The 57,671-nt window shown below is 60.1% G+C and carries 37 protein-coding genes and 1 pseudogene; 12 read left to right on the top strand and 26 right to left on the bottom strand.

The window, feature by feature from the left end; genetic code table 11:
- The first annotated feature begins 71 nt into the window (after positions 1-71).
- Positions 72-749 (top strand): DUF3313 domain-containing protein, encoded by a 678-nt coding sequence (locus ACIQVE_RS07790; RefSeq protein ID WP_402806364.1) that lies wholly within the window; start codon positions 72-74, stop codon positions 747-749.
- Positions 750-882: 133 nt separating this feature from the next.
- Here the strand turns inward: ACIQVE_RS07790 and ACIQVE_RS07785 are convergent, their stop codons facing one another.
- The 11 genes and pseudogenes from ACIQVE_RS07785 to ACIQVE_RS07735 all read right to left on the bottom strand — a co-directional run bounded on the left by ACIQVE_RS07785 (position 883) and on the right by ACIQVE_RS07735 (position 14,798).
- The gene (locus tag ACIQVE_RS07785; RefSeq protein WP_402806361.1) at positions 883-3,387 is read right to left on the bottom strand and encodes a fused MFS/spermidine synthase; all 2,505 of its coding nucleotides are present in this window, start codon (positions 3,385-3,387) and stop codon (positions 883-885) included.
- Positions 3,388-3,596: 209 nt separating this feature from the next.
- Positions 3,597-5,184, bottom strand: a pseudogene (locus ACIQVE_RS07780) (arylsulfatase).
- Positions 5,185-5,253: 69 nt separating this feature from the next.
- Positions 5,254-6,276, bottom strand: a complete 1,023-nt coding sequence (locus ACIQVE_RS07775; RefSeq protein WP_402806358.1) for an HAD family hydrolase — start codon at positions 6,274-6,276, stop codon at positions 5,254-5,256.
- Positions 6,273-7,706, bottom strand: coding sequence for a hypothetical protein (locus ACIQVE_RS07770; RefSeq protein ID WP_402806355.1), 1,434 nt, complete (start codon positions 7,704-7,706; stop codon positions 6,273-6,275). The genes ACIQVE_RS07775 and ACIQVE_RS07770 overlap by 4 nt, the downstream gene beginning before the upstream one ends.
- A complete protein-coding gene (locus ACIQVE_RS07765; protein WP_402806352.1) occupies positions 7,703-9,283 on the bottom strand; it encodes a VWA domain-containing protein in 1,581 nt (526 codons plus the stop codon). The genes ACIQVE_RS07770 and ACIQVE_RS07765 overlap by 4 nt, the downstream gene beginning before the upstream one ends.
- 1 nt (position 9,284) lies before the next feature.
- A complete protein-coding gene (locus tag ACIQVE_RS07760; RefSeq protein ID WP_402806350.1) occupies positions 9,285-10,277 on the bottom strand; it encodes a vWA domain-containing protein in 993 nt (330 codons plus the stop codon).
- On the bottom strand, positions 10,264-10,866 hold the full coding sequence (locus ACIQVE_RS07755) for a DUF4381 domain-containing protein (RefSeq protein WP_402806347.1): 603 nt from the start codon (positions 10,864-10,866) through the stop codon (positions 10,264-10,266). Before ACIQVE_RS07755 ends, ACIQVE_RS07760 begins: the two co-directional genes overlap by 14 nt.
- Entirely contained in the window at positions 10,863-11,798 is a 936-nt protein-coding gene (locus ACIQVE_RS07750; RefSeq protein WP_402806344.1) for a DUF58 domain-containing protein, read from the bottom strand. Before ACIQVE_RS07750 ends, ACIQVE_RS07755 begins: the two co-directional genes overlap by 4 nt.
- Complete coding sequence (locus tag ACIQVE_RS07745; protein WP_402806341.1) at positions 11,795-12,775, bottom strand: AAA family ATPase; 981 nt, start codon at positions 12,773-12,775, stop codon at positions 11,795-11,797. Before ACIQVE_RS07745 ends, ACIQVE_RS07750 begins: the two co-directional genes overlap by 4 nt.
- Positions 12,776-12,791: 16 nt before the next feature.
- On the bottom strand, positions 12,792-13,835 hold the full coding sequence (locus ACIQVE_RS07740) for a hypothetical protein (protein ID WP_402806338.1): 1,044 nt from the start codon (positions 13,833-13,835) through the stop codon (positions 12,792-12,794).
- Between the two features lie 12 nt (positions 13,836-13,847).
- Positions 13,848-14,798, bottom strand: coding sequence for a transporter (locus tag ACIQVE_RS07735; protein ID WP_402806335.1), 951 nt, complete (start codon positions 14,796-14,798; stop codon positions 13,848-13,850).
- Between the two features lie 735 nt (positions 14,799-15,533).
- On the opposite strand from ACIQVE_RS07735, the gene tpx reads away from it, so the two are divergent.
- The 7 genes from tpx to ACIQVE_RS07700 all read left to right on the top strand — a co-directional run bounded on the left by tpx (position 15,534) and on the right by ACIQVE_RS07700 (position 28,884).
- Positions 15,534-16,034: a thiol peroxidase gene (gene tpx / locus ACIQVE_RS07730; RefSeq protein ID WP_034155955.1), complete on the top strand. Its 501-nt coding sequence runs from the start codon at positions 15,534-15,536 to the stop codon at positions 16,032-16,034.
- A 186-nt stretch (positions 16,035-16,220) separates the two neighbouring features.
- Positions 16,221-17,528 carry an MdtA/MuxA family multidrug efflux RND transporter periplasmic adaptor subunit gene (locus ACIQVE_RS07725; protein ID WP_402806334.1) on the top strand — a complete coding sequence of 436 codons (1,308 nt, stop codon included), beginning with the start codon at positions 16,221-16,223 and terminating at the stop codon, positions 17,526-17,528.
- Positions 17,525-20,626 (top strand): MdtB/MuxB family multidrug efflux RND transporter permease subunit, encoded by a 3,102-nt coding sequence (locus tag ACIQVE_RS07720; protein WP_402806332.1) that lies wholly within the window; start codon positions 17,525-17,527, stop codon positions 20,624-20,626. Before ACIQVE_RS07725 ends, ACIQVE_RS07720 begins: the two co-directional genes overlap by 4 nt.
- Positions 20,627-20,762: 136 nt before the next feature.
- The gene (locus tag ACIQVE_RS07715) at positions 20,763-23,870 is read left to right on the top strand and encodes an efflux RND transporter permease subunit (RefSeq protein WP_402806329.1); all 3,108 of its coding nucleotides are present in this window, start codon (positions 20,763-20,765) and stop codon (positions 23,868-23,870) included.
- Entirely contained in the window at positions 23,867-25,339 is a 1,473-nt protein-coding gene (locus ACIQVE_RS07710; protein ID WP_402806326.1) for an efflux transporter outer membrane subunit, read from the top strand. The genes ACIQVE_RS07715 and ACIQVE_RS07710 overlap by 4 nt, the downstream gene beginning before the upstream one ends.
- A 477-nt stretch (positions 25,340-25,816) precedes the next feature.
- Entirely contained in the window at positions 25,817-27,898 is a 2,082-nt protein-coding gene (locus tag ACIQVE_RS07705; RefSeq protein WP_402806323.1) for a putative bifunctional diguanylate cyclase/phosphodiesterase, read from the top strand.
- Positions 27,899-28,137: 239 nt separating this feature from the next.
- Positions 28,138-28,884, top strand: coding sequence for an SDR family oxidoreductase (locus ACIQVE_RS07700; protein WP_402806320.1), 747 nt, complete (start codon positions 28,138-28,140; stop codon positions 28,882-28,884).
- A 150-nt stretch (positions 28,885-29,034) separates the two neighbouring features.
- On the opposite strand, the gene mapR is transcribed toward ACIQVE_RS07700, so the two are convergent.
- The 3 genes from mapR to ACIQVE_RS07685 form a co-directional block, all read right to left on the bottom strand.
- Positions 29,035-30,444, bottom strand: a complete 1,410-nt coding sequence (gene mapR, locus ACIQVE_RS07695) for a GntR family transcriptional regulator MpaR (protein WP_402806317.1) — start codon at positions 30,442-30,444, stop codon at positions 29,035-29,037.
- Positions 30,445-30,716: 272 nt separating this feature from the next.
- Positions 30,717-32,147, bottom strand: a complete 1,431-nt coding sequence (ccoG, locus tag ACIQVE_RS07690; protein ID WP_402806315.1) for a cytochrome c oxidase accessory protein CcoG — start codon at positions 32,145-32,147, stop codon at positions 30,717-30,719.
- Between the two features lie 195 nt (positions 32,148-32,342).
- Positions 32,343-32,591 carry a DUF3203 family protein gene (locus ACIQVE_RS07685; protein ID WP_402806313.1) on the bottom strand — a complete coding sequence of 83 codons (249 nt, stop codon included), beginning with the start codon at positions 32,589-32,591 and terminating at the stop codon, positions 32,343-32,345.
- A 122-nt stretch (positions 32,592-32,713) separates the two neighbouring features.
- Here ACIQVE_RS07685 and ACIQVE_RS07680 point away from each other — a divergent pair, with 122 nt between their 5' ends.
- Positions 32,714-33,247 carry an MgtC/SapB family protein gene (locus ACIQVE_RS07680; RefSeq protein ID WP_402806310.1) on the top strand — a complete coding sequence of 178 codons (534 nt, stop codon included), beginning with the start codon at positions 32,714-32,716 and terminating at the stop codon, positions 33,245-33,247.
- Between the two features lie 41 nt (positions 33,248-33,288).
- Here ACIQVE_RS07680 and ACIQVE_RS07675 read toward each other — a convergent pair whose 3' ends face one another.
- Positions 33,289-33,447, bottom strand: coding sequence for a hypothetical protein (locus ACIQVE_RS07675; RefSeq protein ID WP_402806308.1), 159 nt, complete (start codon positions 33,445-33,447; stop codon positions 33,289-33,291).
- A 218-nt stretch (positions 33,448-33,665) separates the two neighbouring features.
- Between ACIQVE_RS07675 and ACIQVE_RS07670 the strand changes: the two genes are divergently transcribed.
- The 3 genes from ACIQVE_RS07670 (at position 33,666) to glgB (ending at position 41,566) form a co-directional block, all read left to right on the top strand.
- Positions 33,666-35,663: an alpha-1,4-glucan--maltose-1-phosphate maltosyltransferase gene (locus ACIQVE_RS07670; protein ID WP_402806305.1), complete on the top strand. Its 1,998-nt coding sequence runs from the start codon at positions 33,666-33,668 to the stop codon at positions 35,661-35,663.
- Between the two features lie 327 nt (positions 35,664-35,990).
- Positions 35,991-39,332, top strand: coding sequence for a maltose alpha-D-glucosyltransferase (gene treS, locus ACIQVE_RS07665; protein ID WP_402806302.1), 3,342 nt, complete (start codon positions 35,991-35,993; stop codon positions 39,330-39,332).
- Between the two features lie 2 nt (positions 39,333-39,334).
- Positions 39,335-41,566, top strand: coding sequence for a 1,4-alpha-glucan branching protein GlgB (gene glgB, locus ACIQVE_RS07660; protein ID WP_402806300.1), 2,232 nt, complete (start codon positions 39,335-39,337; stop codon positions 41,564-41,566).
- A 152-nt stretch (positions 41,567-41,718) separates the two neighbouring features.
- Here the strand turns inward: glgB and ACIQVE_RS07655 are convergent, their stop codons facing one another.
- The 11 genes from ACIQVE_RS07655 to glgX all read right to left on the bottom strand — a co-directional run bounded on the left by ACIQVE_RS07655 (position 41,719) and on the right by glgX (position 57,521).
- Positions 41,719-42,789, bottom strand: coding sequence for an autotransporter domain-containing protein (locus ACIQVE_RS07655; RefSeq protein ID WP_402806296.1), 1,071 nt, complete (start codon positions 42,787-42,789; stop codon positions 41,719-41,721).
- A 321-nt stretch (positions 42,790-43,110) separates the two neighbouring features.
- Positions 43,111-45,681, bottom strand: coding sequence for an autotransporter outer membrane beta-barrel domain-containing protein (locus ACIQVE_RS07650; RefSeq protein WP_402806294.1), 2,571 nt, complete (start codon positions 45,679-45,681; stop codon positions 43,111-43,113).
- 197 nt (positions 45,682-45,878) lie between these two features.
- Positions 45,879-46,610, bottom strand: coding sequence for an endonuclease/exonuclease/phosphatase family protein (locus ACIQVE_RS07645; RefSeq protein ID WP_402806383.1), 732 nt, complete (start codon positions 46,608-46,610; stop codon positions 45,879-45,881).
- Positions 46,611-46,787: 177 nt separating this feature from the next.
- A complete protein-coding gene (locus ACIQVE_RS07640; protein ID WP_402806292.1) occupies positions 46,788-47,147 on the bottom strand; it encodes a DUF6124 family protein in 360 nt (119 codons plus the stop codon).
- Positions 47,148-47,671: 524 nt separating this feature from the next.
- Positions 47,672-51,244 (bottom strand): hypothetical protein, encoded by a 3,573-nt coding sequence (locus ACIQVE_RS07635; RefSeq protein WP_402806290.1) that lies wholly within the window; start codon positions 51,242-51,244, stop codon positions 47,672-47,674.
- Positions 51,245-51,400: 156 nt separating this feature from the next.
- Positions 51,401-52,159, bottom strand: coding sequence for a PIG-L deacetylase family protein (locus tag ACIQVE_RS07630; RefSeq protein ID WP_402806288.1), 759 nt, complete (start codon positions 52,157-52,159; stop codon positions 51,401-51,403).
- A 156-nt stretch (positions 52,160-52,315) separates the two neighbouring features.
- On the bottom strand, positions 52,316-53,002 hold the full coding sequence (locus tag ACIQVE_RS07625) for a glycosyltransferase (protein WP_402806285.1): 687 nt from the start codon (positions 53,000-53,002) through the stop codon (positions 52,316-52,318).
- Entirely contained in the window at positions 52,999-53,598 is a 600-nt protein-coding gene (locus ACIQVE_RS07620) for an SAM-dependent methyltransferase (RefSeq protein ID WP_402806282.1), read from the bottom strand. The genes ACIQVE_RS07625 and ACIQVE_RS07620 overlap by 4 nt, the downstream gene beginning before the upstream one ends.
- Positions 53,595-54,365, bottom strand: a complete 771-nt coding sequence (locus tag ACIQVE_RS07615) for a PIG-L deacetylase family protein (RefSeq protein ID WP_402806279.1) — start codon at positions 54,363-54,365, stop codon at positions 53,595-53,597. The genes ACIQVE_RS07620 and ACIQVE_RS07615 overlap by 4 nt, the downstream gene beginning before the upstream one ends.
- Positions 54,362-55,360, bottom strand: a complete 999-nt coding sequence (locus tag ACIQVE_RS07610; protein ID WP_402806278.1) for an acyl-CoA dehydrogenase — start codon at positions 55,358-55,360, stop codon at positions 54,362-54,364. Before ACIQVE_RS07610 ends, ACIQVE_RS07615 begins: the two co-directional genes overlap by 4 nt.
- Position 55,361: 1 nt before the next feature.
- Positions 55,362-57,521, bottom strand: coding sequence for a glycogen debranching protein GlgX (glgX, locus tag ACIQVE_RS07605; protein WP_402806275.1), 2,160 nt, complete (start codon positions 57,519-57,521; stop codon positions 55,362-55,364).
- Positions 57,522-57,671 lie beyond the last annotated feature (150 nt).

The following is a 57,671-nucleotide window of genomic DNA, read 5'->3' as shown; positions in this document are numbered from 1 at the left end:
TGCTGAGGGTTTAGCTATACCTTTAACTTCCTTTGCAAAATTTTTTTTGGCCGTCTGACAGGAGTTACAGCATGAAGCTAGCAGTAATGATGGGCACGCTGTGCATTGCTACCCTCGGCGTGGTGGGTTGCTCAAGCAAAACCGTGGCTCCAGATGAATACTCCGGTTTTCTCAAGGATTACAGCCAACTCAAGGAGGCCAAGTCACCGTCCGGTGCCGATGTGATGCGCTGGATGGACCCGAAACTCGACATCAACAAATACACCAGCGTTTACGTCGAGCCGAGCCAGCTCTATCCGAAACCGCAAGCGACCGCGAAGGTCCCGCAACAAACCCTCAATGGCATCACCAGCTATTACGATCAGGCGCTCAAGCGTGAACTCGGCAAATCGTTGCCACTCGCCACCGGTCCTGGTCCAGGGGTGATTGTGGTACGTCCGGCGATCACCGCCGTCAGCAGCAAGACCGAAGGCCTGCACGTTTATGAAGTGATCCCGATTGCACTGGTTGCAGCGGCGGTAAGTACTGCCACTGGTATCCGCGATCAGGAAACCACCCTGGCCACTGAAGCGGTGTTCATGGATGGCGGTAGCAACAAGGTCGTCGCTCAGGTCGTGCGTAAAGGTACCGGCAAACCGCTGGAAAACTCCTCGCAGGTGATGCAGGCCAATGACGTCAAAGCCGTGATCGATGGCTGGGCTTCGGATGTGCATCAGTCGTATCTGAAACTCAAAGCTGAAGCCAAGTAATATATAGGGGCTGGTGGCCCCATCGCGAGCAAGCTCGCTCCCACAGGAATCTTCAGCGAACACATATTGTGTGAACAACAGATCAACCTGTGGGAGCGAGCTTGCTCGCGAAGGCGATCTGTCGGGCGCTTCATCACTGCCCGACAAACCACCGAAAATACGGATTCGCCCGATCCCCCTGCATCACCTCCCGAATATCCCGTCCCCACGCATCCCGATCACCCTCATACGCATGCAGACTTGCGCGGTAGAACTGCATCAGTCGCTGACGATGGGCCTCCATCCGTTCATTGAAACCGGCATCGGCATTTACCAATGTTGGGGCTTGATACAAGTCCAGCAGCGCTGGCAGCACTCGCGTTATTTCCTTGCTGCGTACCCACGGTGCGTATTCGATACGCGGCTGATCGTCGGTCACGGCTGGGGCGTTGGCGGCGAAGCGTTCCAAGCCGGCGCGATCGGTCACCCAGGTCGCGAGCAGGGCCGCGGCCGAGCCGATGCCGACATCCTGCAAGGTGCTGCGCACGCTGTCCTGCTGGAAACGCGCGTTGATTTTCGCCGCGTCCAGCTCCATCGGCTCCATCGAACCCACCAGCAACATCTCGTGGAACTCACTGGTCCACAGCGAGGCATGTGGGAATACGTCAAGGAAGCTGCGCACCAGCGAGCGCGATTCATCGATGTTCTGGGTTGGCAACGGCAGCCATTGCGCGACGATGCCTTGTTTCTCCAGGCGACTGGCCGCCAATTGGTAGAAATCCTGCGAATACAGATTAACCACACCGGCAGCGGAGGGCGGTGGCGGCTCAAGGGTGATCAGGTCGTAGGTCTGCGCGCTACGCAGCAGCTCCTGACGCCCGTCACGCAAGCGGACATCGACGCCGGGATCGCTAGCGGCGTTGAAGTTGCCCTTGAACAGCGGCGCAGCCTTGACCACCGAGGGCAGCAACTCGGCGACGACTCGATGTTCCAGGCCCGGATAACGCAGCATCGCGCCGGCGGTAATGCCGGTGCCGAAACCGATGACCAACGTCGAGCGTGGTTCGCCGTTGTGGATCAGCAGCGGCAGCAACGCCTGAATGCGCATATAACGCAGCGACGGCATGGCATCGCCAGTGTTCGACACACCCTGAATATACAAACGGTGGAAGGTGTTTTCGCCGCGACCCTGAGTGACCACCGCCACCGTGCCGCCACGACCTTCTTCGTAGAACGCCAGCGTGCCGTTACGCGCACCGGGCAACAGACTGGCAAACTTGTCGACCGGCGTCAGCACCGCCAGCGCCAGCGAAACCAGACCGAGCGCAACCACCGCTTGACGCCGGCCCTTCTTCACCCTGTGACCCTTGCGCACCGCGAAGTAACCGATGCCTGCCGCGATGATTGCCAACAGACCCAGCGTGCGCACCAGTCCCAACAGCGGGATCAGCAGAAAGCCACACAACATCACGCCAACAATCCCGCCGAGGGTATTGAATGCCACGACCGCACCGACATCGCGACCGACGCGCTCATGCCCGACACTCAAGCGCAGGGCCAGCGGAAACGCCGCGCCCAGCAGCAGGGTCGGCACGAAAACGATGCTCAACGCCGCCACGGCAAAGCGTGCGCTCATGCCCATCAGTTCACTGGCGCCCAAGGCCAGCAGCCAGGTTTCCGCCTGACTTTGCGCAACCACCAGCCAGCGGCCGAGCAAGGCGATTTCCAGCAGCGCGATCAAACCGGCGCCGGCAATCAACAAACCGAATACGCCCCACGGGTCACGAATGCGCTCAACGCGGCGGGCGAGCAGGGCGCTACCGATAAACAGCCCGGTCAGGTAAGTCGCCAGCACCACCGCGAAGGCGTAGGTGCGGGTGCTCATGAACTGCACGATCGATTGCGACCAGACCACTTCATAGCCCAGCGCCACGCCGCCAGCGATGGAGTACAGCCACAACGCGGTGTTATCCGTGGCTTTTTCGGCGTGATGATGGACCGCGGTGGTCAGCGGTTCTGGATGTTGCCGGGCGAACCACAACGCACCCGCAGCGGCGAGAAGATTGAGCATCGCCGCCGCGAGCGCACTGCCTCGCACGCCAAGGGTGGCGATCAGCACAAATGCGGCGAGCAGGGTGCCGACAATCGCGCCCAAGGTGTTCGCCGCATACAACTGCCCGCCAGCCTTGCCGGGGTCAGCTGCCAGCGAACGCACCAGCACCGGCAAAGTGCCGCCCATCAAAATAGCCGGAATGCCGACCAGTGCGAACGGCAGCAGCCAAGCCAGCGGGCCAACGTGACCTTGCAGCCAGGCAAACGGACTGGCCGCCAGGCTCATGGCAAACGTCGCACCAACACCGAGTATCGCCACCAGCACTTCGAGTCCGGCATAGAGCAACACCGGTTGTTGCAGACGATCCGCCCAACGCCCGAACAGCCAGCCACCGATGGCCAGGCCTGCGAAAAACGCGCTGATACCGGTGGTGATCGCATACACCTCGACGCCGACCACCAACGACAGTTGCTTGATCCACAGGACCTGATAGACCAACGCTGCGGCACCGGAGATGCACAGCAGCAGGGCAGGAATGAGCAAGGCCTTGGTGGCGGTGTGCGGGACGGGTATGGCCGACGGCTTGCTGGCGATACGTGAGGACATTGCGGACGCCTTGTTCCAATTCAGAAATAACTGCGACTGTGCGGGCCAATCGCTGGCAAGCCAGCTCCCACAGGGAGCTTCGGTGAACACACAAATTGTGAACGACGCAAATACCTGTGGGAGCTGGCTTGCCAGCGATTGACTGCGACGCCGTCGTCAGTCGGAAACAGTGCCGCCCGCCGGTAAGGGCGGGCGGCGGTCGAGCGGTCTTACTGTGCTGGCTGGTTCTTCATTTTTTCCGCGATTTTCGCGTCAACCGCCGCACGCACCTGATCGATGCTGAAGCTCGCCGGTTTCTGGCTAGGCGGGTAGTCGATGAAGGTCTGGAGGAACTTCGCCGCTTTGATGGTGGCTATTTGGGTTAGATAAACGTTTTTTGCCATCCAGTCGTAGTACTGATCGGAAACCACGTCAGCCCGCTCGAAGGGGTCCATGCGCAGGTTGAAGATCTTCGGTACCCGTAGACATACAAACGGCTCGCTCCACACTTCGAAACCACCAGGCTTGCGTTGTTCGCAAAACACCGCTTTCCAGTTATCGAAGCGCATGGAGACGAGGACGCCGTCATCATTGAAGTAGTAGAACTCTTTGCGTTCACCCTTCGGCTGTTGACCGGTCAAGTAGGGCAGTTGGTTGTAGCCGTCCAGATGCACTTTGAAGTTGCTGCCGCCGGAAGTCGGCGCCCAACCTTTGAGCAACTTGTCCTTGACGCCAGTATCGCCAGCCGCTGCGAGCAACGTTGGGAACCAGTCGAGGCCGGAGAACATTTCGTTGGACACTTCACCCGGTTTGATCTTGCCCGGCCAGCGCACCATCGCCGGAACTCGGTATGCACCTTCCCAGTTGGAGTTTTTCTCGTTGCGGAACGGCGTGGTTGCGGCGTCCGGCCACGACCATTGGTTCGGGCCGTTATCGGTGGTGTAGACGACGATGGTGTTGTCGGTGATCTTGAGGTCGTCGAGGGTTTTCAGCAGTTTGCCGACGTCGCCGTCGTGCTCAAGCATGCCATCGGCGTAGTCATTTCCCGGCATGCCACTCTGGCCTGCCATCGATTCGCGCACGTGGGTGAAGGCGTGCATGCGTGTGGTGTTCATCCACACGAAGAACGGCTTGTCAGCTTTGGCTTGTTTCTCGATGAAAGCTTGTGCAGCCGCAGTGGTTTCGTCGTCGATGGTTTCCATGCGCTTTTTGTTTAACGCGCCGGTGTCTTCGATCTTGCCATCGGCAAAGCTGTGAATCACGCCGCGTGGCGAGTTTTCCTTGACATAGTCAGGGTCATCCTTGGGCCAGTAAGGGCGCTCCGGCTCTTCTTCGGCGTTGAGGTGATAGAGGTTGCCGAAGAACTCGTCAAAACCATGGTTGGTTGGCAGATATTCATCTTTGTCGCCAAGGTGATTCTTGCCAAATTGCCCGGTCGCGTAGCCTTGGGATTTCAAGGCCTGAGCAATTGTGATATCGCGCTTCTGCAGGCCCACTGGAGCGCCCGGGACGCCGACTTTCGAAAGGCCGGTACGCAACGCCGATTGTCCGGTGATGAACGTCGAGCGCCCGGCCGTGCAGCTGTTCTCTGCGTAATAGTCGGTGAAGATCATGCCTTCTTTGGCAATCCGGTCGATGTTCGGAGTCTTGTAACCCACGACACCCATCGAATAGGCACTGATGTTGGTCTGGCCGATATCGTCACCGAAAATCACCAGAATGTTAGGTTTTTCAGCCGCTGTGGCGGTTGCCGACAGCGCCATCACCGATGGTTGCCACCAGGGCGAATTTCGGAAGCCACTTGCGTATGCGAGTCATCTGACTTGCTCCTTATTGCGGGGGTCGTTTTTGCGACTAACGTTTATTGCAGTCCTGCATCACGCTTTTTTATTGCAGTTGCTGGGTTGCCGGTGGATCGAACGGGTAGATCCGGCGCCATTCCGACGCCATGTCCACCACGGTCCAGCCACGGGATTTTGCTTCGTCGAGGGCTTTGTCGAGCCGCCCGATGTCAGATTTTCGGTCATAGGCCCACTCGCGCTTGGCGTCGGTGTGATGCACCAACCCCATGAAGCGTTTGCCCGGCCCAGCGGCAGTCCACTGCAACATTTGCAGGTCGCCGTCGGAGTTGCCGAACGCCAGGATCGGTCGGCGCCCGATGACCGCATCAATGCTGACCGGTTTGCCCGGGCCATCGTCGTTGTGCGCCAGTTTTGGCGTGCGTACGATCGTGGCCTTGCCATCCTTGTACTCAAAGGATGTGACGAAAGTGGTGCCGATTACCTGTTCCGGCGGGACGCCATAGACCTTCTCGGCGAAGGCGCGCATGAACCCGGTGTCGCCGCCGGAGACGATGTAAGTCTTGAAGTTCTGGCTGCGCAGGTAATCGAGCATTTCCAGCATCGGCTGGAAGATCATCTCGGTGTACGGCTTGCCGGTTTTTGGATGGCGTGCCTGGCTCAGCCAGGTTTTGGCGTAGTCGTCGAAAGCTTCGGTGGTCATGCCGGTATGAGTGGCAGCGAAAATCTTCAGGATGCCGTCCATGCCAGCAGCGGCCAGCGCCTTGTGATCGTTTTCGATCACGGCTTTGAACGGCTGGGTGGTTTTCCATTCCGGGTGCTGTGGCGCGGTGCGTTTAACCTCATCGAGGGCGAATAGCAGCTCGAAATACATAGGCTGCTCACTCCACAGGGTGCCGTCGTTGTCGAACACGGCGATGCGCTCGGCGGGTTTGACGAAGTCCTTGCTGGACTGGTCAGTGACCGCTTGCACAAACTCGATGATGCTCTTTTTTGCCGGGCCGTCGTTCCACGATGGCAGCGGTTCACTGGCCTGTGCCAGCAGCGGTAACGCCAGGCCGAACAGCAGGGCGAGTCCGAAACGTTGGCGGTACTGCATCGGGTTCGTCATGGGAAATCCTTATCGTGGACGGGGTTGAGCGGGCGCAGCGCCGATACCGATTTGTGCTGCTGTGGATCGGCCTGATTGTGAAGCGTAGTCAATGATTCGCGCAGTTGAACGAGTGTTTGCTCGGTGTTCGGCTGGCGACCGTAAAGCCCGCGTAACAGGCCTTGGAGGCGCGGTCCGGCATCTACCAGTTTCAGGCCGAGTCGGCTTCGTCGCAGCCACTGGTACAGCGCTGTCAGTTGTGCAGGTTTAGCCTGCAATTGCGCGTTGATTTGTTGCCAGGCGTAGTCGGGTGATTGCAGCCACGCGGCGTGCCGTGCCTGTTTGCGCGCCTGCATGGCGCTGTAGGCGCGGGCCACGGCCGGGCGGCTCAGATAACCAAGTGCAACCAGCGCCCCAAACAGCAAAAGCCACATCAGCCATTGCGTGGAGAAGTGCACGCGGTTCTGGCCGAGCTGCTTGAGATCATCAGTAATGGAAAAAACCGGTTTGTAGGCGCTGTTGGCGGCGGCTTCAAACGTCACCGGGGGGACTTGCGCAGTGCGGGTTTGCTGCGTGCTGGAATCCCACCACTTCACCTCGATGGCTGGCAACGTGTGCGAGCCAGCGCTGTCGATGCGATAGGTCGCGCTGTCGATGCGCTGACCACCGAGCAAATTGCCGCGACCGTCATCCAGATTGCTCACCTGCGGGGTCTTGGCATAGCGGCTCAGACCGGCGACATCGGCAAGCGTCGGGATCGGCAGGGCCATGGCCAGCGTGCCATCGGCCTGGAGGGTCAGTTGACGGGTGATGCTGTCGCCGACTTTCAGTGGCGTCGCTGAATTGACAAGGGTTTGTGTGAAGCGCAAGCCTGTCGCCACAAGCGGTGCTTCATCGGGTTTGAAGCCCGGTGGTTGGCTCGCGGTGAATTGCAGCGGAGCGCTCTGTGCGCTGATTTCGGCAGTGGCCTGACCGGGAGTGGCGCGCACGGTCAGGGCCGGAACGTCGAAACGTTGCGCGACATTCGGGCTGATCAAATAGCTGTAGCGCATACCGTTGAACGATTGGCCGTCGATGGTCTGGTTCAGGTGTTCGGCCTGACCGTTCGGCGGTGTGACCATCGCGCCGTCGAGCTTGAGGTCGGGCAGAGTGGGTGCGCTGGTGAACCAGGTGTCGGTGAGGACGTCGAGTTGCAGTTCGACCAGACCACCGACCATGGCGCCTTCGCCGGGTTGCAGGTGGGTGTGGATTTTCAGTTGGGGTTCGACGGCAAAGGCATTGAGGCTGAGCATTCCAGTCAGCAGGAAGATAATGAGTTTTGTGGTGAGCCGGCCGACGCCTTCGCGAGCAAGCTCGCTCCCACAGGGTTTTAGGGTGTTAACAATGTAAGTGAAAACACAGGCGATCCCTGTGGGAGCGAGCTTGCTCGCGAAGGCTGCGACGCGGTTCATGGCTTGGCCCCCTGCTGATCCTGCAAGCTGAACTTCTGCTTGAGAAATTTCGCCGGTGAGGTGGTCAGGTTCTGCAACCACAACGCATCGGAAGCCGCCTGTTCGGTTGTCACCGTTTTGCTCTGACCCTTGCCCGGCGCTTTGTCGAATTTCACCTCGTCCGGCTTGATTTCCGGGGCATTTTCCGCGGCGCTGTCGGTGTCTTTGAGCAAGGCCTGCGCCAATGCCAGATTGGCCGTCGCTTCGGGGAGCTGCGGCTGCAGCTTCAATGCTTGGGTGTAAGCGGCGATGGCCTCATCGAACTTGAAGCGGCGCACATAAATGTTGCCCAGATAAAAGTACGCTTGCGGCGTGTCCAGTCGCGCGAAGGTCGCCAGAGCGAGGTCGTAGTCGGCAGCGTGATAAGCCGCCACACCTTTCCAGTACGGATCGACAAACAGTGCAGCGGCTTGCGGCAAATGCTCGTGCTCAAAAGCCCAGCGACCTTGCTGATCACGGGTGAAAAAGGCATCGGTCAGCGCATTGGCCTGCGCCGGAGCCGATGGCCAGCCAAGGCCCACGGCCAGCGCCAACGCTGGCATCCAGTTCACGCTCCAGCCCTTGCGCACGCTGAACAGCGCCAGCAACAGCAGCGGCCAGCACAACCAGTAACCGGCGTCTTTCCAGTGCAATTCCTGCTGTTCGGCGCTGGCACTTTGGAAGTGTTGTTGCGCGTGCAGTTCGACCCAGTCCAGATCATCGTCATTGAGGGTCAGGCTGCCCAGCGGCGCATCAACGGCCGAAGCCAGTTGCTTGATTGCCGCCTGATCAAAACTGCCCAATTCAGGCCGCCCATTGGCATCGGTGCGTGGCTGGCCGCCGGCGTCGCGAATAATCCCGCCGTCCTCACTGCCGACCGCCAGCACCAGCACTTGTAACTGGCTGCCGCTCAGCTGTTTGTCGAGGCCGTCGAGTTGCGCAGTGTCGGCGCCGTCAGTGAGCAGCAGCAGGCTGCCGGGAGAGTTTTCCGCGCTGAGCAGGCGCTTGGCCTGATCGATCACCGCGCCGACGTTCTTGCCTGGTTTTTCGATCAGCCCAGTGCTTAAGGCTTGGACGAAGGTATCGATAAGCGCCGGATCATCGGTCGGCGGCAACACCAGATGCGCGCTGCCGGCGTAGGCGATCAGCGCGGTGCGGGCGCCGGCACGACGCTGGACCAGGTCGTGAAGTTTGTGTTTAGCGGCTTCCAGACGAGTCGGTTGCACATCGCTGGCATCCATTGATGGCGACAGATCAATGGCCACGATCAGCGGTGCGCGGTTTTCCAGAAAGTCCGGTCGATCCTGCTCCCAGGTCGGCCCGGCCGCTGCAACCGCGCCCAGTATCAGCAGCGCACACAACAGATGCACCGGTCGCAGGCGTTGATGATCCTGCGGCGTAATTAACAGATGCGGCAGCAGGTGTGCGGCGATGTTGCCGCGTAACCGACGTTGCAGGTCGCGACTGCGACGCCAGATCAACGGCAGCAGCGCGCCGAACACTGCGAGCAATAGCCAGAACGGACGCAGGAAGTGGAAGTCGCTGAGGTTAATCTCCATCTCAGGCCTCCTGCCGTTGACGGGCAGCCGTCAGGCGTGGATGAAGCAGCGCACCGAGGTGATACAAGGCCAGCAACACCAGCGCCGCCCCCAGCGGCCAGTAGAACAACTCCCTTTGCGGCTGATGGCTGAGGGTTTTCACTTGATGTGGGGTGAGGCGGTCGAGGGTGCTGTAGACCTGATCCAGCGCGCTGCGATCTTCCGCGCGGAAGAACTGGCCGCCGGTCGTTTTGGCGATTTGTTCGAGACCCGACAGATTGACCTTGGCCTCGCCGGATGCGCTGGGGTCGCCAATGCCGATGGTGTGGATGATCACGCCTTTGCTGGCGGCCATTTCGGCAGCGTGATCCGGGGTGATTGCGCTACTTGTGTCATTGCCGTCGGTGAGCAGAATCAGGACTTTTTCCTGTTCGTGGGCGTTGTCGAGCAACTTCAAGCTCAGGCCAATCGCGTCGCCGATCGCCGTGTTGGGGCCGGCCATGCCGATCCCGGTGTCGGCCAGCAACAGCGACAGGCTGGCGTGATCGAGCGTCAGCGGCGCTTGCGGGTACGCGCCGCTGCCGAACACGATCAGGCCGAGGCGGTCGTCCTTGCGCTTGTCGATAAAGCCTTGCACCACGCTTTTGACGGCAGCGAGGCGATTGATTTTCTCGCCGCTGGTGTTGGTGAAGTCTTCGGTTTCCATCGACTGCGAAATGTCGATGGCAAGCATCAAGTCGCGCACCGGTTGTTGGCGCTCGATGGGTTTTTCGACGAACACCGGACGCGCTGCCGCCAGCAGGATCAGCGCCCACACCAGCAGGTTCAACAGCAATTGCCAGATGTTGCGCCGCGTGCCGGCGTTGTTCGGCGCTTCACCGATCGCGCGGCTCATGGCTGCAAAAAATGGCACGCGCACTGCACTGCGCGCTTCGTTGTAGGCGGGCAGGTAGCGGTAAGTCAGCCAGGGCAACGGCAGCAGAAGCAACAGCCACGGGTAATCAAGCTGCCACATGATGACGCTCCACCCAGTGTTGGCAGGTGTCGAACAGCGCCTGGCGCTGCGGCGCGGGGAGGGCGCGCAGGGTGTTGTCGGGGGCGTAGGCGAGTTGGGCGAGTTGTTGGCTGAAGTCGGCAGGCAACTGCTTCTTGCTGTGCTGCTGCAAAAAGCTTTGCCAATCCATTCCGCCAAATGCCGCCGGCCCCTGTGGGAGCTGGCTCGCCAGCGATGGCGTCCTTTCAGTCAATTCAGATGTTGAATGTGCTGGCCTCATCGCTGGCAAGCCAGCACCCACAGGTTTTGTATTCCACCAATGAGATTTCTGGACAGGCATCGAAAGCGCCACGCGTTTGAGCAGCACCGGTAATTCGCGCAATGCGTTGAGGTCATCACTGCGACTACGCAACTGCGCCAGCCGCGCCAAGCCTTCACGCCGATATTGATCACGCTGCCATTGCAGATACCGCCGCACCCCGATGATCAGCGCCAGCACAATCAAAATTGCCAGTAACGCCCACCAACCCCACGTCTGCGGGGCGTAACTGACCGGTGCGGGCAGGCCCAGCTCCTTGAGCTGATCGATATTCGGAATATTCGTGTTCACCGCCGGGCCCCGGCTTTTTTGCCGAGTTCGGCACGCAGTTGCGCGTGGGCTTCTTCAGCGGTGCTGATCATCATCAGTGGCACCTGACTGCGGCGCAGCAGGGTGGCGACGTCCTTGAGTCGACCGCTGAGAAAATCCCCCAGCGGTTGATGCACGTTGCGTTTCTCGATGGCCAGTTCCACTTGCAACTGCCCTTGCGTGACCAGCAGGCGGCCATTACTCGGCAGCTTCAGCGCCAGCGGATCGTAGACTTGCAGGGCGATCACGTCGTTGTGCGCCGACAGTTGCCGCATCAGTTGCAACGTGCGCTCACCGGCACCCGCAAAGTCGCTGACGATACAAATCAAATGGTCATGCCCGGCCAGGGTGAGGCAACGCTGCAGGACCTTGTCCAGTTGATCTTCGTCCTCAGCGTCGGGATTGGCAGCGCTCAGCGCCCGATTCTGCTCGGCGATGCGGCTGAGCAGGGCTTCAACCCGTTTACGGCTGCGTAACGGCGCGATGCTGTCGATGCGCTGATCGTTGAACACCAGCCCGCCGACCCTGTCGCCGGCGTGAAACACCATCCACGCCGCCAGCGCCGCGAGTTCAGCGGCGACGGCAGATTTGAAGCTGCGTTGCGAGCCGAAGAACATCGACATGCGTTGGTCGACCACGATCAGCGCCGGGCGGTCGCGCTCTTCGGTGAAGGTGCGCACCACCGGTTTGCCGGTGCGCAACGAGGCGCGCCGGTCGAGGTGGCGCAAGTCATCGCCGGGTTGATAGCGGCGCAACTCATCGAAATTCAAACCCCGGCCACGCAAACGCGAGGCATGGTTGCCCGCCAGGATGCTGCCCTGGGGTTGTCGGGCGAGAAAACTCAGGTCACGGGCCTTGAACTCCAGCGCCATTAATTGCGCCAGAGAGACGTAGACCAGACCCTCATCGTTCATGCCGGAATCGCTACTTTATCGAGAATTCGATCCAGCACCTGATCGGCACTCACGCCGTCGGCCACCGCGTCGTAACTCAGTTGCAGGCGATGGCGCAGCACCGGATGCACCACCGCGCGCACGTTGTCCGGCGAAACAAAATCCTGGCCTTGCAGCCAGGCATCGGCGCGGGCGCAGCGATCAAGGCCGATGCCACCACGAGGACTGGCACCGATGCTGATCCAGCGGCCGAGGTCTTCGTCGTAATCGGCGGGGTGGCGAGTGGCGTTGATCAGGTCGATCAAATAGCTGTCGATGGCAGGGGAGACGTGCACCGCGCTGACTTCCTTGCGCGCGGCGAAAATCACTTCCTGAGACAGGCTGAAACCTTTGGTTGGCGCGGTGTTTGCGCCTTGGGCGAACTCTTCGTTGCGTAGCAGTCGCAGCACCTGGCTTTCGTTTTCGGCACTCGGGTAATCGAGCAGAACTTTCATCAGGAAACGGTCCATCTGCGCTTCCGGCAGCGGGTACGTGCCTTCCTGTTCGATCGGGTTCTGCGTTGCCACCACGATGAATAGCTCTGGCAGCGCATGGCTGTTGCCGGCCACGGTGATCTGCCGTTCTTCCATGGCTTCGAGCAATGCCGCCTGCACTTTGGCTGGGGCGCGGTTGATCTCGTCCGCGAGGATCAGGTTGCCGAACAGCGGGCCTGGCTGAAAGCGGATTTCGTTTTTGCCGTCGACCTGGTGCAGCACCTCGGCGCCGGTGATGTCCGACGGCAGCAAGTCCGGGGTGAACTGGATGCGACTCATCTTTGCGTCAAGATGCTTGGCCAGCGCCTTGACCGTGCGGGTCTTGGCCAGCCCCGGCAGGCTTTCCAGAAGCAAATGCCCATTGGCCAGCAGACCGAGCATGATCTGCCGGATCACCTGATCCTGGCCGAGCACGGATTCGGCGATGCTGGCTTGCAGGGCGTTGAGGTCGGTGAGTGCTGTCATGGCATGTGCTTCCTTCTCAAAACATGAACGTCGGAATGACCGGAGTGAACGACAGCCGGAAATTCCAGCGGCTACTGATCAGGTCGTCAGGATGAATCGCCGAATACTGGATCTCGCCGGAGATTCGCACCGGTAATTTGCCGAAGTTGAAAATCCGCCCGGCGCCGATACCGATAGGGAAGGTCACCTTGTTGCCGCCCTCGGATTTCCAGTTGACCGTGATGTTGGGTGTCATACCGATTCGCCATTGTTCCGGCCCCGGAATCGCCCGTTGGATGAAGTACTGCACGTTAGTCAGGCTGACATCCTTGCGCTTGCTGTCGCCGCCCACCGACCACCAGTGCTGTGGGAACACGCCCAGTGTCCAGTCCGGGCCGAGGTAAGCGGCAACGAATGCAGGGCCGAGCGAGTATTTGCCGGTGCCGAGCACGTCTTCTTCAGCCGTGGGAAACATCGCTGTCGGGCCAAAGCCCCATACCATTTTGCCGCCACCCGCGAAGCGGATCGGCTCCTTGGGCGAGAACACACCGACGTAGGCCAGATCGCCAAAACCGCTGGTGCGATCGAACGGGTCCTGAATCACCGACGCGAAGTCGCCGCGGTCATGCAACAGCTCATTCGGGCCCATGCCGATCAGGTTGCCGGCCTTGTGGTTGACCGGGGCGCTGACGTAGCTGATCGGCAAGCGGTTGATCAGGTTCCAGTCCTCACCGATGGAAATCGGGAAGGTCGGCATGAAACTGTATTTGCCGAGCATTCGCGTGCCATTGCTGTTCGGGCCCTTCAGCGCGGTGTAGTCGTACTGGTTAAACAGCAGCACCAAGTTGCCGACCGGGTTGTCCATCAGCTTTGCGATTTGTTCGGTGGACGGGTCACAACCGGCGGCGACGACTTTTTTCAGGTCGATGTCGAAGTCCTGCTGCAACCGATGGCAGGTTTCAGGATCACCCTTGAGCGTGCTAGGCGCAGGATTGGTGCCGAGGGTCGGCAAATCACCCGCAGCGCAGGCCAGTCCGCTGAACAGCGCACTGCATAAGGTCAAACGGCAAGTCTTGGCCATCCCTGACTCCTTTTAGAAAAACGCCAGGGTCAGGTTGACGCTGATGCCGTCGCCTTCGGGGCGGTTCTTGGTGTCGAACTCCGGCACCCAGCGTGCGCTGATGCTGGCCTGGGCATCGGCGAACTTGCCGGCCCAACCGATGGCCGGACCGGCACCGACCGAACGTCCGCGGAAACCGTTGAAGGAGTCGGCGGTCTGGCCTTTGTCGTCCGTCAGTTGCTGGATGTAGCCTGCCGCCAGTCCCGCGTTCCAGCCGTTGCCAAAACCATGGGTCCAGAGTGCTTCGAGGGTGAAGATGTTGCCGTTGCGGTAGTCCGTGGCGGTGTTCTCGGTATACATCTCAAGCGAACTGGACAGGGTGAATTCGCCGCCCTTGCCGTCCAGACGGGTGAAAGCCACGGTCGGCATGAACGTGTAATTGTTCTGCCCCGCGTTGGCCAGTCGATCTTTGTTGTAAGCGCCGGTCGGCACGTAGATCGGCAGCGAAAGCGAAAGGTGGTTCAGTTCATCGAAGTGGTAACCGGCGGCGATCGGCGTGATCAGGGCATCGGCAAATTGTGTCCCGGAATCGCTGGTGCCCAACGTACGCCCGCGCGGGCCGGTGACACTGGCTTCGATGTCGGTGTATTGCACCGGAATGCCGATGGCCGATGCGTAGTTCCATTGGCCCTTGCCGGTGTCCCAGACGTGGGTGAAGTTGGCCAGGGTGTAGGAAACTTTCATGTCGATGCTGCCGCTGACTGCGCCGGAAATCGGCACACCGCGACTGCCCTTGATCTCGCCGTCATACCAGATGCTGGTCAGCGACGTGATCCAGCCCGGCTCCGGCGGTACCACCCCGGCGTTGGAAAACACCTGTTGGCCAGTAATCGGTCGACCCACACCGCCCTCGGCGGCGTACAGAAAAGGGCTACCGATCATGCACAGCGCCAGCAAGGGGCGCACAACGTGAGGCTTGACCATTAATGACTCCGCTTATAGCTGTGATTTGATCGAGTTGAGCAGAAGCCCTGTTCATTCGCCGCTGGCGACGTGTATGTCGTCATCAGGCGCAATTCGGGATTTTTGAAGGGCTCTTGCATGGCGTTTGCGGTCGGCAGGGTGCCGCGCAGCACATCGTCATCGGTGTGGGAGGTTGTGTCGTGAGGTTTGGGGGTGTTGAATTCTGCAGATTGGCGCCTGGCGCCAGTTTCAGCGAGTTGTTGCTTGGGTTGGAATCATTAACGTGATTATCCAGGGTGCAGGAAGCAGCCGCCCGCGAACTCGCCAGGAAAAGAGTCTTCCCCACTCGATTGCACATCATTTCCCGAATCCCTGGTGGCCTATGGATAACTCGGCACTTACCGGCCGTTACGGCGTAATCCCTTTTTTATCAAGCCTATAGGACACGTCTGAATGACGCTAGCAGCTTATCCAGAGTTAGCCAGTCGAAAGGATTAATTCTTTGGTTCTGTGCGCAGGATCACAGTGAGATTGTGTACCAATTGGTTAGCGTCGCTGTAGGAGTGGCCACCGGTTGCGATCTTCTGATCTTGCTTATAAAGGTTAAAAGATCGCAGCCTGCGGCAGCTCCAGTTGTATGCGGGTGTAGGTGTGAGGGCATGACAATTTGAGCGCGGGCATAGGTCGTCGGACAATTTCGTGGTTAACTTCGGCCTCTTGCATGCTTTCCAATCAACGTTAAGAAGGACTCAAGTCATGGCTCAAGTCACCCTCAAAGGCAACCCGGTTCAAGTCAACGGCCAGTTGCCACAAGCCGGTTCCAAGGCGCCAGCCTTTTCCCTGGTGGCCGGCAATCTGTCCGACGTCACCCTCAAGGATTTCGCCGGCAAGCGCAAAGTGCTGAACATCTTCCCAAGCGTCGACACCCCGACCTGCGCCACCTCCGTGCGCAAGTTCAACGCTCAGGCCAACGACATCAGCAACACCGTGGTGCTGTGCATCTCGGCTGACCTGCCGTTCGCCCAAGCGCGCTTCTGCGGTGCCGAAGGTCTGGAAAACGTCCAGAACCTGTCGACCCTGCGCGGTGCCGAGTTCATCGAGAACTACGGCGTAGCCATCGCTGACGGCCCGCTGAAAGGCCTGACCGCCCGTGCGGTTGTTGTTCTGGACGAAAACGACAATGTCCTGCACAGCGAACTGGTCAAGGAAATCGCTGAAGAGCCGAACTACGACGCTGCTCTGGCGGTACTGAAGTAAACTGCGCAACAGCGCTTTTACAATTGTTAACGGCCTGGCCCTGTCCAGGCCGTTTTCATTTGTGTATCAGTGTTTTGCCTCACACCTTGAAACGTAAGTTGAAGGTAAATTGCCGGTAAAGCTGCTTTGCTTAATCCCCATCAGTGCTTATCGTTCAGCCTCCCGTAGAAGAAGCCCACGCGCCCAATGGTTAATCACTCCATGCAATCGTCCCCTCGCAACTCCCGTCGCTGGCTGATCAGCCTGCTTGTATTGTTGGTTATCGCCGTGCTGTGCTGGAAATTCTGGCCCGCCGGCTCAGCCAGCAAGGAGGGCGGCGAGAAGGCTGCGGCCGGTAATGCCGGGCGTTCCGGGATGATGCGGCCGGGCTTCGGTGGCGGAACCGGGCCGATTCCGGTGCGCGTGGCGCCGGCGGTCACGGGTGACTTCCCGCTGTATTACAAGGCGCTGGGCACCGTCACCGCGCTCAACACCATTAACGTGCGCAGCCGGGTGGGCGGCGAGCTGGTGAAGATCCATTTCGAGGAAGGCCAGATGGTCAAGGCTGGCGACTTGCTGGCCGAGATCGATCCGCGCTCCTACCAGAACGCCCTGCTCCAGGCTGAAGGCACCTTGCTGCAGAATCAGGCGCAACTGAAAAACGCGCAGGTCGATGTCGAGCGCTATCGCGGTCTGTTCAAGGAAGACAGCATCGCCAAGCAGACGCTGGACACTGCCGAAGCGCTGGTCGGCCAATATCTAGGCACGGTGAAGACCAATCAGGCGGCGGTCAACGACGCCAAACTCAATCTCGAATTCACCAAGATCCGCGCACCCATTGCCGGTCGCGTCGGCCTGCGTCAAGTGGACGTCGGCAACCTCGTTGCGGCCAACGACACGACGTTCCTCGCGGTGATCACCCAGACCCAGCCGATCAGCGTCGCGTTCACGCTGCCGGAAAACAACCTCGAAACCGTGCTCGCCCGCTACCGCAGCGGCGCCAAGCTGCCGGCCGAAGCGTGGGATCGCGGCGACACCAAACTGCAAGCCACCGGCGTATTGCAAAGCCTCGACAACCAGATCGACGTGGCCACCGGCACCCTGAAGTTCAAGGCCCGTTACGAAAACCGCGATCAGTTGCTGTTCCCCAATCAGTTCGTCAACGTGCACCTGCTGGCCGACACCCTGAAAAACGTCGTGCTGGCCCCGTCCGCCGCGATTCAGTTCGGCACCAACGGCACCTTCGTCTACGCGCTGGACGGTGATAAGAAAGTCACCATCCGCCAGTTGAAGATCGGCGCCAGTGACGGTGAAAACACCGTGATCACTGAAGGGCTGACTGCCGGCGATCGCGTGGTACTCGAAGGCACCGACCGACTCAAGGAAGGCAGCGAAGTGGAAGTGGTCAACGACAGCAATCAAGTGCCGACCACGCCGACCGAACACCTGCAAGGCAAGTCTGCTGCCACCCCGACTGATGCCGCTGTCACCGACAAGGCCAAGAAGGGCGCATGAACATTTCGCGGCTGTTCATCCTCCGTCCGGTAGCCACCACCCTGAGCATGCTGGCCATTATTCTGGCCGGCCTGATCGCTTATCGCCTGCTACCCGTGTCGGCGTTGCCGCAGGTCGATTACCCGACCATCCGCGTGATGACTTTGTATCCCGGCGCCAGTCCGGACGTGATGACCAGCGCCGTCACCGCGCCGCTTGAACGCCAGTTCGGGCAGATGCCGGGGCTGACGCAAATGGCTTCGACCAGCTCCGGCGGCGCCTCGGTGCTGACCTTGCGTTTCAGCCTCGACATCAACATGGATGTCGCCGAGCAACAGGTGCAAGCCGCGATCAACGCCGCAACCAACCTGCTGCCGAGCGACCTGCCGGCACCGCCGGTGTACAACAAGGTCAACCCGGCAGACACCCCGGTGCTGACCCTGGCCATCACCTCGAAAACCATGCTGCTGCCCAAACTCAATGATCTGGTCGATACGCGCATGGCGCAGAAAATCGCTCAGATCAGCGGTGTCGGCATGGTCAGCATTGCCGGCGGTCAGCGTCAGGCCGTGCGGATCAAGGTCAACCCGGAGGCGCTGGCCGCCAACGGCCTGAACCTGTCGGACGTGCGCACCTTGATCGGTGCCTCCAACGTCAACCAGCCGAAAGGTAACTTCGACGGTCCGACCCGGGTTTCGATGCTCGATGCCAATGACCAACTGACGTCGCCCAAGGACTACGCCAACCTGATCCTCGCCTACAAGAACGGCGCGCCATTGCGGCTCAAGGATGTCGCGCAAATTGTCGACGGCGCCGAGAACGAGCGTCTGGCCGCATGGGCCAACCAGAATCAGGCCGTGCTGCTGAACATTCAGCGTCAACCCGGCGCCAACGTGATCGAGGTGGTCGACCGCATCAAGGCCTTGTTGCCGAGCATCACCGACAACCTGCCGGCCGGTCTCGAAGTCACGGTGCTCACCGACCGTACCCAGACCATTCGCGCCTCGGTCACAGACGTTCAGCACGAGTTGCTGATCGCCATCGCGCTGGTGGTGATGGTGACGTTCCTGTTTCTGCGCCGTTTCAGCGCGACGATCATTCCGTCGGTGGCCGTACCGCTGTCGCTGATTGGTACGTTCGGCGTGATGTACCTCGCCGGGTTCTCGGTGAATAACCTGACCCTGATGGCCCTGACCATCGCCACCGGTTTTGTGGTCGACGATGCCATCGTGATGCTGGAAAACATCTCGCGTTACATCGAGGAGGGCGACAGCCCGATGCAAGCCGCGCTCAAAGGCGCGAAGCAGATCGGCTTCACCCTGATTTCCCTGACTCTGTCGTTGATCGCCGTGCTGATCCCGCTGCTGTTTATGGCTGACGTGGTCGGGCGGCTGTTCCGCGAATTCGCGATCACCCTGGCGGTGGCGATCCTGATTTCCCTCGTGGTCTCGCTGACCCTGACGCCCATGATGTGCGCGCGTCTGCTCAAGCGCGAACCCGAGGAGCACGAACAGGGCCGCTTCTACCGGGCCAGTGGTGCGGTGATTGACTGGATGATCGCCGAGTACGGGCGGATGCTGCGCTGGGTGCTCAAGCATCAGCCGCTGACCTTGCTGGTCGCCATCGGCACACTGGCGTTGACTGTGTTCCTTTATATGATCGTGCCGAAGGGCTTCTTCCCGGTGCAGGACACCGGGGTGATTCAGGGGATTTCCGAAGCGCCGCAGTCGATTTCCTTCGCTGCGATGGGCGAGCGTCAACAGGCATTGGCCAAGGTCATTCTTGAAGACCCGGCGGTGCAGAGTCTGTCGTCCTACATCGGCGTCGATGGCGATAACGCCACGCTCAACAGCGGACGGTTGTTGATCAACCTCAAGCCGCACGGCGACCGCGACCTGACAGCCACCGAAGTCATCGCGCGCCTGCAACCGCAACTGGACAAACTGGTCGGCATTCGTCTGTACATGCAGCCGGTGCAGGATCTGACCATCGAGGATCGCGTCAGCCGCACCCAGTACCAGTTCAGCATGTCCTCTCCGGACTCCGAGTTGCTCAGCCAATGGAGCGGCCGCTTGGTCGAAGCCTTGGCGCAGCGCCCGGAACTGACCGACGTTGCCAGTGACTTACAGGACAAGGGCTTGCAGGTCTATCTGGTGATCGACCGCGATGCGGCTTCGCGCTTGGGTGTGTCGGTGGCGAACATCACCGATGCACTGTACGACGCCTTCGGGCAGCGACAGATCTCAACCATTTACACTCAGGCCAGCCAGTACCGCGTGGTGCTTCAGGCTCAGGCCGGGGAAAAGATCGGCCCGCAGGCGCTGGATCAGATCCACGTCAAGACCACTGACGGCGCGCAGGTGCGGCTGTCGAGTCTGGCCCATGTCGAGGAACGCCAGGCGCAACTGGCGATCACTCACATCGGTCAGTTCCCGGCGGTGATGATGTCGTTCAACCTTGCACCGGGCGTAGCCCTGGGGCATGCGGTGGACGTCATCGAACAGGTGCAGAAAGACATCGGCATGCCGGTCGGCGTGCAGACCCAGTTCCAGGGCGCAGCCGAAGCGTTCCAAGCGTCGCTATCGAGCACCTTGCTGCTGATTCTGGCGGCGGTGGTGACCATGTACATCGTGCTCGGCGTGCTTTACGAGAGCTACATCCACCCGATCACCATTCTCTCGACCCTGCCGTCAGCGGCGGTCGGTGCGTTGCTGGCGTTGCTGCTCAGCGGCAATGATCTTGGGATGATCGCGATCATCGGCATCATCCTGCTGATCGGCATCGTCAAGAAGAACGCGATCATGATGATCGACTTCGCCCTCGACGCTGAACGCAACCAAGGCATGGCGCCGGCGGAGGCGATCTATCAAGCGGCGCTGCTGCGTTTCCGGCCGATCCTGATGACCACACTGGCGGCGCTGTTCGGTGCCGTGCCGTTGATGCTGGCTACCGGTTCCGGGGCTGAGCTACGCCAGCCGCTGGGTCTGGTGATGGTCGGTGGCCTGCTGGTGAGTCAGGTGCTGACGCTGTTTACCACGCCCGTTATTTACCTGTACTTCGATCGCCTCGGTCGTCGCTTTGGCAAAACCAATGCCGACACCGAAGAGGTGGCGGTATGACTGTCTGCGCACAGATCCCCTGTGGGAGCGAGCTTGCTCGCGAAAGCGGTGGATCGTTCACCATCAATGTTGAAGGTGCCGGCCCCTTTGCGAGCAAGCTCGCTCCCACAGTGATGGGTGGGGAAGGCCAGACTCGATGAACCTCTCCGGTCCTTTCATCAAGCGCCCGGTGGCAACCATGCTGTTGAGCCTGGCGATCATGTTGCTGGGCGGTGTCAGTTTCGGTTTGCTGCCAGTGTCGCCACTGCCGCAAATGGACTTCCCGGTGATCGTTGTGCAGGCGAGCCTGCCCGGCGCCAGTCCGGAAGTCATGGCGTCCACCGTGGCGACGCCGCTGGAGCGTTCGTTCGGCGCCATTGCCGGCGTCAACACCATGAGCAGCCGCTCCAGTCAGGGCTCGACCCGGGTCATTCTGCAATTTGACCTCGACCGCGACATCAACGGCGCAGCGCGGGAAGTGCAGGCGGCGATCAATGCTTCGCGCAATCTGCTGCCGAGCGGGATGCGCAGCATGCCGACCTATAAAAAGGTCAACCCGTCGCAGGCACCGATCATGGTGCTGTCGCTGACCTCGGACGTGCTGGAAAAAGGTCAGCTGTACGATCTGGCGTCGACCATCCTCTCGCAGAGCCTTTCGCAGGTGCAGGGTGTCGGTGAAGTGCAGATCGGCGGCAGTTCGCTCCCGGCCGTGCGCATCGAACTCGAACCTCAGGCGCTCAACCAGTACGGCGTGGCGCTCGACGATGTGCGTAAAACCATCGCCGATGCCAACGTGCGCCGGCCGAAGGGGTCGGTCGAAGACGGCCAGCGGCTGTGGCAGATCCAGGCCAACGATCAATTAGAGAAAGCCAAGGATTACGAGTCGCTGATCATTCACTACGCCGACGGTGCCGCGTTGCGCCTCAAAGACGTGGCCAAGGTCAGTGACGGTGTCGAAGACCGTTACAACAGCGGTTTCTTTAACGATGACGCGGCGGTGCTGCTGGTGATCAACCGCCAGGCCGGCGCCAACATCATCGAGACGGTCAACGAGATCAAGGCACAGTTGCCGGCGCTGCAAGCGGTGTTGCCGGCCAGCGTGAAGCTGAATCTGGCGATGGACCGCTCGCCGGTGATCAAGGCCACCCTGCACGAAGCCGAGATGACCCTGCTGATCGCCGTGGCGCTGGTGATCCTGGTGGTGTTCCTGTTTCTGGGCAACTTCCGCGCCTCGCTGATTCCGACGCTGGCCGTGCCGGTGTCGTTGGTCGGCACGTTTGCGGTGATGTACCTCTATGGCTTCTCGCTGAACAACCTGTCGCTGATGGCGCTGATTCTCGCCACTGGCTTGGTGGTGGACGATGCCATCGTGGTGCTGGAAAACATTTCCCGGCACATCGACGAAGGCGTCAAGCCAATGCAGGCGGCGTATCTGGGGGCCAAGGAAGTCGGTTTTACCTTGCTGTCGATGAACGTCTCGCTGGTCGCGGTGTTCCTGTCGATCCTGTTTATGGGCGGGATTGTCGAGAGCCTGTTCCGCGAGTTTTCTATCACGCTGGCCGCTGCCATTGTAGTGTCGCTGGTTGTATCCCTGACGCTGACGCCGATGCTCTGCGCGCGCTGGCTCAAGCCGCACACACCGGGTCAGGAAAACCGTCTGCAACGCTGGAGCCGCCGCACCAACGACTGGATGGTCGACAAATACGCCATCAGCCTCGACTGGGTACTGCGCCACCGTCGCCTGACTTTGCTTAGCCTGTTCGTTACCGTTGGCGTCAATGTGGCGCTGTACGTGGTGGTCCCGAAAACCTTTATGCCGCAGCAGGACACAGGTCAGTTGATTGGTTTCGTGCGCGGCGACGACGGGCTGTCGTTCAGCGTGATGCAGCCGAAAATGGAAATCTTCCGTCGCGCCGTGCTCAAGGACGAAGCGGTCGAGAGTGTCGCCGGGTTCATCGGTGGCAGCAACGGCACCAACAACGCGTTCATGCTGGTGCGCCTCAAACCGATCAAGGATCGCCAGTTGTCGGCGCAGAAAGTCATCGAGCGCCTGCGCAAGGAAATGCCCAAAGTGCCCGGCGCGCAACTGATGCTGATGGCGGATCAGGATCTGCAATTTGGTGGTGGCCGCGAGCAAACCTCGTCGCAGTACAGCTACATCCTGCAAAGCGGCGATCTCGGTCAATTGCGTGAGTGGTATCCGAAAGTGGTTGCTGCGCTGCGAGCCTTGCCGGAACTGACGGCGATTGACGCCCGCGAAGGCAAAGGCGCACAGCAGGTGACGTTGATCGTCGACCGCGACCAGGCCAAACGCCTTGGCGTGGACATGGACATGGTCACCTCGGTGTTGAACAACGCTTACAGCCAGCGGCAGATTTCGACGATCTACGACAGCCTCAACCAGTATCAAGTGGTGATGGAGGTCAATCCGAAATACGCCCAGGACCCGGTGACGCTCAAGCAAGTGCAGGTCATCACCGCCGACGGTGCGCGGGTGCCGCTGTCGACCTTTGCCCACTACGAAAGCAGCCTCGAAGACGACCGCGTCAGCCACGAAGGTCAGTTCGCTTCCGAAGATATTGCCTTCGACATGGCTGAAGGCGTGACGGTGGAGCAGGGCAGTGCCGCCATCGAGCGGGCGATTGCCAAGGTCGGCTTGCCGGAAGATGTCATCGCGAAAATGGCCGGCACAGCCGATGCTTTTGCCGCGACCCAGAAGAGCCAGCCGTTCATGATTCTTGGCGCGTTGCTGGCGGTGTATCTGGTACTGGGCGTGCTCTATGAAAGCTATATCCATCCGCTGACGATTCTGTCGACGCTGCCCTCGGCCGGGGTCGGCGCGTTGCTGTCGATCTATGCGCTGGGCGGCGAGTTCAGCTTGATCTCGTTGCTCGGGCTGTTCCTGTTGATCGGCGTGGTCAAGAAAAACGCGATCCTGATGATCGATCTGGCGCTGCAACTGGAACGGCATCAGGGCATGACTCCGCTGGAGTCGATCCGCAGCGCCTGTTTGCAACGGTTGCGACCGATTCTGATGACCACGCTGGCCGCGATCCTCGGTGCCTTGCCGTTGCTGCTCAGCCGCGCGGAGGGTGCAGAAATGCGCCAGCCATTGGGCCTGACCATCATCGGCGGGCTGATTTTCAGCCAGGTGCTGACGCTTTACACCACGCCTGTGGTTTACCTCTATCTCGACAAACTGCGCCATCGCTTCAACAAATGGCGCGGCGTGCGTACTGATGCTGCTCTGGAAACTCCGCTATGACTGACCGTTCGCTTTTCAATCTGGCCACTGCTCGCGGCTCGCGCCTGTTGAGCCTGTCACTGTGCGTGGCGATGCTCAGTGCTTGCGCCGTCGGCCCGGACTACCAGCGCCCGCAGACAGCGCAAATCGCTCAATACAAGGAAGCCAAAGGCTGGCGTCAGGCCAACCCGAGCGATTCGCTGGCCCGTGGCGCGTGGTGGGAACTGTATGGCGATCAGCAACTCAACGGGCTGGTCGAGAAACTCAACAACGCCAACCAGACAGTCGCGCAATCGGAAGCCCAGTACCGTCAGGCCCAAGCCTTGGTGCGCAGTGCGCGCGGTGCGTTTTATCCGAGTGTCGACCTGAGCGTGGGTAAAACCCGCTCCAGCCAGGGCACCGGCAGCAGCAGTTCAAGCCTGAGCAGTTCTTCCAGTGGTATTCGCGATACCTACAACGCGCAGTTGGGCGTCAGTTGGGAAGCCGATATCTGGGGCAAGCTGCGCCGCGGGCTTCAAGCCGATGAGGCCAGTGCCCAGGCGAGCTTCGCCGATCTGGCGGCGATGCGTTTGAGCCAGCAGTCGGAGTTGGTGCAGAACTACCTGCAACTGCGGGTGATCGATCAGCAGAAGCGTTTGCTCGAAGCGACGGTTGCGGCGTATGAGCGTTCGTTGAAAATGACTCAGAACCAATACCGTGCGGGCGTTTCCGGGCGTGACGCAGTGGCGCAGGCGCAGACGCAACTGAAAAGCACCCAGGCTGATCTGATCGACCTGATCTGGCAGCGCGCACAGTTTGAAAACGCCATTGCCGTGCTGACCGGGCAAGCGCCGGCAAACTTCAACATCGCCGAAACCCAGACCATCCCGAATCTGCCGCAGGTGCCGTTGAGCCTGCCGTCGCAGCTGCTGGAACGCCGCCCGGACATCGCCTCGGCCGAGCGCTCGGTGATTGCCGCCAACGCCAACATCGGCGTGGCCAAAGCTGCGTATTACCCGGACTTGTCCCTGAGCCTGAGCGGCGGTTACAGCAGCAGTACGTCAAATGACCTGATCAGCTTGCCGAACCGCTTCTGGTCGGTGGGGCCGAAACTGAACTTGCCGCTGTTTGATGGCGGCATACGTTCGGCAGAAGTCGACCGCACTGAAGCGGTGTACGACCAGACAGTGGCCAAGTACCGGCAGACGGTGCTCGATGGTTTCCGCGAGGTGGAAAACTATCTGGTCCAGCTCAAGGTGTATGCAGACGAAGCGGCCGTGCGCCAGGAAGCACTGGATGCTGCCCGTGATTCGCTGCGCCTGACTGAAAACCAGTACAAGGCCGGGCTGATTGCCTATCTCGATGTGGTGACGGTGCAGGCTACGGCGCTGAGCAACGAGCGCAATGTGCTGAGTATTCTGCAGAGCCGCTTGATTGCCAGTGTTCAGTTGATTGCTGCGCTGGGCGGGGGTTGGGATGGAGAACTGGAGGCTAGTGACACAACCGATTAAAGATCGGAAATAATCTGTGGTGGAGGAGAACCTGGGGTGAGGGAAACCTGGGTAGTGAGGAAAACCTGTGGAATGAGGAAAATCTGTGTAATGAGGAAAATCTGTGTAATGAGGGGAGTCTGTGGCGAGGGGATTTATCCCCGTTGGGCTGCGAAGCAGTCCTGAAACCATCTAACGCGGTGTGTCAGGAATAATCGGGTTGCTGGGTTTAGGGCCGCTCCGCAGCCCAACGGGGATAAATCCCCTCGCCACAGGGGTTCAGTGTCAGCAGAGGCCTACTTGAGATCATGCAGGGGCTATGTACGGCGCGTGTAACCACCGGGCCAGAGCCTTGTAGGACGATCAAACAAACGTTTCATCGGGTTGATGGCAAAATGGTTACTTTGTCAGTGCGTTCTTCTGTGCAATCAGTACAATCGCCGCTTTTGCCCGACCGAGAATTGACGCAGTACGGTTCAGGCGGCCACGAGAATCCGCATGCTCATCGGTAGTTATTCCTCCACTCTGGTTTTCATCTCGCTGTGTGTGGCGATACTCGCGTCCTACACCGCGCTCGACCTCACCGGACGTATCGCCACGGCCAGGGGCCGAGCCGTGCATTTCTGGACCGCTGGTGGTGGTTTTGCCATGGGCATTGGCGTCTGGTCGATGCACTTCATCGGTATGCTCGCCTTCAAACTGCCCATCGAACTGGGTTACGACATAGCCCTCACGGCGCTGTCGCTGCTGATCGCGGTGCTGTCCTGTGGTTTTGCCTTGTGGCTGGTGAGTCAGCCGAAACTGCCAATTCTGCAATTGGCGTTTGGCGCGCTGATCATGGGCGCCGGCATCAGCGCCATGCATTACACCGGCATGGCGGCGATGCGCATGACCCCCGGGATCGACTACGACCCGACGCTGTTCAGCGCTTCCTTGCTGATTGCGGTCGGTGCTTCTGCCGCAGCGCTGTGGATCGCTTTTCGCCTGCGTCAGCATTCGCCTTATGTGCGCCCGATACGCGCTGGCGCTGCGGTGCTCATGGGCATCGCCATTGTCGGCATGCATTACACCGGCATGGCCGCCGCGCAGTTTCCTGACGGCAGTTTCTGCGGCGCAACCGTCGACGGGCTCAAGGGCAACGGCCTCGATAGTCTGGTGCTGATTACCACGCTGGCGGTGCTGTCGATTGCCTTGCTGACCTCGATTCTCGACGCACGCCTTGAAGCACGAACGGCCGATCTGGCGCACTCGTTGACCGTGGCCAACCGCGAACTCACGCAATTGGCGCTGCACGACACCCTGACGGGTCTGCCTAATCGCATGCTGTTGGACGACCGAATCAATCAAGCGATGAAAAAGGTCAACGAGCAGGGCGGCTGTTTTGCGTTGATGTTTATTGATCTGGACGGCTTCAAACCGGTCAATGATGCATTCGGCCATCACATGGGCGATCAGCTGTTGCGCGAAGTCGGCGTGCGTCTGCGCGAAGATTTGCGCAGCCTCGACACGCTGGCGCGGATCGGCGGCGATGAGTTCGTCTTGCTGGTGCGCCTGACCGAGCCCGACGATGCCTTGGGTCTGGCCGCGCGCCAGGTCGGGCTGATTGGGCAGTCGTTTCGCGTGGCTGAACATGATTTGCAGATTTCCGCCAGCGTCGGCATCGCTTTGTACCCGGGCAACGGCCTGAGTGCTCAGGAATTGCTGATGAACGCTGACGCGGCGATGTACCACGCCAAGGGCGGCGGTAAAAACGGTTACAGCTTCTTCGACGCGTCGATGAACACCAACGCGCGCAAACAACTGCAACTGTTGCAAGACCTGCGCGCAGCGCTGGAGCACAGTCAGTTCAGCCTGCATTACCAGCCCAAGTTCGACGCCGCCAACGGTCGACCGGTCGGCGCAGAAGCACTGCTGCGCTGGCAGCATCCGATCCACGGCATGCTGATGCCGGACAAATTCATCGATCTGGCGGAGAAAACCGGGCTGATCATCCCGATCGGCGAATGGGTGCTCAACGAAGCCTGCCGACAGATGCGCGAGTGGTACGTGCTCGGCTACACCGACTGGCGCATTGCGGTGAACCTCTCGGCGTTGCAGTTCTGCCACGCAGGGCTGGTGCGCAGCGTTGCCAAAGCGCTGGCAACCCACCATTTGCCGGCCAACAGCCTGACCCTGGAAATCACCGAAACCACAGCGATGAGCGACGCCGATGCGAGCATGACGGTGTTGCAGGAGTTGTCGGACATGGGCGTCGATTTGTCCATTGATGACTTCGGCACCGGCTATTCAAGCCTTATGTACCTCAAGCGTCTGCCGGCCAACGAGTTGAAGATCGACCGTGGATTTGTCCGCGATCTGGAGCATGACAGCGACGATGCGGCGATTGTTTCGGCGATCGTTGCACTGGGGCAGGCGCTGGGGCTGCGGATTGTGGCCGAAGGTGTGGAAACGGGCTCGCAGCAGGATTTCCTGACGCAATTGGGTTGCGATTCGTTGCAAGGGTATCTGCTGGGACATCCGCTGCCGGCGGAGCAGTTCATGCGCGACATTGCCCGGGGCGAGAGCCGGTCGGTGGTCTGACTTAATACCTACCTGTGGCGAGGGAGCTTGCTCCCGCTGGACTGCACAGCAGGCCCATGCTGTCTAAAGAAGGGCCGCTTCGCGCCCCAGCGGGAGCAAGCTCCCTCGCCACAAAAGTTTCTCCAGCCGCGATGGTGTGTTGTCTCAGGTCCAGCCTTTGATGCAGGCCATGCAAAACCCGCCAATGGCGGTTATTCTTTCCCCGGAAGGTTACGTGTGCATTTGGGGGAAAGGCCAGCATGGATAAAGTCATTGTGATCACCGGTGGCGGGCGCGGGATTGGCGCTGCTACGGCGTTGTTGGCTGCTGAGAAGGGCTATCGGATCTGCATCAACTACCAGTCGGACGAACAGGCCGCGCACAGTGTGCTGGAGCAAGTCCGTGCGCTGGGCGCACAAGCCATCGCGGTGCGCGCCGACGTCAGCATCGAAGACGAAGTGATCGCACTGTTTCAGCGAGTCGACACCGAGCTGGGCCGGGTCACCGCTCTGGTGAACAATGCCGGCACTGTCGGGCAAAAATCGCGGGTCGATGAAATGTCCGAATTTCGCGTCCTCAAAATCCTCAAAACCAACGTTCTGGCGCCGATTCTCTGTGCCAAGCACGCGATCCTGCGCATGTCACCCAAACACGGCGGGCAGGGCGGCAGCATCGTCAATGTGTCGTCGGTGGCGGCGCGTCTCGGCTCACCGAATGAATACGTCGACTACGCAGCGTCCAAAGGCGCGCTCGACACCTTCACCATTGGTTTGTCCAAGGAAGTGGCGGGCGAGGGGATTCGGGTCAACGCTGTGCGTCCGGGGTACATCTACACCGATTTCCATGCGCTGAGCGGCGACCCGGATCGGGTCAGCAAGCTTGAGTCAGCGATCCCGATGGCCCGTGGCGGGCGCCCGGATGAAGTGGCGGAGGCGATTATCTGGCTGCTGTCGGACAAGGCTTCTTATGCGACGGGAACGTTTGTTGATTTGGGGGGTGGGCGCTGATCTTCAGGGTTTGTGTTGACTGATCCGGCCTCTTCGCGAGCAAGCTCGCTCCCACAGTGTTTTTTGTCGGCCAGGTATGTTGTGAACGACATCGAAACCTGTGGGAGCGAGCTTGCTCGCGAAAGCTTTATTGAAGGCAACATCAAACTGTCAGAACGACCGCACAATCCGCCCCAACGTCTCCATCGCCTTCTCCGAATCCTCGGTCCACGGGCTGCCGTAATTCAAGCGAATACAATTCCTGAACCGCTGAGTCGGCGAGAAAATCGGCCCCGGCGCGATGCTGATGCCTTGCGCCAGCGCCATTTGAAACAACTTCAATGAATCCATCTGCGGTGGCAATTCCAGCCATAAAAAGTAGCCGCCCGCCGGCTGGCTGACCCGCGTCTGCGCCGGGAAGTAACGAGCAATCGCCGCCAGCATCGCGCTCTGCTGTTCTTCCAGCGCATAGCGCAGTTTGCGCAGATGCCGGTCATAGCCGCCGTGTTGCAGGTAGTCGGCAATCGCCGCTTGCGCCGGCATCGAGGCGCACAGCGAGGTCATCAGTTTCAGCCGTTCGATTTTCTGCGCGTAGCGCCCGGCCGCGACCCAGCCGATGCGATAGCCGGGGGCCAGGCTTTTGGCGAACGAACCGCAATGCATCACCAGCCCTTCGGTATCGAAGGCCTTAGCCGGTTTTGGCGCCTGTTGGCCGTAATAGAGTTCGGCGTAGACGTCGTCTTCGATCAGCGGCACCTGATGGCGGCGCAGCAGTTCGACCAGTTCCTGTTTCTTCGCCTCGGGCATGGTCGCGCCCATCGGGTTCTGGAAACTGGTCATGCACCAGCAGGCCTTGACCGGATGGCGTTCCAGCGTCTGCGCGAGCACCCCGAGGTCGATACCGTCGCGCGGGTGCACGGGGATTTCCACGGCTTTGAGTTTCAGTCGTTCCAGCACTTGCAGGCTGGCGTAGAACGCCGGGGCTTCGATGGCCACCAGATCGCCGGGTTCGGTGACCGCTTGCAGGCACAGGTTCAGCGCTTCGAGGGCGCCGTTGGTGATCAACAGTTCTTCCATCGGCAGCATCAAGCCGCCGACCATGTAACGCAGGGCGATCTGTCGACGCAGTTGCGGGTTGCCCGGCGACATGTCGGTGACGACCATGCGCGGGTCCATCTCTCGCGCGGCGCTGGCCAGTGACCGCGACAGCCGTTGCAAGGGGAAGAGTGTCGGGCTGGGGAAGGCCGAGCCGAACGGCACGGTGCTCGGGTCCTTGATCGATTCCAGCACTGAGAACACCAGTTCGCTAACGTCGACTTCGGTGGAATCGTTGACGTGGCTGCTGATCACTGGCTCCGAGAACGGGCTCGGTGCATGAGTGTTGACGAAGTAACCGGAGCGCGGACGGGCGCGGATCAGGCCACGACGTTCGAGCAGGTAATAGGCCTGAAACACCGTGGACGGGCTGACGCCGTAGGTCTGGCTGGCATAGCGCACCGATGGCACACGCTGGCCGGGGCCCAGGACGCCGGAGCGGATCAGTTCAGCGATGTCTTCAGCGAATTTTTCGTAGCGTTTCATCGAGGGCCTTGGTGCTTGGTGGTTGTGTGGGGTGCCAGGCAACTGCCCCTCACCCTAGCCCTCTCCCGGAGGGAGAGGGGACTGACCGTGGGAGATTGAAAGTTTTCTCAAACCTGATCTACCGCTGGTGAATCCGAAGGCGACTCGATATTTCACGTCGCCAATTGTCGGCAGTAACTTCGGTCGGTTCCCTCTCCCTTTGGGAGAGGGCTAGGGTGAGGGGCATTCGAACGGATACCCCACGACCTGAAAACCGCTGACATCTTAAAGCTTCAGCGATTCATCGGCGCCACAAACCTGCTCTTCGCCACGCTATAAACCTCAGGCTCATCGCTGTCGGCGATCTTGAAACTCAAGGTCTGCGAGCTGCTGCTTGGCCGCTCCGTGGTCATCGCGACCGACACCGGTACGTCGACAATCTCGCCCGGCGCCAGGCTCAGTTCGGTTTTGCCTTGTAGCTGGAAGGCCTTGCCGTCGACCAGGCTCAGGTGGTAATCCTGGCGCTGCTGGGTCTTGTTGATGACTTTGAGGCTGTAGATGTTTTCGATCTGGCCCTGACCGTTTTCGCGGAACAATCCGCGATCCTTGGTCACGTCCAGCGACACCATCGGCCGCTCGACCAAGGCCAATGCCAGTGCGCCGATCATCACCAGCAACACCGCCACGTAACCGATCAGCCGTGGCCGCAGCAGATGCGTTTTGCCACCCTGCAATTCGCGCTCGGAACTGTAGCGGATCAAGCCGCGCGGGTAGTTCATCTTGTCCATGATCGAATCACAGGCGTCGATGCACGCCGCGCAACCGATGCACTCCATTTGCAAGCCGTCGCGGATGTCGATGCCGGTCGGGCACACCTGCACGCACAAATGGCAGTCGATGCAATCGCCCAGTCCTGCTTCCGCCGGTTTTACATCACGTTTGCGCGGGCCACGGTTTTCGCCGCGGGCCACGTCGTAGGAAATCGCCAGTGTGTCCTTATCGAACATTACGCTTTGGAACCGCGCATACGGGCACATGTGCATGCACACGGCTTCGCGCAGCCAGCCGGCGTTGATGTACGTTGCGGCGGTGAAGAACAGCACCCAGAACAGACTTACCCCGCCGATTTGCAGGGTCAGCAGCTCTTCGGCCAGCGGTCGGATCGGCGTGAAGTAGCCGACGAAGGTCAGGCCGGTGAGCACGCTGATCGCCAGCCACAAGGTGTGCTTGGCCGCGCGGCGTGCCAGTTTGTTCAAGCCCCATGGCGCGGCTTGCAGTTTGATCCGTTGGTTGCGCTCGCCCTCGGTGATCTTCTCGCACCACATGAAGATCCATGTCCACGAACTCTGCGGGCAGGTGTAACCGCACCAGACCCGTCCGGCGAAAACGGTGATGGCGAAGAGGCCGAACGCGGCGATGATCAGCAGGGCCGAGAGCAGGATGAAATCCTGTGGCCAGAAGGTCGCGCCGAAAATGTGGAATTTGCTTTCCGCCAGATCCCACAACACGGCTTGGCGACCACCCCAGTTCAACCACACCGTGCCAAAGAACAACAGAAACAGAAAACCCGCGCCGCTCATGCGCAGGCTGCGGAACAGGCCGGTGAAACTGCGGGTGTGGATCTGGTTGTCGCTGGATTTGGCCGTCGCCTTCATTGGGCGTGCGGGCACACTCTTTATAGTGGGTGATGCTTCTACGGTTCGGACGGGGATTTGTTCGCTCATGGTCGTTCGCTCATCAGCCTCCATCAGGCCGATGAACTATGAGCGTCGATCTGTTTGCATAACAGACTCAGCTATCTCTATAAAAACCGTATCAGATGGGCTTTCATGCAGCGCCTGCGACAACTTGAAGCAGCCCGCAGGCTAAGGCGCAAACGCCTGAAGCAGACGTTCGCGCGGGGTGTTGACCGGGGTCAATCAAATCACCGAATCACTCGACTCGGCTTTCAAGTGCTTACGCCCGTCTTTAACGCCTGCGACGGTCAAGGCGTCGGCCTCTGCTTCGGTGATGTAGACGCGCCGCGCTTCGATTTCTACGAACGACATGGCTTTCTCGCTATCTGTCTTGACCTCGAGGGTGTCGCAGATGCGAATTTCCTCGCCATTTTCAACGGTGAAAAAACACACTTTTGACTCGGGATTGGTTTCATCGATTCGAACGGTCATGGGGCTGTCCTTTTTTCACGGGTATCTGAAGGGTTAGGGCACCAGGCCCGCAGATCGTTCTGCGCAACTGATTAATGGTCGCTGCTGTCCACCCTATATCGAGCCATAACAAGGACTGCACGATGAACGCGTGGTGGGAAGAGGTGCTGGAAACGCTGCAAGCGGAATTCGCCGACATCGGCGATGCGTCGCAACTGACACGGATTACCGTGCGCCTGCTGATGGCGGCGGTACTCGGCGGGATTCTCGGTTTCGAGCGCGAGCAAAAGGGCAAGGCGGCCGGCGTGCGAACGCACATGCTGGTGGCGCTGGGTGCGGCGATGTTTGTGCTGGTGCCGCAGACCTCGGGCGCAGAGTCCGATCCGATGAGTCGGGTATTGCAGGGGGTGATTGCCGGGATCGGCTTCCTGTGCGCCGGCACCATCCTGAAAAATCAGGAAGGTCATGAAGGTCACGTCAAAGGTCTGACCACTGCTGCCGGGTTGTGGATGACAGCAGCCATCGGTGTGGCAGCGGGGTTGGGCAAAGAGGCGACTGCGCTGCTCTGTACCGTCCTGACATTGGGGATTTTCAGCGTGATGCCGAGGATAGTGCGGATCTTTGATAAGGACGATCAGCCTTTTGACAAGGATGAGCAGAAGGATGATCGCTTGTAATCAATCGCTCCCACACTCTGTATGGGAACGATCGTGTCGGTTTAGACGATCACCGGCGGCATCGTCGTCGGTGGTTCTTCCTTGGCCGGTGGCGTGGTGCCTGGCGGTTCCTGCTCGGGGATAGGTTGCGGTTCAGTCTCGGGAATGGTCGGGTTGTCGATGTTCGGATCGGGCGTTTCGGCCGGGAACGGGTTGTTCATCAGGTAGACCTCCGTGTGGCACATGGCGTGAGAAGTGCTTAAGTGGATTGACCACCTGGTGGCGAATTCGATCCACCGGGTTGCACAGGAAAATCCCTGTGAACTTTTCCCGGCGCCGGTTGCTCGGAACCTAAGTGAGTTCATTCCGGGGCAGGTGCTTTGTTGTGAAGACTGAACCGGCACAAGAGCGTCCTTGGGGCGTTAAGGAGAGATGCTCGATGACTGCTGAAAAACCCTCAGAGCTGAGCTACAACCCGCACATGCCGCTGTCGCAGGCGCTGCTGGTGCCGCGCATCGTTATTGAAGACACCATGCCGACTCTCTATGGCGGCCAGTTCGCCGTGAAGTCGATTGCCGGGCGCGATGTGATTGTCACCAGCAAGGTGTTTGCCGACGGCCACGACAAGCTCGCAGTACGCATTCGCTGGCGTGCAGAAGGCGAAGAGAGCTGGCAGAGCGAGGTCATGTCGGAGTTGGGCAATAACGGCTGGCGCGGCAGTTTCCGCCCGGAACATCAGGGGCGATTTCTGTATTGCGTCGAAGCGTGGATCGATCACTTCGCCAGTTTTCAGTACGAACTGGAAAAGAAACACAACGCCGCCGTCCCGGTTTCACTGGAGCTGCAAGAAGGTCGCAGCATGGTGCAACACGCCGCCGAGCGCAGCGAAGGTCAGCTCAGCGAACAACTGGCCGCGCTGCACCATGAATTGTCCGGGTTGCTCGAAACCGAGCAAGTCGCGTTGTTTCTGCACTCGCGCAGTGCGCAACTGATGGCCCAGGCCGATCACCGCGCCTATCTGAGCGTCAGCGCCGAATTCCCTATGGATGTCGAGCGTGAACTGGCGGAGTTCGCCAGTTGGTATGAGCTGTTTCCGCGCTCGATCACCGACGATCCCAACCGCCACGGCACGTTCAATGATGTGCACTCGCGGTTGCCGATGATTCAGGATATGGGCTTCGACGTCCTGTATTTCACGCCGATCCACCCGATTGGCCGCGCTCACCGCAAGGGCCGCAACAATTCTCTGACTGCTGGCCCGGATGATCCGGGCAGCCCGTATGCCATCGGTAGCGAGGAGGGCGGGCACGAGGCGATTCACTCGCAACTCGGCAGCCGTGAGGATTTCCGTCGACTGGTGGCTGCTGCGGCTGATCATGGTCTGGAAATCGCCCTCGATTTCGCCATCCAGTGTTCCCAGGATCACCCGTGGCTCAAGCAGCATCCGGGCTGGTTCAACTGGCGGCCGGACGGCACGATCAAATACGCGGAGAACCCGCCGAAGAAATATCAGGACATCGTCAACGTCGACTTCTATGCCCCGGACGCGATCCCGAGTCTGTGGGTCGAGTTGCGGGACATCGTCATCGGCTGGGTCGAGGAGGGCGTGAAGATCTTTCGCGTCGACAACCCGCACACCAAGCCGCTGCCGTTCTGGCAATGGCTGATTGCCGACGTGCGGGCGCTGCATCCGGAAGTGATCTTCCTCGCTGAAGCGTTCACCACGCCGGCGATGATGGCGCGCCTGGGCAAGGTCGGTTACACCCAGAGTTACACCTATTTCACCTGGCGCAACACCAAGTCCGAGTTGGCTGCGTACCTCACCGAGCTTAACGAATCGCCGTGGCGCGAATGCTACCGACCGAACTTCTTCGTCAATACGCCGGACATTAACCCGGCGTTCCTGCATGAATCCGGGCGCGCGGGTTTTCTAATTCGTGCGGCGCTGGCGACCATGGGCTCTGGCCTGTGGGGCATGTATTCGGGGTTTGAACTGTGCGAAGCGGCGCCGGTGCCGGGCAAGGAGGAATACCTCGATTCCGAGAAGTACGAGATCCGCGTCCGCGATTTCAACGCACCGGGCAACATCATTGCCGAAATCGCCCAGCTCAATCGTATCCGTCGACAAAACCCGGCATTGCACACGCACTTGGGCTTACAGGTCTACAACGCGTGGAACGACAACATTCTGTATTTCGGCAAACGCAGCGCTGATGGCAGCAACTTCATTCTGGTCGCGGTGAACCTTGATCCGCATAACGCGCAGGAAGCGAATTTCGAACTGCCGTTGTGGGAAATGGGCCTGCCGGACGATGCGACCACGCACGGCGAAGACTTGATGAGCGGGCACCGCTGGGACTGGCACGGTAAGTATCAGTTCATGCGCCTGGACCCGGCGTATCAGCCGTTCGGCATCTGGCGGATTACCGCCGCATGAACTGACACCGACACCCGATGTTAGCAATGCATTCCAGTGGCGAGGGGATTTAGCGAAACGTCGCACCGCCCCGTTGGGCTGCGAAGCGGCCCCCTGCAATTTGTCATGCACACCGAGTGCTCAGGATTCACGACTGCTGCGCAGCCGAACGGGGATAAATCCCCTCGCCACAAGCCACAAGCCACAAGCCACAAGCCACAAGCCACAAGCCACAGGTCACAGGTCACAGGTCACAGGTCACAGGTCACAAGCCACAGGTCACAGGTCACAGGTCACCACCAGGCAATGCAACGTTGGTTGTATCCAAGAATTCAACAGGAGTTTCACATGGCGAAGAAACCCAAGGCAGCCACCTTTATCAAAGATCCGCTCTGGTACAAGGACGCGGTGATCTATCAAGTTCACGTCAAATCGTTTTTCGACTCTAACAACGACGGGATCGGCGACTTTCCCGGCCTGATCGCCAAACTCGATTACATCGCCGAACTGGGCGTCAACACCATCTGGCTACTGCCGTTCTATCCCTCGCCACGTCGTGACGACGGCTACGACATTGCCGAGTACCGTGGCGTGCACAGCGATTACGGGACCATGGCCGACGCCAAACGCTTTATCGCCGAGGCGCATAAACGCGGCTTGCGGGTGATTACCGAGCTGGTCATTAACCACACCTCCGACCAGCACCCGTGGTTTCAGCGGGCGCGTAAGGCCAAGCCCGGTTCGGCGGCGCGAGACTTCTATGTGTGGTCGGATGACGACCAGAAATATGACGGCACGCGGATCATCTTCCTCGACACCGAAAAGTCCAACTGGACCTGGGATCCGGTCGCTGGCCAGTACTTCTGGCACCGTTTCTATTCGCACCAGCCGGACCTGAATTTCGACAACCCGCAAGTAATGAAAGCCGTGCTGTCGGTGATGCGCTACTGGCTGGACATGGGCATCGATGGCCTGCGTCTGGACGCGATTCCGTACCTGATCGAGCGCGATGGCACCAACAACGAAAACCTGCCGGAAACCCACGACGTCCTCAAGCAGATCCGCGCTGAAATCGACGCCAACTACCCGGACCGCATGCTGCTCGCCGAGGCCAACCAATGGCCAGAAGACACTCAGCTGTATTTCGGTGACACCGACGCGCATGGCCTGAATGGCGATGAATGCCACATGGCTTTTCACTTCCCCCTGATGCCGCGTATGTACATGGCGCTGGCCCAGGAAGATCGCTTTCCGATCACCGACATTCTGCGCCAGACCCCGGAAATTCCCGCCAACTGCCAGTGGGCGATTTTCCTGCGTAACCACGATGAACTGACGCTGGAAATGGTCACCGACAAGGAACGCGATTACCTGTGGAATTACTACGCCGCTGACCGTCGCGCGCGGATCAACCTCGGTATTCGACGACGTCTGGCGCCGTTGATGGAACGCGACCGCCGTCGCGTTGAATTGCTCAACAGCCTGCTGCTGTCGATGCCGGGCACGCCGACCCTTTATTACGGCGATGAAATCGGCATGGGCGACAACATCTACCTCGGCGACCGCGACGGTGTGCGCACGCCGATGCAGTGGTCGATCGACCGCAACGGTGGCTTCTCCCGCGCCGATCCGGCCAGTCTGGTGCTGCCACCGATCATGGACCCGCAGTACGGTTATTTGTCGGTCAACGTCGAAACCCAGGCCGGCGATCCGCACTCGCTGCTGAACTGGACGCGGCGCATGCTCGCGGTGCGCAAACAGTCCAAGGCGTTCGGGCGCGGTACGCTGAAAATGCTCTCGCCGAGCAACCGGCGGATTCTGGCTTACACCCGTGAATTCACCGATGCCGATGGCAAACACGAAATCATTCTCTGCGTGGCCAACGTGTCGCGCAGTGCACAAGCGGCCGAGCTCGACCTGTCGGCCTACACCGGGATGGTGCCGGTGGAAATGCTCGGCGGTAATGCGTTCCCGCCGATTGGTCAGTTGAATTTCCTGCTGACTCTGGCGCCTTACGGCTTCTACTGGTTCGCCCTGGCGGCCGAAAACCAGATGCCGAGCTGGCACGTTGAACCGGTGCAAAGCTTGCCGGACTTCACCACGCTAGTGCTTAAAAAGCGCATGGAAGAGCTGCTTGAAGCGCCGTCCCGCACGACGCTGGAACAGAGCATTTTGCCGAGCTGGCTGCAAAACCGTCGCTGGTTCGCCGGCAAGGACGCGGCCATCGAAAAGGTCAATCTGGCTTACGGCGTGCGGTTTGGCGATGCGCAGCAACCCGTGCTGCTCAGCGAAATCGAAGTCACCAGCGGCGGCCAGACCAGCCGTTATCAGCTGCCGTTCGGCTTCATCGCCGAGGATTACGTCGGTCCGGCGTTGCCGCAGCAATTGGCGCTGGCCCGCGTGCGCCGAGTGCGTCAGGTCGGCTTGATCACTGACGCCTTCAGCCTCGAAGGGTTTGTTCGTGCGGTCATGCAAGGCATGCAGAACAACACGGTGCTGGAATCTCCCGAAGGCGAGATCCGTTTCGCACCGACGGCGCATCTTGAAAAACTCAACCTTGGTGGCGACTCCGAAGTGCGTTATCTGTCGGCTGAGCAATCCAACAGTTCGGTGGTAATCGGCAACAGCCTGGTGCTTAAGCTGATCCGCAAGGTAGCGTCTGGCGTACACCCCGAACTGGAGATGAGCGCTTACCTGACCGCCGCCGGATTTGCCAATATCTCACCGCTGCTGGGCTCGGTGATTCGCCGCGACGCCAAGGGCGAAGACAATCTGCTGATGATCGCCCAAGGCTATCTGAGCAATCAGGGCGATGCGTGGGAATGGACGCAGAACAACCTCGAACGGGCGTTGCGCGATGAACTGGCTGATTCCATGTCCGAGCAGGATCAGCACTACAACGCCTTGGGCGAGCTGAAGGATTTTGCCGGGATGCTGGGTCAGCGCCTCGGTGAGATGCACCAGATGCTGGCGGCGCCAACCGACAACGCCGATTTTGCGCCGCAGGTGAGTTCGGCCAAGGATATGCAGGCGACCGGCAAGGATGTGTCCGCACAGGTCGAGCATGCTTTGAAACTGCTCAAGCAGCATCAGGGCGAACTCAGCGCGGCGGATCAGAAACTGGTCGCACGGCTGCTCGACGAGAAGAAAACCATCCTTGCCCATGTGCAGGATCTGGCGAAAAAAGCCGCCGGCGGTTTGCGTATTCGTGTCCACGGTGACTTGCATTTGGGTCAGGTGCTGGTGATCAAGGGCGATGCCTATCTGATCGATTTCGAGGGTGAACCCGCGCGACCATTGAGCGAACGCCGCGGCAAACACAGCCCGTACAAGGACGTCAGCGGTGTGCTGCGTTCTTTCGACTACGCCGCGGCGATGACCATCAACGTGCACAACGTTGATCACAGTCCTGAGTCCGAAGACGCCCGCCGTCGCGTGGCGCAACGTTATCTGCTTGAAGCGCGAGCGGCATTTGTCGAGGCATATCGCCAAGCAGCAGCTAGTCTTGATCATGCTTGGCAAGATCCTGAGGGTGCCGACGCCGCGCTCGCGTTGTTCGGTCTGGAGAAGGCGGCCTATGAAGTGGCCTATGAAGCCGAAAATCGCCCCACGTGGTTGCCCGTGCCGTTGCACGGTTTGTACGGGTTATTGACGGGGCTCAAACCCTTTTCCGATCTTGGTGGAGAGTAGTTATGAGTTTCTCGAACAAGGAACAGGGTCACGCTAAAGAAGCGTTACTGCCGTCGGCCAAAGATATTGACGCGCTGGTACGTGCGGAACACCCGGATCCGTTTTCCATTCTTGGCCCGCATGGCGATGGCGCCGGCGGGCAGTTTATCCGGGCGTATTTGCCGGGCGCGTTGAGCGTGTTGGTGCTGGACAAGGCGTCTGGTGAAGAACTCGGCCCGCTGCAGCAGACCGAGACGCCGGGGCTGTTTGTCGGCCACTTCGATCAGGCGCGAGCGTATCGCCTGCGCACCCGCTGGGCCGGTGGTGAGCAGGAGGCGGAAGATCCCTATAGCTTCGGTCAGTTGCTCGGCGAAATGGATTTGTACCTGTTCGCCGAAGGCAATCACCGCGACCTCAGCGCTTGCCTTGGCGCGCAGCTGACAACGGTTGATGGCGTTGACGGCGTGCGCTTCGCCGTGTGGGCGCCGAATGCCCGTAGGGTTTCGGTAGTCGGTGATTTCAACGTCTGGGACGGACGCCGGCATCCGATGCGTCTGCGCCATCCTTCCGGGGTCTGGGAATTGTTCATCCCGCGCCTGCAAGCGGGGGAGTTATACAAATACGAAATCCTTGGCGCCCACGGGATTCTGCCGCTCAAGGCTGACCCGATGGCGCTGGCCACCAGCCTGCCGCCGGACACTGCGTCGAAAGTCGCCGCGCCGCTGCAAGTGAACTGGCAGGATCAGGACTGGATGAACAGCCGCCGCGAGCGGCAGAAACATTCGGCGCCGCTGTCGATCTACGAGCTGCATGCCGGGTCCTGGCAATGCGAGCTGGATGATCTCGGTGAGGTGGCGCGCCAGTACACCTGGCCGGAACTGGCTGAACGCCTGATCCCATACGTGAAGGAGCTGGGTTTCACCCACATCGAACTGATGCCGATCATGGAACATCCGTTCGGCGGCTCATGGGGTTATCAGTTGCTCTCGCAGTTCGCCCCGAGTGCGCGTTATGGCACGCCGGAACAGTTCGGCGAGTTTATCGATGCCTGTCACCGCGCCGAAATCGGCGTGATTCTCGATTGGGTGCCGGCGCATTTCCCTACCGATACCCACGGTCTGGCCGAGTTCGATGGCACGGCGCTGTACGAGTACGCCAATCCTCTGGAGGGTTTCCACCAGGACTGGGACACGCTGATCTACAACCTCGGCCGAACCGAAGTACACGGCTACATGCTCGCGTCGGCATTGCATTGGTTGAAGCATTTTCACATTGACGGTTTGCGCGTCGATGCGGTGGCCTCGATGCTCTATCGCGACTATTCGCGCAAGGCTGGCGAATGGGTGCCAAACCGCCACGGTGGACGCGAGAACCTGGAGGCAATCGACTTCTTGCGTCACTTGAACGACGTGGTCGAGCTGGAAGCGCCGGGTGCGTTGGTGATCGCCGAGGAATCCACGGCGTGGCCGGGCGTCAGCCAGAGCACGCAGCAGGGCGGTTTGGGCTTTGCCTACAAGTGGAACATGGGCTGGATGCACGATTCGCTGCATTACATTCAGCAGGACCCGGTGTACCGCGCCCATCACCACAATGAACTGAGTTTTGGCCTGGTTTACGCCTGGTCCGAGCGCTTTATCCTGCCGATTTCCCATGACGAAGTGGTGCACGGCAAGCATTCGCTGATCGACAAGATGCCCGGTGATCGCTGGCAGAAGTTTGCCAACCTGCGCGCCTACCTGAGTTTCATGTGGACTCATCCGGGCAAGAAACTGCTGTTCATGGGCTGCGAGTTCGGCCAGTGGCGCGAGTGGAATCATGATCAGCAGCTCGACTGGTATCTGCTGCAGTATTCCGAGCACCAAGGCGTGCAGAAACTGGTCGGCGACCTCAATCGTTTGTATCGCGAAGTGCCGGCGCTGCACGATCAGGACGACGCGCCGCAGGGTTTCCAGTGGCTGATCGGTGACGATGCGATCAACAGCGTTTATGCCTGGTTGCGTTGGAGCAAGGACGGCGAGCCGGTGTTGGTGGTGGCGAACTTCACGCCGGTGCCGCGTCAGGCGTATCGGGTGGGCGTGCCGTTTGCCGGGCGCTGGACTGAACTGCTCAACAGCGATGCTGACACCTATGCCGGTTCCAACTATGGAAACGGCGGCGGGGCGTTCACCGAAGAAGTGCCGAGCCATGGCCAGGCGTTGTCGCTGGAGCTGAATCTGCCGCCGTTAGCGGTGTTGATATTGCGACCTGGGGGCTAGCCAGACACCGCAAAAACTGTGGGAGCGAGCTTGCTCGCGAAGGCGTTGGTACAGCCAACAATGATGTTGAATGTGCAACCGCTTTCGCGAGCAAGCTCGCTCCCACAGGGGGGGCTGATCTGATACCGAGACGCCTTCAATCGCTAGCAGGCTCACCAACGCATCCGCACCCCCAGGCTGCCAATTATCCCATTCAAATCATTGTCATCGACATCACTGCTGTAATCGGCGCTGACATACAGGCTGACCGCCGGTGTCACTCGCGCCACCAAACCCAGCCCCAATTCGACCGTTGAAGATTTGCGACTGCTGCTGATCTTGTCGACCTGATCCAGGGTCACCGTGCTGCCGGTATACACCGTGTGCCACAGGTTGGTACGCACGTAGGGTTCGACCGGCAACCCGTTCAAGTCATAACTGCCTTTCAACCGTGCGCCGACGCGGCCGCTCCATGAGTTAAGGTCGCTGGAAGACGCATTTCCCGAGCCCGCGTAAGGGGTGTCGAGGGTGATGCGCTGATTGATCAATTGTGCCTGCGGTTCGACTACCCAGTTTTCGCTCAAGCCAATCGGGTAGCCGCCCTCGACCGAGAAGGTTATCGCGCTACCTTCGGTGACTTGCCGCGCACCTTGCTGATTGCGACTGAAGCCACTGACGCGACCGCCGCTGGCCGAGAGGTCGACGTGCCAGCCCTGCGCCCCGGTCAGGCTGTAATAGGCGCCAAGGCTCTGGCCTTGTAAGTTAAGAGTGGCGGTAGACGGGTCGGAAAGGGCGCGACTGGTGAGCGGGCCGGCGCCATTTGCCTGAATCTGGTTCACGCCGCCAATCAGGCCGAAAGTCTGGGTGGGGCCGTTGCCGCTTTGCAGGGTCAGGACAGCAGGGCCTTTGGCGTTGCCACTGCCGGGGATTGCGAAACCTGACGACAGGACATCGGTTTGCGCTTGTCGGGAGCTGGCTCCGTAAAACCGCTCCCAGGCGCCGGGCGCGAGGTCTTCGGTGATCAGGCGAGAGTCTCGCAGGTCAGGCCGCTGACTGAAGCGTTGCGGGCCGGGTGTGATCACCGTCGCAGGCAAGGTCAAAACCGGGACGTTCTCTCGATACCAAGGGGAAATGTCATCCGCCGCAGGAGCGGCCTGCGCCTCCATGGATGAGCACAGCAAGATAGAACTCGACACTGTGCAAACGGTGATTTTGATCTCGTGTGGGGTGATTGAAGTTTTCATGGAGGTCTACCTTGCGGGCGCATGCGACATCTCGATGTGGCGCCTCTCCTACCCCGAACGAGGGGCGACCGAATGGAGCGAGGCGAACCGTGGACGCTCGATTTCGCGAGAGTCCGAAGGCTCGCCCCGGCTAGTGATTCCGGGGGTAGTAACCTAGAGATAAGAAGAGTCAGGGGCGCGCGTCAAGAAATTGAACGATGAGCGGTAGTGGTAAATCGGGCGGTGCAAGCGTTTGTTTTTCTGCACATAACTAAGTGGTTGTTTGCATAGAAAAACACGACGTAAACGCCGGGCCAGAGCATTTTATTGCCGACGGAAGGTCTACCAGTCGATGCGCAGCCCGATATTGCCTGACACGCCGCGCAAGTCATTGCTGTCAATATTGCGGCTGTAGTCGGTGCTGGCGTAGACGCTCACTGCGCGGTCAAGGGTCAGCACCACACCGAGGCCGACATCCGCCGTTGAGGATTTCTGCTCGGTGCTGATCACATCACTGTCGTCGAAAGTCACCGAATCGGTGCCGGAAAACGTATGCCACAGGTTGGCACGCAGATACGGTTCCAGCGGCATGCCGCTGACCTGATAGCGGCCCTTGAGTCGCGTACCGAGGCGGCTGGTCCAGGCGTCGTCGGAGTCGAACGACACCCGTGAAATGCCATCGTCCTGGCTGTCGAGGGAGATTTTCTGGTGGATGACTTGCACCTGTGGCTCGACGACCCAGGTGTCGTTGAGCGCAAAGGGGTAACCGGCTTCCGCCGAGAGCGTCAGCGCATGCCCGCGATTGTCCAGTTCCACACCGCGGTCGGAATGGCTGTCGCCATCGAAGCGGGTGCCCATCACGACAGTATCGACGTACCAGCCATTCGGATCGGTCAGCGTCCAGTACAAACCATAACTGTCGCCTTCAAGTTTGACCTTACCGGCGCTGTTGTCCTGAAAACCTTCGTTGAAACCGTCGACATCGCCTTGCAAACGGCTATGGCCAACGAAGAAACCGAGACGCTGGGTCTGGCCACCCGAGGTCAACGAACTGTACAGGTCGTTGCCAACCTGAAAACCATTGAGTGAGCCGTCCAGGCGCGGAGTGACGGTGCCGGCCCAGGTCTGATCGAGGTTTTTACCATAGACCCGACCCCAACCTGCACCGAAGGCGCCGGTATCGCTGAGCAAGCGCTGATCGCCCTGACGATCATGGAATGTGCCCAGTGCGTTGAGTGCCAACTGCGCCGCGGCGGGTGGCAGCACCGACCAGGTCGGGACTTCCGGACGATAAAGGGGAATCGGCTCGGCGCCCGGCACAGCCGCCGGGAGTACAGGTAAAACAGCCAGCCCCGGCGGCGACGGAATGGGCGTCGGTTCGCCAGGGACGGCAGGTTGTTCGGGCGTGCTGACAATGGGAGTGATGGCGGCCATGACGGGGGTTGGCACCACCGGAACCAGAATCGGCGGCAACGCTGGATCTGGATTCGGCACGCTGATGAGCTGCGGCGCAACCACGGCTGAGCGCAAGTACCAACTGTTCTCTGTACCGGCCGTCACGCCGCCCTTGAACAAGTAGTAATCGTAGGCACCGGCAGACACCGGGCCACTGAGGGTAAACGCGTTATTGGTACTGACCGTGCTGCCCTGCGCCTGCACCAGCTGGATGCCGTTGACCTGGGTCAGTGCGCCAAGTCCACCGACGTTGCTGACGCTGATCACCGTTGCACCGCCGAGGCTGCCGTCGTTGACCACCAGTTTGTCACTCGGCGAATCATCGCCAGCCACCACACTTTGCAGCAGCAACTGGCCGCTGCTGCCTACATAGTTGCCCTGCACGGTGAGCGTGTCGTCGGTGCGGCTGTTGCTGCGGGTGAGATCAATGATACCGGCGTTATTGAACGTCACCGCTTGCCCGGCCACTGCGGGAGCGACAGCCCCTTGTGTTGCGAGCACAAAGCTACTCGCATCGACATTCAGCACGCCACTGCCGGTTCCGGCGTCGCCCAGCACTAAGCTGCTCGAGCCCAGATCCAGTTGTGAACCGTTGTTCAGATTGACGGTTTCCCAGTTGATAAACCGCGCGGGCAGGGCCGTGGACGTATTGTCGAAAGTCAGCACATCGGTGCCGACGCCGCCATTGACGATGGGGGTCAGCGCGAGAATGCTGTCGTCAAGGTTGCGCAATGTGGCGCTGTCATTGCCAACGTCCATGAGGATTGCGGAGCGGATGATGCCACCACCGTCCCACAGCAAGGTGTCATTGCCAGTACTGGCGCGGATCTCGCCGCCGATTTCGCCACCGGTCACGGTGATGCTGTCGTTACCGCCGCTGACACTGACATTGCCGCCAACACGCCCGCCGGAGACGATGATAGTGTCGGTGCCAAAACCGGTCACCATGTTGCCGATAATCTGCCCGCCAGACAGATCGAAAATATTGTTGTCGAGCTTCATGTCGACCCGGCCGATGCTGCCGCCGGTCATGCGCGCGACATCGCCGTCCTCGAAAGCGCCGACGATGGTGCCCCCGGTCATCAGGAAGGTGTCGCGACTGTCGCCCTGGGCCAGGGAGCCTATCGTGCCGGCGGACATGACGAAATCATCAATGCCATTGCCTTGGCTGACGGCGCCAGTGATGACGCCGGAGTATATTTCAACGCGGTCGGTCCCCCCGCCAAAGGTAACGCTGCCGTTGATCCGGCCTGTGCCATTGGTGGGGAGCGTCAGACTGTTGTTGCCCGCCAGATCGGTCAGTGAACCGCTGGTGCCGCTGTCACAGGTAAAGGCGTCGTTACCGGCGCCGGGCGTCAACACGCAGGCGGACCAGGCTGGCGGGCTGACGAGCAGCAGGATGGACGCGGGCAGCAGTAATGTGTGTGGCAAAGCCTTCAAAGAATTTTTAGATCGCATCTTGGCAATTTCCATGGAGGAACCAGTGGGGTATTCATCCTTGAAGGGGTGCCGGATCTAAAAACCTCTGAACTGATGAACTACGTGAGATCTGAACCCTAACGAATTGAAAGTGCTAGTCCTTAGCCTCTAAAGGTGTAGAAGGTTTTTCTGGCGCCGGTCGGCGTGTCTGACGAACGGTCATGAGTGATGCGTTGCTACAGATGCACTTCAACCGCCAGCGGCAGGTGATCCGACAAGTGTGTCCAAGGCTTGTTGCCAAGGATTTGCGGGTCATGACTGCTGGCGTTGCGCAGGTAGATGCGGTCCAGACGCAACAGAGGAAACCGCGCCGGATACGTCTTGGCCGGGCGACCGTGATGGCGTTCGAACGCTTCGTGCAGATAATCACGCCGGGCGAGGGCGGCGTTGCCGTGCAACTGCCAATCGTTGAAGTCGCCGGCGATGATCACCGGTGCGTCGTCCGGAAGGGATTCGAGCAACTGGCAGAGCAGTTGCAACTGCAATTGGCGATGGCTTTCGAGCAGGCTCAAATGCACGCAGATCGCGTGTACTTCGGCGTGCCCCGGCACATCCAGCACACAGTGCAACAAGCCACGACGCTCGGGGCCGGTGATCGAGACATCGAGGTTGCGGTATTCGCGAATCGGGTATTTCGACAGCAGTGCATTACCGTGATGGCCGTGGGGATAAACCGCATTGCGCCCGTAGGCGAAATCGCCCCACATGCTGTCGGCGAGAAATTCGTACTGCGAAGTTTGTGGCCATTCGTTGTAGCGGTTCGAATGCCGCTCGTGTTCACCCACCACTTCCTGCAAAAACACCAGATCGGCCGAAGTGCTGCGCACGGCTTCACGCAGCTCCGGGAGAATGAAACGCCGGTTGAACGCGGTAAAACCCTTGTGGGTATTGACCGTCAGCACCCGCATGCGATGGATGGCGGGTGCGTCGACGATGTGAGGCTGGGGATCGCTGGACACGGTTACTCCTCTGAATCCTGAGTGCCTGTTCATGCGACTGGTGGGTGGGGGTGGCAGTTCCGTCGGAATGCGCACACCCACCCAACGGTGGAACTGCCCCATTTGTGCCGAGGGGCTGTGCCAGTGTTAGCCCGGCAACTCCAGATTATCCAGCACCCGATTCACCGCCAGTTCCCCCAGCATGATCAGTTGCGCAATCCCCAACAGCGTCCTGCGCTGCGACGCTGGCAAGAGGCGGGCGAAGTCATTGGCGATGGTTTTGGCCGAGGCGAGTGTTTCGCAGGCATCGACCAGCAGTTCCTCGTTTTTGAAGTCTGCGGTAACGGCGTACATTCTGCGGGTCTTACGTGGCGGTGGGGTGGAGCCGGGCGGGGAAAGATAGTGATCGAGCGCGCGATCGGCGGCTTCGTTGAGTTTTTTTGAATCGAGGGATTCGTAGGGAGAGGTGGGGTCGGTTTCGGGCGGGCTGGGTGTGGGTTTGATCATTGATAAAGCTCCTAGAGTCAACGGAGCTGCCGCATTTCGCTGCGATACGAAAATAGGTGGCAGCTATACGCGGGTCGCAGACCGGGACTCTAGAACCGGCAGACCCTAAGGTCTCCCACGTACAGCCGCCATAGAAACGACGGGTGTTGTGCGTCCAGAGATCGTCGGGCTGCGAGACCCGATCGCTGATTAGTCAGCGACCGACCCACAATAAAACCCACCCCCAAGGCGCACAAGCCGGCGGATTCTGGCGTAGCTGTAGGCAAAGGCGCAAGGATTTGTAGCCTGAAACCCGTATCTGTAGGTGTCCTTTCAACACCTGAGTTTAAAAGTCAAAGCGTTGGGCGATTTTTCGGGGGAAACGTTGTCTGTCGCGTTCTGCAGCTCCCAGATCCATGATCGCAAAGCTGCTGAAGACTGCGATTTTTGGCAGTGCTTCGAACTTCATCCCGAGAAAAAATGATCTGTCCCTCAGTCTCCTCTGGATCTGTTCACCTCAGCACTTCAAAAGCGCACAGGTAACTTCAAGAAATTTTCCTCACTGTAATGTTTGAGATTTCCGTGGATTCCATGGCGAATATAATCTGAAGCAAAAAGTTCTCCGTAGAGGTCGAGAGCTGTGCTTTTAAGGTTTTCCATTGACTTCCCCCGGAGGGGTATAAATGAACCACCTCCCGTCCTATATAGATGGCGTTTTGTCCGTAATTTGGAGTTCCTGAGTTTCTATAAGTCAAGGACGTTTCGTAAGTTCCAGCGCCCGCTCCGTTATAGTGTTTAAAGAGCATGGGGCCGCCGGTGGCTGCAGACTTTAGATAATAAACTCCATTAGATACCCCGATTGTTATTGGGTAGTTTGAACTCCATCCATTGTAGTTATAGCCTGTAAAATCTGAAGTATCAGCAAACTGTACTGTCAGCTTACGGGCCTCAGATGTCTGACCTGTGCCATACAGTGCCTTGGCGGTGAAGCTGTGTTTCATGTAGGCAAGACCTGTCACGGGCAGTGTCCAGACGCCGGTGGTCGCGCCTGCAACGGGCTCACCTTTGGACGTTGTGCCATCGAACACTCGGACCTTCTGGCCCTTGGCGGCAGTGCCTGTCAGCGTGACGGCGCTTTCTACCGTAGAACCATTGTCGGGAATTTCAACACCGCTCGGCGAGCCTTTGACTGAATCGATCGTCGGCGCTGTGGCCAATGTAACGGTCAAGTTCCGCACGTTCGAAAGTACCTGACTTGCGGGATAAAGTGCCTTGGCATACAGCCGCCGCGAGCCGACGGGTACAGTTATCGTGTAGTCCCAGTTTCCCGTTACTGGTTGCACGTCGGCAGTTCCCTTTAACTCTGCAGTTGCGCCGCTGCCGTCATAAATTTCGACTTTTTCACCCTCGGTGGCCGTGCCTTTGAGTTTCAACGAGGTGCTAACGGTTATTTGACCTTCGGTAACTTCAACGGCCTTGTCGTCGAGCACATTGCCCAGCGTCGGCGTCAACCACACCTTGGATTTGACGGTATAAATGCGTTCCTCGAACGGCACGGCTTCCCTCTCGACCTGGCTGCCACTCAATCCAGCCTTGAATTGAATCTTAAACCCAGTGCCGTTCTTAAGGTTTTTCATCTCGGCCAATGCAATTGAGTGGTCCCAGAAACCTTGATTGATCCAGGTTATATTGGTTTGTCCTCCAGGTGGCTGCCAGAGCGTCCTGGCGTACGCGCTTCCATCGGTGTTGGTGCCCTCCACACGCATCCACCCAGGCTGTTTCAACGCGATCAGCGGATAGCTGTTTACGCGCACGGTTGCCGCTGCAGTCAGGGCGCTAACATCAAACTCCGGGCCTTCGCCGTTGTTGGCGGCTTGCCTGATCAGTGGTTTGCCCAGCGCCGGGTCTGCGTCGGCAATCGGCAGCACGCTCAGCAACAAGGGCTCCGAGTCTTTCGACATACCGTCAAGGGTCACGGTGTAGCTCACTGTCACCTCTTTACCGAGATTGAAGGCAAGCACCCCCACCAACAGCGCAATTTTCTGCGGGCCAACCGTGGTGACGGTCATTGGCGCCGTGGTGTGCGAGCCACCGGCGGGGGTTCCCGGGGCACCCATGAAGGTCGCTTTGAGCTCGTCGCCGACGCGCATGCCGACGTAATCAATGACAGCGGTGAGTTGGTCCTGCGCCGCGAACGGGTCAAGACTGTCACCCTCCGGCGCCTGCTTGATGGAGGGCGCTTTGAGGTCCAGTGCCACCCCGACACTGAACTCCAGTGAATCGGAATCACTGGTGCCGCCCGCCAAACGCTTGATGGAATAGTTCGCTTTTACCAAGCCGCCTACATTACCCCTGATCAACGCCTCGTCGATGGTGAACGGCACTTCCTTGCCGGCAGTGAACGAGTTGAGCTTGACCGAGTCGCTGGTCGTGCCGGTTTTAGAACCGATCCATTTGTACGTCACCTCATCGCCGGACTCCGTTTTTTGGTAGGGCACGGTCAGCGTGGTGCCGTCGGTGTCGGCGGGCAGGATACCGTTGACCACGCCGGCCACGACTGGCTCCGGCAGTTCCAAGCGCGGTTTGCCGACTTGCAGGATGTCGGCGTGGATCGATTCGCGGACGGCATGGGTGGCGTTGACCCGGTTCATTTTGCTAAGCACCGCGTCTTCGCTGTGCACCCGGTAGTACAGCTCCGCTGTTCCGCCTTCGAGTGTAGACAGGTGCGGTTCGCCGGGGATGTTGATCCGCAGCGGGTCTTTGGCAGCCATGTCGCCGTCGGTGATGATGCGCAGCGGCAATTTGGGCAAGTACGGGGTCTGATCGGGGCGAGTACCGAGCAAGATCAGCTCTAATGAAATGCCGGCGCCGAAGGAGTCGTTCCACGCGATTTCGATGCGCACTTGTGCAAGCGTCGGATCGAGGGCGCCTTGCACCGCATCCAGTGCGATCGGTGCCGCCAGCCGATGTATCTGGCCGATCGCACTGATGAACTGGGTCTTGGCGCGCAGCTCTGCGGAACCGTCGGCCTTTTTCACCCGGTAGGACATCGCGAGCTGGGACTTGGCCATTTGCACCAGTAAAGCGTTGGGCAGCGAAATTTCGGGAATGCTCGGCAAGCTGACCAGCGGTTCACCCTTGATCTCGACATCGATTGGCGCACCCTCCACCGGAGTGCCCTTGATTCGCACAATGATGATGTCGCCCACTTTGAATTTGCTGCCGTCCATGGCGATGATCTGCGCCGTGCCATTGGCGTTGCCCAGCTTGTCGACGTCCAGCACGTTGTTCACGGCTTCTTTGAGCAACGGCGCCGACAGCCGCGTCGAGTCGACGGCGACCACTATTCGCTGCTCGAAGCTCCAGTCCTCGGAGCGGTTGTCCACCAGGTCGTAAACCTCGAAGGCCACCTGCAGCCCCCTTTCATCGGAGTCGCCGGCCTCACGAATGGCGGCTTCGTCGACGTGTACCGTGGTCGGCGTCTTGCCCTCGGCCTGATCCTGGGTGAGCCGCTCGCTGAGCACAAATACCCCGCCACAGGTCACCTGGATCTGATCTCCGGCCGCCGCGTTTGGATAAGGTGGCGAGCCGTCAGCGTTGCCGATGGTGACCAGAAAACCGTCGACAACGTTGTCCTGGTCAATGCCACCGGCGATGATCTCGGGCGGGATGCTCATGATCAGCTTCGAATGGCCCGGCCCATCGTTTTCGTCATGGCCGCCGGGGCGGGTGAGTTTGACTAAAACCTCCATCATGTCCGAAGGCTCGGGAGTCTGGTTGAGGCGGGTGACGGTGTAGGAGACGGCGAATTTGCCTTCGTTGATGCGGGCCGCTGGCACGAACATCTGCAGCTCGGTGCCGACCTCGTTCTTGTCGATGACCTCTTGGTGTACGTGCGGCCCTTCGCCCCAAAAAATCGTCAGCTTGTCGCCAACGCCCATCGCACTCCACGGCCCGGCCCGGCACAACAGGCCCTGACGGGGAAAGTTGTCCCGCGCGGCAGCCAGGTTGATCCCCCACACTATCATCGGCCTCACGGACACCGGTCCGGTGCGGCCGGGGATGTCAAGTTCCTTGAAGAGCAGGGTGCTGTTGTCGGGCAGGTCGTTGGCGGACATGGGCGAGGGACTCCGGTCGGGTAGGTGACGGAGTGATTGAACGCTGGATTGGAGAGTTGCGCACCTGTCAGATCTGACAGGTGCCGACGAATGGTCATCAGTGCGAAAGTCAAAGGTCCCAAGATCGCAGCCTTCGGCAGCTCCTGCACGGGTAGGTCAGACGAAAACGATCTCGTAGGGCAAGCGCATGCGTTCGAGGATGACGGGCGGCAGCATCGGCGCAATACCGAGTACCGGTTCGCCCTTGAGTTGACTCGCGTAGGCGTGGGTGGCGTGGCTTTTGCGCGCGACCGTCCAGGTGTCCAGGCGCAGTTTTCGTGCCCGATCCCAAGGGATCAATTGTTGTTCGCGCTCCGGCCAGTGCCAGGCCCGGACAGGTACGTCGTGGAATGTCGCCCCGGCCAGTTCAGCGGCTTCGGCAGCGGCGTGACCGACGGCCTCATGATCATCGTTGCCGTCACCGCGCCAGGTGCTGAACACCACGTCGCCGGGCCGCAGGTAACGGCCGATGAATTCGGTTAACTGGCTGTGTTGATCGCTGAGGGCGTTGTCGGTGAAGCCGCCGCGCACCCATTTCAGGCTGTGCATCGGCAAGCCGAGGCGGCGCAGGGCTTCGACGCTTTCTTGTGGGCGGAATACGCTCAGGCGTTTTTCCGACCATTGTCGCGACCCGGGGTGGCTGGCGCTGCCATCGGTGATGGAGAGCAATTGCAGCGGGTGGCCCAAGCTTGAGAGTAGTTGCAGAAGGCCGCCGCAGGTCACCACTTCATCGCCGGGATGCGGGGCGATGATCACTGCGCGCGCGCCGTTGGGCACCAGACTGCGGGTATTGATGACGGGGATATTGTCGAGTTGCGCCGCGCTGTTCCAGATTTGCGCCGACGGTGCGCCTTCACTGAGCGATAACGTTTTCATGGGTATGACGTCCTTGTGTGGTCTCGCCCTCAATCGTGCCCAACGTCATGAAGTCCGACGTGGCCGACCCGTGAAGGCTGGTTGATTGCCTTGCTGCGCTCCGAACCCTGGATTGCCGCGCACAGGAGTATTGCCCATGAACTCGGATTCGTCGCGTTACAGATCAATCTGATCCGGTTTTTTTGGTACCAACTGTGCCAGATTTCGCAGATAGTCGCCAAAACCGCCACGGGCCCGGCTGTCGAAGCGGGCACTGGTATGAACCTGCGGGCGATGGCTCCACGCGATGTTGGCGCCGACCAGTTCCAGCTCGCGGACTAATTGCACATCTTCGTCGCAGGCCAGCGGTTTAAAGCCCCCGGCCCAACGATAGGCGTCGGCGCTGATGCCCAGATTGGCACCGTGGATATGCCGGTGGCCATCGCAGGCCCGATAGTTGCGGTGGTAGTGGATCTGCGCCGCCTCATCGAACGATTCATGCCAGCGCTCGACGGTGACCGTACCGCACACCGCGTCCGCGCCCAGTCCTAACTGAGCCACCAGCCAGTCGTCGGCGACGCGGCTGTCGGCATCCGAGCAGGAGATCCAGCGCGCGCCGCGCTCCAGTAACACCTGGGCGCCAGCAGCGCGGGCCTGGCCAACGTTGCGTGCCTCGATGTGCAGACTCTGCACCGGATAGCGGCTGACGATTTGCGCCGAGCGATCAGTGCAACTGTCCAGCACCACCAGCACTTCGACCCGTTCACCGGCCAGCAAGCCATGCCGGCTGGCGCGCACGGCGGCGCTCAGGCATTCGTCGAGCAGGTCTTCTTCGTTGTGCGCCGGGATCAGAATGCCAATCATCGCAAGCCCTCCAACGCCGCCACGGAGCGCGGTTCGCGGCTCCACACTTCGAGAATGAAGTCCGCCTCCTGATGCAGCGCCACACGCGGCAGTTGCAATTGTTCGTGAATCAGATCGTGAACCTGTCGTGCGTTCAGCGGGCAGCCTTCAATGGGCGGGCGCCAGTGACAGGCCAGCAATTGGCCGTCGGCCGTCAGGGAATCGCTGATTCGACGGATCACTTCTGTCAGATCCTTGTCATCGAGGTAGTAGCCGATTTCGCTAAATACAATCAGGTCGAATTTTTCCTCCGGCCAGTTGCCGGGCAAGCGACTTTGGCGGACTTCGGCGTGATCAAACAGACCCAATCGGGTGCGCGCCAGGTTCACCGCAGCACTCGCCGTGTCACAGCACAGCAATCGGTCGCAACGACTCGCCAGTTCGGCGCTCAACTCGCCATTGGCGCAGCCCGGTTCGAAGACCGCCCGATAGTGCGCGCGTGGTAAAGCGGCGAGCGTGATCGCGCGTTTACGCTGTTCGTACCAGCGCTGGCGGAACGCCCACGGGTCATCGTTGCCGGCGAACAGACCTTCGAAATAACGATCCTCGACGCTCATAGAAACACCACTTCGAACGGTTGCAGCAGGCGCTCGAGAATGTGCGGCGCCAGCACTGGGGAGAGTCCGGCAGCGGGGTCGCCTTCCAGTTGACTGGCGAAGGCTTGCACCGCGTGGCGTTTGCGCGCGACTTGTTCAGGTGTCAGCAGAATCTTGCGCGCCCGTTGCCACGGCACGACCGCGTCTTCGGGGGTTGCCCAATGCCATGTCCACACGGGCAGTTCGTGGCAGGTAGCGCCGACTCTTCGCGCTGCTGTGACACTGGCGCGGCCGACGGCTTCATGATCGCAATGACCGTCCTCGCGCCACGTGGTAAACACCACGTCGTTGGGGCGCAGATGGCGTTGGATAAAGTCGCTTAACGCCGATTCCTGAGCGGCCACTTGGGTATCGGTGAACCCGCCGCGCAGCCACTTGAGAAGATGCATCGGCAAGCCGAGGCGGCGCAGGGCTTCGGCGGACTCCTGCGGACGGATCACGCTCAGGCGTTCTACCGGCCAGCGCTCCGAGCCGGGGTGACTGGCGCAACCGTCGGTAACCGAGATCAGTTGCAGCGGGCGGTCGGCGGCGGCGAGCAGTTGCAACATGCCGCCGCAGCCCAGCACTTCATCGTCCGGGTGCGGCGCGATGATTACGGCACGGGCGCCGGCTGGCACCAGGTCGAGAATATCGATGCTGCGCAGTTCCGCCAGATGCTGAGAGTTTTGCCATTGCTGCAGGGACGTGCCGTGGCCGACGATTGGATTGTCTTTCTTCGCGGCGTTCATAGCGTCCAGGCCTCAGCGGGCTGCGCGGCAACGAGTTGGCCGAGGGCGGCGAGGTCGCGTTCGGCGTGGCTTTGCCGCAGGAACACCGGCAGGTCGGCGATCAATCGGGCGAAATGCCGATCCTTGCAGTACGGTCCGGCGCCCAGCGCCCGGCCGACCTCGCGCATCACTTGCTCAGATGATTGTTCAACCACGGCGCGGGCGCGACGGGCGAGGAGTTCGGCGTCGTCTTCGGGATGCGCATCGATGTGCAAGGCGCTGAAACGCAATACGTCAGCGGCGGCCTGCAACGCCGAGTCCACCGCGCCGAGGTGGGCGAGGGCATGCGGCTCTTGTCGTTGTGCGCACTGTTGACGCAACACCTCGGCAATTTGCCGCGCTGCGCCATACCAGCAGGCGGCGATGCCGATCCCGCCTTGCCAGAACCCCGGGCGTTGCAGGTAATCTCCGGGATTGCCGATGGCCTGGGCTTCTGCGCCGTCGAACAACACCTCGACGCTGCCGCTGGCGCCCATGCCCACGGCTTGCCAGCCTTGATCGGTAATGGTTACGCCCGGTTGATCAAGTGCGACGGCAACCAGTTGCTGTTGATCGTCAGCGTCCCACGCGGTGAGCAGCGCATGGCTGAGGACTGCGGCGCCAGAACACCAGGCCTTGCGTCCATGCAACGTCACCAAGTGCCCGGCGGGCCGCACTTGCACCCGCGCTTGCGGCGGTTCTGCTGCCCACATGCCCCACGTGCTGCCCGGCGTTGGCGAACCACCCAGTTGCTCGATGATTGCCAGTGCGTCGGTGTGGCCTTCATAGAGTTTGCACAGCCCCAGATCGTGGCCACCGACATCGGCCAGATGCTGCCAACGCTGCAGCGTGTGGCCGCTGCCCGGTAGCGGCAAGCGGTCGAGTCCGGCTTCGACCATCGCCCGCAGGCAACCACCCAGCGCTACGGTGTCGCTGTAGTCCGGGGGGCGGCGGGCGAGATAGTTTTGCAGATCCATATCAGTCTTCTTCGTCACGTTGCAGTTCAAACAGCAGCAGCGAACGCCCGGTGACCGAGTATTCGCTGCCGAAGTCGAAGCGTTCCTGACCACGGATCGACGGCTGGTTGGTGTCGATCATGCACGTCCAGAAACTGCCGTCAGGCACTTCCGGCAAGGTGAAGTTGACGATGTCGTGATGGGCGTTGACCACCAGCAGCAGGGTCGCATCGGCGCCCTTGCGGCGAATGCCGGTTTCCTGCGCGCGGCCATCAAGCAGCATGCCCAGACAGCGGTTGTGCGCATCGTGCCAGTGCTCGGTGGTCATCTCGGTGGCATCGGGCGCGAGCCAGGTCACGTCCTTGACGCCGATGTCTTCGTTGTATTCGCCAACCAGGAAACGCCCTCGGCGCAGGATCGGGTAAGCGAGGCGCAGCTTGATCAGGCGTTTGACGAATTTGAGCAGGGCCTTGCCGTCCTCGCTCAGATCCCAGTTGACCCAGCCGATTTCGCTGTCCTGGCAGTAGGCGTTGTTGTTGCCGTCCTGAGTCCGCGCGAATTCGTCACCGGCGACGATCATCGGCGTGCCTTGGGAAAGCAGCAGCGTGGCGAAGAAGTTGCGCATCTGCCGATGGCGCAGGGCATTGATTTCGGGATCGTCGGTCGGGCCTTCGACGCCGTGATTCCACGACAGGTTGTTGTTGCTGCCGTCCTGATTGTTCTCGTCGTTGGCTTCGTTGTGCTTGTCGTTGTACGAAACCAGATCGTTGAGGGTGAAACCGTCGTGGGCGGTGATAAAGTTCACCGAGGAATACGGCCGCCGCCCGCGCTGATTGAACATCTCCCCGGAAGCGGTCATGCGGCTGGCGAAGTCGGCCACCTGGCCGTCGTCACCTTTCCAGAACGCACGCACGGTGTCGCGGAACTTGTCGTTCCACTCGACCCAGCCTGGCGGAAAGTTGCCGACCTGATAGCCGCCGGGGCCGCAATCCCACGGCTCGGCAATCATTTTCACCTGGCGCAGCACCGGGTCCTGACGGCAGGCCACAAGGAAACTGTGGCGCTCATCGAAACCGCCGTGATAACGCCCGAGAATGGTCGCCAGGTCGAAGCGGAAACCGTCGACATGCATCTCGCTGGCCCAATAACGCAGCGAGTCGGTGACCATTTGCAGCACGCACGGGTGACTCAGGTCCAGGGTGTTGCCGGTGCCGGAATCATTGATGTAGTAGCGTTTGTCATCCGGCATCAGACGGTAGTACGACGCGTTGTCGATGCCACGCATCGACAGGGTCGGGCCTTGCTCGTTGCCCTCGGCGGTGTGGTTGTAGACCACGTCGAGGATCACTTCCAGATTGGCTTCGTGCAGGTGCGCGACCATCTCCTTGAACTCGGCGATCTTGCCGCTGGCCAGATAACGCGGGTCCGGGGCGAAGAACGCGATGCTGTTGTAACCCCAGTAATTGGTCATGCCCTTGTGCAGCAGATGCTGGTCATTGACGAAGGCGTGGATCGGCAGCAGCTCCACCGACGAAACCCCGACGCTGCGAATGTGCTTGAGCACATCGTCATTCATCAGGCCGGCGAAGGTGCCGCGCACGTTTTCCGGCACAGAGGGATGGCGCATGCTGATGCCGCGCACATGGGTTTCATAAATGATGGTTTTGTCCCACGGCACGCTGACACGCTGGTCGTTGCCCCAGGTGTGCGCCGGGTCGATGACCTTGCACTTGGGCACGAATGGCGCGCTGTCGCGTTCGTCGAAACTGAGGTCAGCGTCTGGGTGGCCAATGGTGTAGCCGAACAGCGCTTCAGACCATTTCAGCTTGCCAACCAATTGTTTGGCGTAGGGGTCGATCAGCAGTTTGTTGTGGTTGAAGCGGTGACCGTTGGCCGGGTCATACGCGCCATAAACGCGGTAGCCGTAGATCAGCCCCGGATGCGCATCAGGCAAATAGCCGTGGTAGATCTCGTCGGTGTATTCCGGGAGTTCGATGCGTTCGAGTTCGACTTCGCCGGCGTCATCGAAAATGCACAGTTCAACCTTGGTGGCGTTGGCGGAGAACAGGGCAAAGTTCACCCCCAGGCCATCCCAGGTCGCGCCGAGCGGGAAGGGTAGCCCCTCACGAATTCTCGATGGCTCGGCGTGTGTGACGGGCTCGGCTTTATTTGGACGGGTCATGATTGCTCCTGCAAAACGGTGAATTCTGGGGGTGACACAAAACCTTGTTGAGATACTTTGGGGGCCGCCAGTTGTGAAGAGTTCCTTGTGATTCGAACTCCCTGCAGCCGAAACCCTGTGGCGAGGGGATTTATCCCCGTTGGGTTGCGA

The sequence above is a fragment of the Pseudomonas sp. NPDC098747 genome, from assembly GCF_044760045.1.
Taxonomy (GTDB): Bacteria; Pseudomonadota; Gammaproteobacteria; order Pseudomonadales; family Pseudomonadaceae; genus Aquipseudomonas.
The sequence above is the reverse complement of the archived record's forward strand: the minus strand, read 5'-3'. Positions and strand labels throughout refer to the sequence as shown.

Bases quoted from the DNA above. Each gene is read 5' to 3' on its own strand.
- ACIQVE_RS07790 (WP_402806364.1), top strand. From the start codon at position 72: ATGAAGCTAGCAGTAATGATGGGCACGCTGTGCATTGCTACCCTCGGC.
- ACIQVE_RS07785 (WP_402806361.1), bottom strand. From the start codon at position 3,387: ATGTCCTCACGTATCGCCAGCAAGCCGTCGGCCATACCCGTCCCGCAC.
- ACIQVE_RS07775 (WP_402806358.1), bottom strand. From the start codon at position 6,276: ATGACGAACCCGATGCAGTACCGCCAACGTTTCGGACTCGCCCTGCTG.
- ACIQVE_RS07770 (WP_402806355.1), bottom strand. From the start codon at position 7,706: ATGAACCGCGTCGCAGCCTTCGCGAGCAAGCTCGCTCCCACAGGGATC.
- ACIQVE_RS07765 (WP_402806352.1), bottom strand. From the start codon at position 9,283: ATGGAGATTAACCTCAGCGACTTCCACTTCCTGCGTCCGTTCTGGCTA.
- ACIQVE_RS07760 (WP_402806350.1), bottom strand. From the start codon at position 10,277: ATGTGGCAGCTTGATTACCCGTGGCTGTTGCTTCTGCTGCCGTTGCCC.
- ACIQVE_RS07750 (WP_402806344.1), bottom strand. From the start codon at position 11,798: ATGAACGATGAGGGTCTGGTCTACGTCTCTCTGGCGCAATTAATGGCG.
- ACIQVE_RS07745 (WP_402806341.1), bottom strand. From the start codon at position 12,775: ATGACAGCACTCACCGACCTCAACGCCCTGCAAGCCAGCATCGCCGAA.
- ACIQVE_RS07740 (WP_402806338.1), bottom strand. From the start codon at position 13,835: ATGGCCAAGACTTGCCGTTTGACCTTATGCAGTGCGCTGTTCAGCGGA.
- ACIQVE_RS07735 (WP_402806335.1), bottom strand. From the start codon at position 14,798: ATGGTCAAGCCTCACGTTGTGCGCCCCTTGCTGGCGCTGTGCATGATC.
- tpx (WP_034155955.1), top strand. From the start codon at position 15,534: ATGGCTCAAGTCACCCTCAAAGGCAACCCGGTTCAAGTCAACGGCCAG.
- ACIQVE_RS07725 (WP_402806334.1), top strand. From the start codon at position 16,221: ATGGTTAATCACTCCATGCAATCGTCCCCTCGCAACTCCCGTCGCTGG.
- ACIQVE_RS07720 (WP_402806332.1), top strand. From the start codon at position 17,525: ATGAACATTTCGCGGCTGTTCATCCTCCGTCCGGTAGCCACCACCCTG.
- ACIQVE_RS07715 (WP_402806329.1), top strand. From the start codon at position 20,763: ATGAACCTCTCCGGTCCTTTCATCAAGCGCCCGGTGGCAACCATGCTG.
- ACIQVE_RS07710 (WP_402806326.1), top strand. From the start codon at position 23,867: ATGACTGACCGTTCGCTTTTCAATCTGGCCACTGCTCGCGGCTCGCGC.
- ACIQVE_RS07705 (WP_402806323.1), top strand. From the start codon at position 25,817: ATGCTCATCGGTAGTTATTCCTCCACTCTGGTTTTCATCTCGCTGTGT.
- ACIQVE_RS07700 (WP_402806320.1), top strand. From the start codon at position 28,138: ATGGATAAAGTCATTGTGATCACCGGTGGCGGGCGCGGGATTGGCGCT.
- mapR (WP_402806317.1), bottom strand. From the start codon at position 30,444: ATGAAACGCTACGAAAAATTCGCTGAAGACATCGCTGAACTGATCCGC.
- ccoG (WP_402806315.1), bottom strand. From the start codon at position 32,147: ATGAGCGAACAAATCCCCGTCCGAACCGTAGAAGCATCACCCACTATA.
- ACIQVE_RS07685 (WP_402806313.1), bottom strand. From the start codon at position 32,591: ATGACCGTTCGAATCGATGAAACCAATCCCGAGTCAAAAGTGTGTTTT.
- ACIQVE_RS07680 (WP_402806310.1), top strand. From the start codon at position 32,714: ATGAACGCGTGGTGGGAAGAGGTGCTGGAAACGCTGCAAGCGGAATTC.
- ACIQVE_RS07675 (WP_402806308.1), bottom strand. From the start codon at position 33,447: ATGAACAACCCGTTCCCGGCCGAAACGCCCGATCCGAACATCGACAAC.
- ACIQVE_RS07670 (WP_402806305.1), top strand. From the start codon at position 33,666: ATGACTGCTGAAAAACCCTCAGAGCTGAGCTACAACCCGCACATGCCG.
- treS (WP_402806302.1), top strand. From the start codon at position 35,991: ATGGCGAAGAAACCCAAGGCAGCCACCTTTATCAAAGATCCGCTCTGG.
- glgB (WP_402806300.1), top strand. From the start codon at position 39,335: ATGAGTTTCTCGAACAAGGAACAGGGTCACGCTAAAGAAGCGTTACTG.
- ACIQVE_RS07655 (WP_402806296.1), bottom strand. From the start codon at position 42,789: ATGAAAACTTCAATCACCCCACACGAGATCAAAATCACCGTTTGCACA.
- ACIQVE_RS07650 (WP_402806294.1), bottom strand. From the start codon at position 45,681: ATGCGATCTAAAAATTCTTTGAAGGCTTTGCCACACACATTACTGCTG.
- ACIQVE_RS07645 (WP_402806383.1), bottom strand. From the start codon at position 46,610: ATGCGGGTGCTGACGGTCAATACCCACAAGGGTTTTACCGCGTTCAAC.
- ACIQVE_RS07640 (WP_402806292.1), bottom strand. From the start codon at position 47,147: ATGATCAAACCCACACCCAGCCCGCCCGAAACCGACCCCACCTCTCCC.
- ACIQVE_RS07635 (WP_402806290.1), bottom strand. From the start codon at position 51,244: ATGTCCGCCAACGACCTGCCCGACAACAGCACCCTGCTCTTCAAGGAA.
- ACIQVE_RS07630 (WP_402806288.1), bottom strand. From the start codon at position 52,159: ATGAAAACGTTATCGCTCAGTGAAGGCGCACCGTCGGCGCAAATCTGG.
- ACIQVE_RS07625 (WP_402806285.1), bottom strand. From the start codon at position 53,002: ATGATTGGCATTCTGATCCCGGCGCACAACGAAGAAGACCTGCTCGAC.
- ACIQVE_RS07620 (WP_402806282.1), bottom strand. From the start codon at position 53,598: ATGAGCGTCGAGGATCGTTATTTCGAAGGTCTGTTCGCCGGCAACGAT.
- ACIQVE_RS07615 (WP_402806279.1), bottom strand. From the start codon at position 54,365: ATGAACGCCGCGAAGAAAGACAATCCAATCGTCGGCCACGGCACGTCC.
- ACIQVE_RS07610 (WP_402806278.1), bottom strand. From the start codon at position 55,360: ATGGATCTGCAAAACTATCTCGCCCGCCGCCCCCCGGACTACAGCGAC.
- glgX (WP_402806275.1), bottom strand. From the start codon at position 57,521: ATGACCCGTCCAAATAAAGCCGAGCCCGTCACACACGCCGAGCCATCG.